This window comes from Actinomadura kijaniata NBRC 14229 (assembly GCF_001552175.1).
GTDB classification, from domain to species: domain Bacteria; phylum Actinomycetota; class Actinomycetes; order Streptosporangiales; family Streptosporangiaceae; genus Spirillospora; species Spirillospora kijaniata.
The window spans coordinates 1-51966 of sequence record NZ_BCQR01000080.1 but is presented as its reverse complement, the minus strand read 5'-3'; the positions used below and the strand labels follow the sequence as shown (position 1 = coordinate 51966).

55 protein-coding genes, 4 tRNA genes and 1 pseudogene are annotated in these 51966 nt (G+C 73.6%); 27 read left to right on the top strand and 33 right to left on the bottom strand.

What is annotated here, in order from left to right:
* Positions 1-559 (bottom strand): nitronate monooxygenase (locus tag AKI01S_RS24810; RefSeq protein WP_169814009.1); only part of this gene is annotated, 559 nt, incomplete at its 3' end.
* Positions 560-747: 188 nt separating this feature from the next.
* Between AKI01S_RS24810 and AKI01S_RS24805 the strand changes: the two genes are divergently transcribed.
* The gene (locus AKI01S_RS24805; RefSeq protein ID WP_067822711.1) at positions 748-1440 is read left to right on the top strand and encodes a 3-keto-5-aminohexanoate cleavage protein; all 693 of its coding nucleotides are present in this window, start codon (positions 748-750) and stop codon (positions 1438-1440) included.
* Here the strand turns inward: AKI01S_RS24805 and AKI01S_RS24800 are convergent.
* Positions 1433-1840, bottom strand: coding sequence for a PaaI family thioesterase (locus AKI01S_RS24800; RefSeq protein WP_067822708.1), 408 nt, complete (start codon positions 1838-1840; stop codon positions 1433-1435). The two genes, AKI01S_RS24805 and AKI01S_RS24800, sit on opposite strands and share 8 nt — an antisense overlap.
* A gap of 70 nt (positions 1841-1910) precedes the next feature.
* Here AKI01S_RS24800 and AKI01S_RS24795 point away from each other — a divergent pair, with 70 nt between their 5' ends.
* Positions 1911-2351, top strand: a complete 441-nt coding sequence (locus AKI01S_RS24795) for a MarR family winged helix-turn-helix transcriptional regulator (RefSeq protein WP_067822705.1) — start codon at positions 1911-1913, stop codon at positions 2349-2351.
* Between the two features lie 435 nt (positions 2352-2786).
* Here AKI01S_RS24795 and AKI01S_RS24790 read toward each other — a convergent pair whose 3' ends face one another.
* Positions 2787-3527: an alpha/beta fold hydrolase gene (locus tag AKI01S_RS24790; RefSeq protein WP_067822702.1), complete on the bottom strand. Its 741-nt coding sequence runs from the start codon at positions 3525-3527 to the stop codon at positions 2787-2789.
* Positions 3528-3583: 56 nt separating this feature from the next.
* On the opposite strand from AKI01S_RS24790, the gene AKI01S_RS24785 reads away from it, so the two are divergent.
* The 3 genes from AKI01S_RS24785 (at position 3584) to AKI01S_RS51790 (ending at position 5430) form a co-directional block, all read left to right on the top strand.
* Positions 3584-4144: a TetR/AcrR family transcriptional regulator gene (locus AKI01S_RS24785; RefSeq protein WP_157420102.1), complete on the top strand. Its 561-nt coding sequence runs from the start codon at positions 3584-3586 to the stop codon at positions 4142-4144.
* Positions 4145-4237: 93 nt separating this feature from the next.
* The gene (locus AKI01S_RS51795) at positions 4238-4951 is read left to right on the top strand and encodes a neutral zinc metallopeptidase (protein WP_067822699.1); all 714 of its coding nucleotides are present in this window, start codon (positions 4238-4240) and stop codon (positions 4949-4951) included.
* 86 nt (positions 4952-5037) lie between these two features.
* On the top strand, positions 5038-5430 hold the full coding sequence (locus tag AKI01S_RS51790; protein WP_067822696.1) for an STAS domain-containing protein: 393 nt from the start codon (positions 5038-5040) through the stop codon (positions 5428-5430).
* A 14-nt stretch (positions 5431-5444) separates the two neighbouring features.
* Here AKI01S_RS51790 and AKI01S_RS24770 read toward each other — a convergent pair whose 3' ends face one another.
* Together AKI01S_RS24770 and AKI01S_RS24765 are read right to left on the bottom strand one after the other, a co-directional pair.
* On the bottom strand, positions 5445-5741 hold the full coding sequence (locus AKI01S_RS24770) for an MTH1187 family thiamine-binding protein (protein ID WP_067822694.1): 297 nt from the start codon (positions 5739-5741) through the stop codon (positions 5445-5447).
* A 13-nt stretch (positions 5742-5754) separates the two neighbouring features.
* Complete coding sequence (locus AKI01S_RS24765; protein WP_067822692.1) at positions 5755-6141, bottom strand: DUF7715 family protein; 387 nt, start codon at positions 6139-6141, stop codon at positions 5755-5757.
* A gap of 108 nt (positions 6142-6249) precedes the next feature.
* Between AKI01S_RS24765 and AKI01S_RS24760 the strand changes: the two genes are divergently transcribed.
* Entirely contained in the window at positions 6250-7014 is a 765-nt protein-coding gene (locus AKI01S_RS24760; RefSeq protein WP_067822689.1) for an enoyl-CoA hydratase-related protein, read from the top strand.
* Positions 7015-7505: 491 nt separating this feature from the next.
* Here the strand turns inward: AKI01S_RS24760 and AKI01S_RS24755 are convergent.
* Positions 7506-7582: transfer RNA gene (locus AKI01S_RS24755), tRNA-Pro, on the bottom strand.
* Between the two features lie 108 nt (positions 7583-7690).
* A tRNA-Ile gene (locus AKI01S_RS24750) sits at positions 7691-7764 on the bottom strand.
* Between the two features lie 179 nt (positions 7765-7943).
* Here AKI01S_RS24750 and AKI01S_RS24745 point away from each other — a divergent pair.
* The 7 genes from AKI01S_RS24745 to AKI01S_RS24715 all read left to right on the top strand — a co-directional run bounded on the left by AKI01S_RS24745 (position 7944) and on the right by AKI01S_RS24715 (position 16501).
* Complete coding sequence (locus AKI01S_RS24745; RefSeq protein ID WP_067822686.1) at positions 7944-8630, top strand: LppX_LprAFG lipoprotein; 687 nt, start codon at positions 7944-7946, stop codon at positions 8628-8630.
* Entirely contained in the window at positions 8627-10144 is a 1518-nt protein-coding gene (locus AKI01S_RS24740; RefSeq protein WP_067822683.1) for an MFS transporter, read from the top strand. The genes AKI01S_RS24745 and AKI01S_RS24740 overlap by 4 nt, the downstream gene beginning before the upstream one ends.
* Before the next feature lie 69 nt (positions 10145-10213).
* Positions 10214-11185 carry an alpha/beta hydrolase gene (locus tag AKI01S_RS24735; RefSeq protein ID WP_067822680.1) on the top strand — a complete coding sequence of 324 codons (972 nt, stop codon included), beginning with the start codon at positions 10214-10216 and terminating at the stop codon, positions 11183-11185.
* 97 nt (positions 11186-11282) lie between these two features.
* Positions 11283-12662, top strand: coding sequence for a WS/DGAT/MGAT family O-acyltransferase (locus AKI01S_RS24730; protein WP_067822676.1), 1380 nt, complete (start codon positions 11283-11285; stop codon positions 12660-12662).
* A gap of 204 nt (positions 12663-12866) precedes the next feature.
* A complete protein-coding gene (locus tag AKI01S_RS24725; protein WP_067822673.1) occupies positions 12867-14237 on the top strand; it encodes a WS/DGAT/MGAT family O-acyltransferase in 1371 nt (456 codons plus the stop codon).
* Positions 14238-14376: 139 nt separating this feature from the next.
* Positions 14377-14970, top strand: a complete 594-nt coding sequence (locus AKI01S_RS24720) for an Rv1733c family protein (protein ID WP_067822671.1) — start codon at positions 14377-14379, stop codon at positions 14968-14970.
* 67 nt (positions 14971-15037) lie between these two features.
* A complete protein-coding gene (locus tag AKI01S_RS24715; protein ID WP_067822668.1) occupies positions 15038-16501 on the top strand; it encodes a flavin-containing monooxygenase in 1464 nt (487 codons plus the stop codon).
* A gap of 28 nt (positions 16502-16529) precedes the next feature.
* Here the strand turns inward: AKI01S_RS24715 and AKI01S_RS24710 are convergent, their stop codons facing one another.
* The 3 genes from AKI01S_RS24710 to AKI01S_RS24700 are packed head-to-tail and all read right to left on the bottom strand — an operon-like array spanning position 16530 to position 19422.
* Positions 16530-17345 (bottom strand): ABC transporter ATP-binding protein, encoded by an 816-nt coding sequence (locus AKI01S_RS24710; protein WP_067822665.1) that lies wholly within the window; start codon positions 17343-17345, stop codon positions 16530-16532.
* Entirely contained in the window at positions 17342-18376 is a 1035-nt protein-coding gene (locus tag AKI01S_RS24705; protein WP_067822662.1) for a FecCD family ABC transporter permease, read from the bottom strand. Before AKI01S_RS24705 ends, AKI01S_RS24710 begins: the two co-directional genes overlap by 4 nt.
* Positions 18373-19422: a FecCD family ABC transporter permease gene (locus tag AKI01S_RS24700; protein ID WP_245681763.1), complete on the bottom strand. Its 1050-nt coding sequence runs from the start codon at positions 19420-19422 to the stop codon at positions 18373-18375. The genes AKI01S_RS24705 and AKI01S_RS24700 overlap by 4 nt, the downstream gene beginning before the upstream one ends.
* 130 nt (positions 19423-19552) lie before the next feature.
* On the opposite strand from AKI01S_RS24700, the gene AKI01S_RS24695 reads away from it, so the two are divergent.
* The 3 genes from AKI01S_RS24695 (at position 19553) to AKI01S_RS24685 (ending at position 23107) form a co-directional block, all read left to right on the top strand.
* Positions 19553-20590 carry an ABC transporter substrate-binding protein gene (locus tag AKI01S_RS24695; protein WP_067822656.1) on the top strand — a complete coding sequence of 346 codons (1038 nt, stop codon included), beginning with the start codon at positions 19553-19555 and terminating at the stop codon, positions 20588-20590.
* Between the two features lie 35 nt (positions 20591-20625).
* Positions 20626-21459 carry a siderophore-interacting protein gene (locus AKI01S_RS24690; protein ID WP_067822653.1) on the top strand — a complete coding sequence of 278 codons (834 nt, stop codon included), beginning with the start codon at positions 20626-20628 and terminating at the stop codon, positions 21457-21459.
* 181 nt (positions 21460-21640) lie between these two features.
* Complete coding sequence (locus AKI01S_RS24685; protein ID WP_067822649.1) at positions 21641-23107, top strand: response regulator; 1467 nt, start codon at positions 21641-21643, stop codon at positions 23105-23107.
* Positions 23108-23120: 13 nt separating this feature from the next.
* On the opposite strand, the gene AKI01S_RS24680 is transcribed toward AKI01S_RS24685, so the two are convergent.
* The 5 genes from AKI01S_RS24680 to AKI01S_RS24660 form a co-directional block, all read right to left on the bottom strand.
* The gene (locus AKI01S_RS24680; protein WP_067822646.1) at positions 23121-23924 is read right to left on the bottom strand and encodes a DUF72 domain-containing protein; all 804 of its coding nucleotides are present in this window, start codon (positions 23922-23924) and stop codon (positions 23121-23123) included.
* A 49-nt stretch (positions 23925-23973) separates the two neighbouring features.
* Positions 23974-25041 (bottom strand): DUF6528 family protein, encoded by a 1068-nt coding sequence (locus AKI01S_RS24675; RefSeq protein WP_084000201.1) that lies wholly within the window; start codon positions 25039-25041, stop codon positions 23974-23976.
* A 90-nt stretch (positions 25042-25131) separates the two neighbouring features.
* The gene (locus AKI01S_RS24670; protein WP_067822644.1) at positions 25132-25698 is read right to left on the bottom strand and encodes a DUF305 domain-containing protein; all 567 of its coding nucleotides are present in this window, start codon (positions 25696-25698) and stop codon (positions 25132-25134) included.
* On the bottom strand, positions 25683-26555 hold the full coding sequence (locus tag AKI01S_RS24665; protein ID WP_084000199.1) for a lytic polysaccharide monooxygenase auxiliary activity family 9 protein: 873 nt from the start codon (positions 26553-26555) through the stop codon (positions 25683-25685). Before AKI01S_RS24665 ends, AKI01S_RS24670 begins: the two co-directional genes overlap by 16 nt.
* A gap of 263 nt (positions 26556-26818) precedes the next feature.
* Positions 26819-27334, bottom strand: a complete 516-nt coding sequence (locus AKI01S_RS24660) for a pyridoxamine 5'-phosphate oxidase family protein (protein ID WP_067822722.1) — start codon at positions 27332-27334, stop codon at positions 26819-26821.
* A 143-nt stretch (positions 27335-27477) separates the two neighbouring features.
* On the opposite strand from AKI01S_RS24660, the gene AKI01S_RS24655 reads away from it, so the two are divergent.
* The gene (locus tag AKI01S_RS24655) at positions 27478-28110 is read left to right on the top strand and encodes a LysE family translocator (protein WP_067822641.1); all 633 of its coding nucleotides are present in this window, start codon (positions 27478-27480) and stop codon (positions 28108-28110) included.
* 21 nt (positions 28111-28131) lie between these two features.
* Here the strand turns inward: AKI01S_RS24655 and AKI01S_RS24650 are convergent, their stop codons facing one another.
* Both AKI01S_RS24650 and AKI01S_RS24645 read right to left on the bottom strand, forming a co-directional pair.
* The gene (locus AKI01S_RS24650; RefSeq protein WP_067822638.1) at positions 28132-29628 is read right to left on the bottom strand and encodes a sulfatase family protein; all 1497 of its coding nucleotides are present in this window, start codon (positions 29626-29628) and stop codon (positions 28132-28134) included.
* Between the two features lie 20 nt (positions 29629-29648).
* Positions 29649-30767, bottom strand: coding sequence for a hypothetical protein (locus AKI01S_RS24645; protein ID WP_067822635.1), 1119 nt, complete (start codon positions 30765-30767; stop codon positions 29649-29651).
* A 158-nt stretch (positions 30768-30925) separates the two neighbouring features.
* Here AKI01S_RS24645 and AKI01S_RS24640 point away from each other — a divergent pair, with 158 nt between their 5' ends.
* Positions 30926-31471 (top strand): GNAT family N-acetyltransferase, encoded by a 546-nt coding sequence (locus AKI01S_RS24640; protein ID WP_067822631.1) that lies wholly within the window; start codon positions 30926-30928, stop codon positions 31469-31471.
* Between the two features lie 38 nt (positions 31472-31509).
* Here AKI01S_RS24640 and AKI01S_RS24635 read toward each other — a convergent pair.
* Positions 31510-31585, bottom strand: a tRNA-Asn gene (locus AKI01S_RS24635).
* A gap of 330 nt (positions 31586-31915) precedes the next feature.
* On the opposite strand from AKI01S_RS24635, the gene AKI01S_RS52525 reads away from it, so the two are divergent.
* Both AKI01S_RS52525 and AKI01S_RS24625 read left to right on the top strand, forming a co-directional pair.
* Positions 31916-32098 (top strand): hypothetical protein, encoded by a 183-nt coding sequence (locus AKI01S_RS52525; RefSeq protein ID WP_067822628.1) that lies wholly within the window; start codon positions 31916-31918, stop codon positions 32096-32098.
* 9 nt (positions 32099-32107) lie between these two features.
* Complete coding sequence (locus AKI01S_RS24625) at positions 32108-32794, top strand: winged helix-turn-helix transcriptional regulator (protein WP_067822625.1); 687 nt, start codon at positions 32108-32110, stop codon at positions 32792-32794.
* An 85-nt stretch (positions 32795-32879) separates the two neighbouring features.
* Here the strand turns inward: AKI01S_RS24625 and AKI01S_RS24620 are convergent.
* Positions 32880-32952 (bottom strand) — tRNA-Asn (locus AKI01S_RS24620).
* Positions 32953-33110: 158 nt separating this feature from the next.
* Between AKI01S_RS24620 and AKI01S_RS24615 the strand changes: the two genes are divergently transcribed.
* Positions 33111-33431, top strand: coding sequence for a hypothetical protein (locus AKI01S_RS24615; RefSeq protein WP_067822622.1), 321 nt, complete (start codon positions 33111-33113; stop codon positions 33429-33431).
* A gap of 55 nt (positions 33432-33486) precedes the next feature.
* Here the strand turns inward: AKI01S_RS24615 and AKI01S_RS24610 are convergent, their stop codons facing one another.
* The 10 genes from AKI01S_RS24610 to AKI01S_RS24565 all read right to left on the bottom strand — a co-directional run bounded on the left by AKI01S_RS24610 (position 33487) and on the right by AKI01S_RS24565 (position 42914).
* The gene (locus AKI01S_RS24610; protein WP_067822619.1) at positions 33487-33978 is read right to left on the bottom strand and encodes a hypothetical protein; all 492 of its coding nucleotides are present in this window, start codon (positions 33976-33978) and stop codon (positions 33487-33489) included.
* A 17-nt stretch (positions 33979-33995) separates the two neighbouring features.
* Positions 33996-35315 carry an amylo-alpha-1,6-glucosidase gene (locus AKI01S_RS24605; RefSeq protein WP_067822616.1) on the bottom strand — a complete coding sequence of 440 codons (1320 nt, stop codon included), beginning with the start codon at positions 35313-35315 and terminating at the stop codon, positions 33996-33998.
* 121 nt (positions 35316-35436) lie between these two features.
* Positions 35437-36267, bottom strand: coding sequence for an HAD family hydrolase (locus AKI01S_RS24600; RefSeq protein ID WP_067822612.1), 831 nt, complete (start codon positions 36265-36267; stop codon positions 35437-35439).
* Entirely contained in the window at positions 36264-37388 is a 1125-nt protein-coding gene (locus tag AKI01S_RS52895) for a cysteine protease StiP family protein (RefSeq protein ID WP_067822609.1), read from the bottom strand. The genes AKI01S_RS24600 and AKI01S_RS52895 overlap by 4 nt, the downstream gene beginning before the upstream one ends.
* The gene (locus AKI01S_RS52890) at positions 37385-38632 is read right to left on the bottom strand and encodes a phosphoribosyltransferase family protein (RefSeq protein ID WP_067822717.1); all 1248 of its coding nucleotides are present in this window, start codon (positions 38630-38632) and stop codon (positions 37385-37387) included. The genes AKI01S_RS52895 and AKI01S_RS52890 overlap by 4 nt, the downstream gene beginning before the upstream one ends.
* The gene (locus AKI01S_RS24585; protein ID WP_067822606.1) at positions 38629-39816 is read right to left on the bottom strand and encodes an HpcH/HpaI aldolase/citrate lyase family protein; all 1188 of its coding nucleotides are present in this window, start codon (positions 39814-39816) and stop codon (positions 38629-38631) included. The genes AKI01S_RS52890 and AKI01S_RS24585 overlap by 4 nt, the downstream gene beginning before the upstream one ends.
* 150 nt (positions 39817-39966) lie before the next feature.
* A complete protein-coding gene (locus AKI01S_RS24580; RefSeq protein ID WP_067822603.1) occupies positions 39967-40545 on the bottom strand; it encodes a TerD family protein in 579 nt (192 codons plus the stop codon).
* A 24-nt stretch (positions 40546-40569) separates the two neighbouring features.
* On the bottom strand, positions 40570-41676 hold the full coding sequence (locus tag AKI01S_RS24575) for a DUF475 domain-containing protein (protein WP_067822600.1): 1107 nt from the start codon (positions 41674-41676) through the stop codon (positions 40570-40572).
* A gap of 31 nt (positions 41677-41707) precedes the next feature.
* Complete coding sequence (locus AKI01S_RS24570; RefSeq protein WP_067822598.1) at positions 41708-42286, bottom strand: TerD family protein; 579 nt, start codon at positions 42284-42286, stop codon at positions 41708-41710.
* A 52-nt stretch (positions 42287-42338) separates the two neighbouring features.
* Positions 42339-42914 (bottom strand): TerD family protein, encoded by a 576-nt coding sequence (locus AKI01S_RS24565; RefSeq protein WP_067822595.1) that lies wholly within the window; start codon positions 42912-42914, stop codon positions 42339-42341.
* Between the two features lie 194 nt (positions 42915-43108).
* On the opposite strand from AKI01S_RS24565, the gene AKI01S_RS24560 reads away from it, so the two are divergent.
* A complete protein-coding gene (locus tag AKI01S_RS24560) occupies positions 43109-44344 on the top strand; it encodes a molecular chaperone DnaJ (protein WP_067822592.1) in 1236 nt (411 codons plus the stop codon).
* 130 nt (positions 44345-44474) lie between these two features.
* Here AKI01S_RS24560 and AKI01S_RS24555 read toward each other — a convergent pair whose 3' ends face one another.
* The 4 genes from AKI01S_RS24555 to dnaG all read right to left on the bottom strand — a co-directional run bounded on the left by AKI01S_RS24555 (position 44475) and on the right by dnaG (position 48589).
* A complete protein-coding gene (locus AKI01S_RS24555) occupies positions 44475-44951 on the bottom strand; it encodes a YbjQ family protein (protein ID WP_067822589.1) in 477 nt (158 codons plus the stop codon).
* Between the two features lie 38 nt (positions 44952-44989).
* A complete protein-coding gene (locus tag AKI01S_RS24550) occupies positions 44990-45340 on the bottom strand; it encodes an avidin-fold protein (RefSeq protein ID WP_067822587.1) in 351 nt (116 codons plus the stop codon).
* 118 nt (positions 45341-45458) lie between these two features.
* Positions 45459-46604 (bottom strand): RNA polymerase sigma factor RpoD, encoded by a 1146-nt coding sequence (gene rpoD, locus AKI01S_RS24545; protein ID WP_067822714.1) that lies wholly within the window; start codon positions 46602-46604, stop codon positions 45459-45461.
* A 71-nt stretch (positions 46605-46675) separates the two neighbouring features.
* A complete protein-coding gene (gene dnaG / locus AKI01S_RS24540; RefSeq protein ID WP_067822584.1) occupies positions 46676-48589 on the bottom strand; it encodes a DNA primase in 1914 nt (637 codons plus the stop codon).
* Positions 48590-48666: 77 nt separating this feature from the next.
* Between dnaG and AKI01S_RS24535 the strand changes: the two genes are divergently transcribed.
* From AKI01S_RS24535 to AKI01S_RS24515, 5 genes and pseudogenes are all read left to right on the top strand, one after another.
* Positions 48667-49266 carry a putative glycolipid-binding domain-containing protein gene (locus AKI01S_RS24535; protein WP_067822581.1) on the top strand — a complete coding sequence of 200 codons (600 nt, stop codon included), beginning with the start codon at positions 48667-48669 and terminating at the stop codon, positions 49264-49266.
* A 121-nt stretch (positions 49267-49387) separates the two neighbouring features.
* On the top strand, positions 49388-49690 hold the full coding sequence (locus tag AKI01S_RS24530) for an urease subunit gamma (RefSeq protein ID WP_067822578.1): 303 nt from the start codon (positions 49388-49390) through the stop codon (positions 49688-49690).
* Complete coding sequence (locus AKI01S_RS24525) at positions 49687-50010, top strand: urease subunit beta (RefSeq protein ID WP_067822575.1); 324 nt, start codon at positions 49687-49689, stop codon at positions 50008-50010. Before AKI01S_RS24530 ends, AKI01S_RS24525 begins: the two co-directional genes overlap by 4 nt.
* Positions 50003-51715, top strand: a complete 1713-nt coding sequence (locus AKI01S_RS24520; RefSeq protein WP_067822572.1) for an urease subunit alpha — start codon at positions 50003-50005, stop codon at positions 51713-51715. Before AKI01S_RS24525 ends, AKI01S_RS24520 begins: the two co-directional genes overlap by 8 nt.
* A gap of 29 nt (positions 51716-51744) precedes the next feature.
* Positions 51745-51966: pseudogene (locus tag AKI01S_RS24515) on the top strand (urease accessory protein UreF); the annotation flags it as partial.

Below are 51966 nucleotides of genomic sequence, written 5' to 3'. Positions count from 1 at the left end.
CGGCGCCGGCCGCCAGCGCCGCCGCCAGGCCGCGCCCGTCGGCGATGCCGCCGGTGGCCAGGACCGGGACGTCGACCGCGGACAGCACCTCCGACAGCAGCGGCCAGAGCCCGCGCGAGCCGTACATGCGGCCGCCGCCCTCGGCGCCCCGCACGATCAGGAGGTCGCACCCGGCGTCGGCCGCCGCGCGGGCCTGGTCGGCGGCGCAGACCTGCCAGCCCGCCAGCGCGCCCGCCGCGTGCACCCGCTCGACCAGCGCGGGGTCGACGGCGCCGTGGTAGAAGTCGACGTACCGGCAGCGCGCCGCCGCCGCGTCCAGGACCTCCAGGTCGAGGAACGGCACCAGCACGTTGAACCCGAACGGGCCCCTGGCGTGGGCGGCGCAGGCGTCGAGCGCGTCGACGACCGCCCGCGCGGGAGCGCGCGGCATCGCGATCATGCCCATGCCCCCGGCCCCGGTCACCGCGCCGACCAGCCGCGGGGTGTTCAGCAGGCCCATCGGCGCCAGCTGGATCGGAACCTCGCAGCCGACAAGCCGGGTGAACGCCGTCCGCAACATCGCTGCCCCCCGTTCAACGGCTCCTCCCAGAGCCCCTACCCCGCCGGACGCGATCGCCAACTCCACGACGAGCGCTCGTGACCTGCGACGATGCCGAAACCCGGACTGAACGGCGATCCCTGGGCAGACTTCCTCCGAGGAAAGATCGAAACCGACCCGCCCGACACGACCCGGAGGCCCACCTTCCGATGCTCCAGCTCTGCCCGAACGGCGGCCGGACCGCCGCCCACGTCCCCGACACCCCGCCCCGGCTCGCCGCGGCCGTCCGCGCGTCCGGCCTCGGCGACGTCCACCTCCACCCCCGCGACGCGCACGGGGCCGAGACGATGGAGCCCGCCCACGTCGCGGAGGCCGTCGCCGCCGTCCGCGCGGCCGCGCCCGGCGTCGCCGTCGGCGTCACCACGGCCGCCTGGATCGAACCGGACCCCGCCCGCCGCGCCGCGCTGGTCCGTTCCTGGACGGTCCTGCCGGACCACGCGTCGGTCAACTGGCACGAGGACGGCGCGGACCTGGTCGCCGAGGCCCTGCTGGAACGCGGCGTGGGCGTCGAGGCGGGCCTGTTCTCCGGCACCGACGCCGCCGCGCGCTTCCTGGCCTGGCCGCGCGCGGACCGGGTGCTGCGCGTTCTGGCCGAGGTCACCGACACCGACCCGGCCACGGCCCCCGGGACCGCCGAATCCCTGCTGACCGACCTGGCCCCGGTGGCCCGCCCGATCCTGCTGCACGGCGAGGAGGGCGGCGCCTGGCCCGTTCTCCGCCTGGCCGCCCGCCTGGGCCTGTCCACCCGCATCGGCCTGGAGGACACCCTCCTGCTCCCCGACGGCGCCCCCGCCCCGGACAACACGGCCCTGGTGAACGCCGCGCGGGCGCTCCTCAGCTGAGGACCGAGACCGTTCCCTGCGCCACGGCGCACAGGGTCTCGGCGCCCTCGGCGTCCAGCACGAGGACGTCGCACCGGCACACCACCCGGCTGCGGCCTGCCCGCACGACGCCCGCGCGGGCGCGGAGCGTCGCGCCGACGGCGGGCCGCAGGTAGTCGATGGTGAACCCGGCGGTGACCACGTTCGTCCCGGCGGCCGCCCCCGCCGCGAAGGTCAGCGCGTTGTCGGCGAGGTAGGCGAGCACGCCGCCGTGCACGAAGCCGTTCTGCTGCCGCAGCTCGTCCCGGACGTCCAGCTCCAGCGTCGCCGCGCCGTCGCCGAACTCGGTCAGGCGCGTCCCGAGCAGCGTGCTGAACGGCTGTGCCTCAAGCGCCTTTCGCGCGAACTCCAGATCGGCCATGCCTCCACCTCTCACTTCACTAGTGAAGTGAGAATGCCGTTTCCGGCCTCCGTCTGTCAACATCGATGCCATGGCCGAGCCCGACGAGCGCCTCTACTTCTCCCTGCAACGCGCCGCGCACCGACTGCGCCTCGCGGCCGACCGCCGCTGCCGCGCCGCCGCCGGGGTCACCACCGCCCAGCTGGGCGCCCTGTTCGCGGTCCACGACGAGCCGGACATCACCCAGCAGCGGCTGGCCCGGATCCTCGGCCTGCGCGAGTCGGCGGTCACGGCCCTGGTCACCCGCCTGGTCGCCGCCGACCTGGTGATCCGCCGCCCCCACCCCCGGGAACACCGCGCGGTGACCCTGCGCCTGTCCGACCACGGCGCGGCCACCCTGCGCGCGGCCCAGCCGGAGATCGACCGCTTCAACGCCGAACTGAGAGCCCTACTGGGCGAACCGACGTTCCGCCAGACCGCCACCGCCCTCCACCGCCTGGCCCACGAGGAAACCCTGACCCCCACCGACTGACCACGTCGACTCCATCAGGAGAACCGGCCGCACGCGTCACACGGCCCCGGATGCAGCGGGGCCCATCTCCCACGAGAGGCGCCGCGCCGCCCACGCATCGGCGCCAGACACGGAGAGCGACCAGGCGGACACCGCCCTACCCCACCAAGGGCCACATGCCGTACGTGTCACGCGGCCCTGGACTCAACGAGACCCACCTCCCACGAAAGGCATCGCGCCGCCCACGCATCGGCGCCAGACACGGAGAGCGACCAGGCGATCAACGCCCTACCCCACCAAGGGCGACGCGTCGTATGTCGCGGCCCTGGTTCAGCGAGACCCACCTCGAACATGAGCGACGACCAGCCACCCCGCGAAAGTCGTCCCGTGTCACGCGGGCCTGGACTCAGCGGGCCCGCCTCCCGCGGGAGGTGTCGTGTCGTCCGTGGTTCGGTGTCAGGGGTGGGGCGTGGCCGGGCGGGGGTCGTTTCGTTCTGCGATGGTTCTCGCGTCCTGGATGATCTGGGCCAGGGTGGTGGGCTCGGCCAGGACGGAGATGTGGCCTCGGCGGGGGACGAGGGCCAGGCGGCCGTCGCGGCAGGCCGCCAGGAACGCGCGTTCGTCGCGGCGGAGGTGGTCGCGTTCGCCGTTGACCAGCCACACCGGGCCGGGGTAGGCGCGCAGCAGCGCGGGCGGGTCCAGGGTGGCCACCTCCGCGACGACCCCCGGGAACACCTCGCTGGACAGGCCGCCCGCCACCATCGCGGCGGCGGCGGGGGCGGGCAGCGTCCGGCGGAACGCGCGGGCGCCGAGCCGGTTCGCGCGTTCCGGGTCCCGGGCCGCGAGGCCCGCCATCGTCCGGTACACGGCGGCCGTCGGACCGGCCGCGACGGTCGTGCAACCCACGGCCACCAGTCCGGCGACGCGTTCGGGGTGCCGGGCCGCCGCCGCGATGCCGACGTACCCGCCCAGCGACAGGCCGGCGACCAGGGCCCGGCCGCCCAGGCCGTCGACCGCCTCGGCCACGGCCGCGACCGCGCCGTCCATCGTGAACGGCTCGCCGCGCCGCCGCCCGTGCCCGGGCAGGTCCGGCAGGGCGACCGCGCCGCCGACGAGGTCGGCGACGGGACGCCACATCGTTCCGCTGACCCGGGTCCCGTGGACGAGGACGACCGGCAGGGATGGTGAGTGCTCCATGCCCGGCACGCTAGTGCAACGCAACGTTGCGTTGCAATGCTGTTAGGCTGGCTCCCGTGACCCGTGGACCCCGCCGAGCGCAGCAGATCTTCGACGCCACCCTCGAACTCCTCGCCGCCCACGGCTACCGGGGCCTGACCGTCGAGGGCGTCGCCGAACGCGCGGGCGTCAACAAGACGACCATCTACCGCTGGTGGCCGTCCAAGGCCGCGCTGCTCGGCGCGGCCCTCACCCACGGCACCCCCCTCGACCTGGCCGTTCCCGACACCGGTTCACTCCGCGGCGACCTGGAGGCCCTCACCCGGCGGGTGCTGGACCTGCTCACCCGGCCGCCCGCCGCCGACATCGCCGTGGCGTTCCTCGGCGCGGCGGCCGGGGAACCGGAGCTGGCCGGGCACGCCCACGCGTTCTTCGCCGACCGCCTCGCCCGCGAACGCGCCGTGTTCGACCGCGCCGCCGCGCGCGGTGAGCTCGCCCCCGGCGCCGACCCCGCCCTGCTGATGGACCTGCTCGCCGGGGCGCTCTGGGTGCGCGTGGTGTTCCGGGGCCTGCCCGCCGACGACGACCTGCCCGCCCGGCTGGTCGACACCGTCCTGAACGGCGCCTCACGCGCCTGACAGGCCACCGTCACCCGCGGGGCCGTCTTTTTCGCGGGCGACTGGGCATATCGAGAGCCGTCATGCGTATCCCCCGACATGACGGAGACGGCAATGCACCTCCCGAGGCGGCTGCCGGCCGCCCTCGCTCTCGGCCTCACGCTGCTGGCCACCGCCGCCTGCGACCTGGAGATCGCGCCCGCCGGGGCCGCCCCGCGCGGCTCCACCGCGCCGAGGATCATGATGGAGGAGACGCTCGACGACCCGGAGTTCCGCGAGGACCTGAGGACCGCCGAGCAGGTCGTCAACGGTTTCTGGGCCCGCCACTGGTCCGAGCTGTTCACCGGCGCGTACCGGCCGCCCACCGTCGTCGGCCTCTACAACGGCCGCGACCCCGCGACCACCCCGATGTGCGGGGACCGTCCCCTGGAACGCAACAACGCCGCCTACTGCCCCGCCGGGGACTACGTCGCCTGGGACATCACCCTCATGCGCAACGGCTACGCGCGCGGCGACGCCTGGGTGTACCTGGTCATCGCCCACGAGTGGGGCCACGCGATCCAGGACCGCCTGCGCCGCGACCTGGTGTCCCCCGCCGCCGAGCTGCAGGCCGACTGCCTGGCCGGGGCGACCCTGTACGGGGCCGCCGCCGACGGGGCGGTGCGGTTCGAGGCGGGCGACGAGGAGGAGATCGTCCGCTCGTTCCGCGTGATCGGCGACGACGTGCCGTGGACCAAGCCCGGCGACCACGGCTCGGCCGCCGAGCGGCTGCGGTTCTTCGAACGCGGCGGCGACGGCGGCGTCAGCGCCTGTTTCCGGACGACCTGACCAGACCGTGTTCCGCCATGGACTTGGCAACCCAGAGTGTTCGCGCGATGCTGTTATGTCACCGGCACACGGGAGGCAGGGCAGCCATGGGGGACACCGCCGTCGTCATGGACGTCACCGACCACCACGACCACATCGGCGTGCTGATGCGCGGCGAGCTCGACCGTCTCACCTGCCCGGCCGTCCGCACGCGCCTGCGCGCGCTCGTCGAGGCCGCGGCGCGTCCCCTGGTGCTGGACCTGGCCGGGGTGACGTTCCTCGACGCGGCGGGGCTGCGGCTGGTCGAGTCCACCGCGCGGTACTGCGCCGAGCGCGGCACGGGCCTGGCCGTCACGGGGGTGCGGCCGTTCACCGTGAAGATGTTCCGGCTGCTGCGGCTGCACGAACGCGTCCCGCTGTGCTCCTCCCGGCAGGAGGCGCTGTGGTGCCTGATCCCGCCGACCGACGCGCAGATCCGCGCCTGGCTCGACGGGACCTGACAGGGCACCCCGGGCTACTCCCCGGCCAGATACCGCTCCACGGTCTCCACCTTCGTGTCCAGTGCCCCCGTCACGCCGGGCCGCACGTCCGCCTTGACAACCAGGCTCACCCGCGGCGCGCGTTCGGCGACCGCGTCCACGGCGGCCTTCACCACCGCCATGACCTCGTCCCACTCGCCCTCGACCGTGGTGAACATCGCGTCGGTCCGGTTCGGCAGGCCACTGGCCCGCACGACCCGCACCGCCTCCGCGACGATCTCCCCGACGCCCTCCCCCACGCCCAGCGGCGTCACCGAGAACGCGACCAGCACGACGACCCTCCTTCTATGGTTGGACCACCTGCCTCACCACGATCTCATTGAGCCGCCGTTCGACGATCGCCCCCACCGGCCATTCGCGCACCAGCGTCCGCAGCCCGGCCGCCTCGTGCTCGGCGAACGACGGGTCGTAGCCCTGCTGCTCCAGGCTGCTGCGGATCGCCTCCACATAGTCGTCCTCGGTGAACCCCGGGACCTCCCGCACCATCGCCGTCGTCGTCGCGCGGTGCGAGTTCAGCCCAGCGAAGGACCGGCCGCACCCGCAGCCCCCGTCCGGGTCGTCGCGGTCCCGCGCGCAGACGACCCCGATGTGCACGAGCTCGCCCTCGACGCACCAGTCGAAGTCGTTGTCCCGGTACCCCTGCGTCACACTCGTCGCGGTCAGCAGCTTCAAGGCGTGCCCCTTCCCTTGACGGGCCCCACCGTACGCCGCCCCTACGACACTTCACGGGCGAAACCGGCGACACGTGCGCGAACCCGCCGCCTGGCATACCGTCGCGCCATGAGCGATGTCCTGATCGAACGCGACGGCGCGTTCACCACGATCACGATGAACCGGCCCCGCCGCCGCAACGCGCTGTCGCGCGCGTTCCTGGAGGACCTCACCCGGGCGTTCGCCGAGGTGGCGGAGACCGACGCGCGCGGCGTGATCCTGGCCGCCGAGGGGCCGGTCTTCTCGGCGGGGCACGACTTCGCCGACCTGGCGGGCGCCTCCCACGCCGACGTCCGCGACCTGCTCCAGACCTGCACGGACCTGATGCGGACGGTACAGAGCGTTCCGCAGGTGGTGATCGCCCGCGTCCACGCGCTGGCGACGGCGGCGGGCTGCCAGCTGGTGGCGACCTGCGACCTGGCGGTGGCCGCCGAGTCCGCCGCGTTCGCGGCCCCCGGCGGCCGGGGCGGCTGGTTCTGCCACACGCCGATGGTGCCGATCGCCCGCAACGTGGGCCGCAAGCGCGCGATGGAGCTGGCGCTGACCGGCGACCGCATCGACGCGCGCACCGCCGCCGAGTGGGGCCTGATCAACTACGCGGTGCCGGACGCGGACCTGGACAAGGCCGTCCACGACCTGCTCACCCGCGCCACCCAGGGCAGCCCCCGCAGCAAGGCCCTGGGCAAGCAGGCCATGTACGCCCAGCTGGACCGCCCCGAACAGGACGCCTACACCTACGCGATCGAGGTCATGGCCGCCGCGAGCCAGACCCCGGAGGCCCAGGAGGGAATGACGGCGTTCCTGGAGAAACGCCACCCCGACTGGCCCGCCTGACCCGGCCCCGCAGAACACCAGGGCCCCGCCTCCATCCAGGGCGGGGACCCTGACCTGGCCTCACCGCCGTCCGTCCACCTTCCGGACCAGGCCCCGCAGCGGCTCGACGCATTCGCGCATGTCCTCGATCTCGGAGGGGTGCACCGATCCGGCGCCCCGGTTCCTCGTAGCCGTCCGGCGGGCCGCCGAGTTCGGGCGGTACGGCCGACCGCCAGGGCTGGTCGGTGAAGTACGCCAGGAGATCCGGGGACCACGGCCCGGCGTCGACGAGGGCGAAGAGCTCCTCGGGAAAGTCGACGCCATAACATTCGCGCACCACCTCGCGCGGGCCCAGGCCGCTCTCGTACAGTGCCCGCGCCAACCGGGCCATCGACGCGTAGTCGCCGCGCGACGCCTCGGCCCGCAGCCGTTCCGACGAGTCCCGGCGGTTCCGGGAAAGCGAAAAGGGCCTCGGATGGTCATCCGAAGCCCTTTTGACCTGGCTCAACGCCTGGTCGGGACGGCGGGATTTGAACCCACGACCCCTTGACCCCCAGTCAAGTGCGCTGCCAAACTGCGCTACGTCCCGGTGCCCGCCCTCGTCGAGCGGGCGTGCTTACTCTAGCGCAGTTCCCCGGCGGTTTCGCCCGCCACCGTGCCGCGGCCCGGGGGAACGCGAACGCCGGATCCTGCTTCGTGGGGCGGGCGGGACTCGAACCCGCGACCGATGGATTATGAGTCCACTGCTCTGACCGGCTGAGCTACCGCCCCGATCGGCCCGCTCCCGTGGCCGGTCGGCGGACGGGGCATGCCGCCGGTCATCTTAGCGGGGCGGCTCCGTCGCGGGCCACCGCGACGGCGGCCCGGCGGAGATCTCATCCCTCGGAGGGGGCGGTGTCATACCTGGTACCGATTCACTCGCGCGGTGACCGGTCGGTAGGGTCCCGGCTATGTCTCGACGTCTCGTGGTTCTGGTTCAGGCTCTCGTCGCGCTGGTCGTGGTGACGGCGTGCGACGGCGGGGGCGGCAAGCCCTCCGGGCCGCTGCCGGACGCCGGGCAGACGCTGCAGAAGGCGTCGCAGGCGATGGCGGGGCTCAAGAGCGTCGGCCTGACGCTGGCCACCGAGGACAAGCCGCCGATCATGGTGCAGGGCGGTGACCTGAAGCTGCTCCGCAACGGTGACGCCGAGGGCACCCTGCGGATCGAGCAGGCCGGGCAGGGCACCGAGATGCGGGTGGTGGCGCTGGGCGACACCTTCTACATCAAGTACGTGACCGGCGGGTGGCAGCGGCTGCCGAAGGCACTGGCCTCCCGGGTGTACGACCCGTCGGCCGTGCTGGACCCGCAGCGGGGCATCGCCAAGCTGCTGACCTCGGTGCAGTCGCCGAAGTCCGAGGCCGTGGAGAAGGTGAACGGCAGGGACGCCGTCCGGGTGAAGGTGCGGCTGCCGCAGGCGGCGATCGGCGGGCTGGTGCCGGGGATCACCTCCGACCTGGACGGGCAGGTGTGGGTGAGCACCGCCGACCACCGGCTGGTGAAGGTGCGCGGCGTGATCCCGGGTGAGGGCGGCAAGGGCGCGGTGACCATCGGCTTCACCGAGTTCGACGCCCCCTACAAGATCTCCGCGCCGAGGTGAGCCGGCGGGCGGCGCTCGGGGCCGGCGGCGGCGTGGTGCTGCTGGCGGCCCTGGACGCCTATGTGATCGCCTCGATCCTCATCGCGGTGGTGCGGGACCTGGACGTCCCGGTGAACCGCCTGGAGCGGATCACCCCCGTGCTGACGGGCTTCCTGCTCGGGTACGTGGCGGCGATGCCGCTGCTCGGGCAGTTGTCGGACCGGTTCGGGCGGCGTCCGCTGTTGCAGGTCTGCCTGGTCGTCTTCGCGGCCGGGTCGGTGGTGACGGCGTGGGCGGACGGCGTCGCGCTGCTGACGGCCGGCCGGGTCGTGCAGGGCGCGGCGGGCGGCGCGCTGCTGCCGGTCACGATGGCCCTGGCCGGGGACCTGTGGGAGGAGCGGCGGCGCCCGCTGGTGCTGGGCGCGGTCGGCGCGGCGCAGGAGCTCGGGATCGTGCTGGGACCGCTGTACGGGCTGGCGGTCGTGTGGCTGGTCGACGACTGGCGGTGGATCTTCTGGGCGAACGTCCCGCTGACGGCGGCCGCGATGGTGGCGGTCCAGCTGACGGTGCCGGGCGGGCGGCCGGAGCGCGACCGCCAGGGCGTCGACGTCGTCGGCGGCCTGCTGCTGGCGCTGGGGCTGGGCCTGCTGGTCGGCGGCCTCTACAACCCCGAGCCGGAGGAGTCGGTGCTGCCGCCCTGGGGCGTGCCGGCGGTGGCGGCGGGGGCGGTCGCGCTGGTGGCGTTCGTGGTCTGGGAGATCCGGACGCGGACCCGGCTGCTGGACCTGGCGGGGACGCGGCGGCGGCCGTTGCTGGCGACGCTGGGCGTGAGCTTCCTGTCGGGCGCGGCGCTGATGGCGACGCTGGTCGACGTCGTCCTGGTGGCGCAGACGCTGCTGAACAAGGACTCGGTGGACGCCACGCTGATGCTGATGTGGTTCCTGGTGGCGCTGCCGGTGGGGGCCGTGCTCGGCGGCGTGTGGGCGTGGCGGTCGGGCGAGCGCCTGCCGACGGCCGTGGGCATGGCGGTCGCGGCGGTCGGCTACCTGCTGATCGCGGCCTGGCCGCGGGACCCGGCGGGCGCCTCCTACGGTCCGCTCCCCCGCATGGACGTCGACCTGGCGGTGACGGGGCTGGGGCTCGGACTGGTGATCGCCCCGGTGTCGTCGGCGGTGCTGCGGCTCGTCCCGGCGGCGCGGCACGGGGTGGCGTCGGCGGCCGTGGTGGTGGCGCGGATGATGGGCATGCTGCTCGGGATCGCGGCGCTGTCGGGGTGGGGGTTCTACCGTTTCCACTCGCTGACGGCCGACCTGAGACCGCCGCTGCCGTTCCTCATGGAGAAGGAGGAGTTCGCGCGGGCGCTCGCGGACTACAAGGCCGCCGTGCAGGACGCGCTGCGCACCGAGTACCAGGAGATCTTCTGGATCACGGCGGGTCTGTGCGTCCTCGGAGCATTCCTCGCGCTGTTCTTGTCGGGCCGTGATAACGCGTCCGAAACGTCTGCTTCATCACCCGGACATCTCTTGACACGTTGATCACCTGGGCCGCAGGCTGACCGGAGTCGCTGTACTGACTGCTTGGTCACAAGCCTCGGGAGGTCACTGATGGACCCCGTGATCGAGGAACGGCCCGGCACGACGATCCGCGCGCGGGTGGCCGCGCGCGGGTTGAGGCTGACGGTCGCTCCGCTGCTGAGGCTGTGGCCGCTCACCCGGGCCGGTCTGCGGCCGGCGTGCACGATCGACCTGGCCTCGCCGGTGGTGCTGCCCGCGCCCCGCTGGGCGGACGTCGAGGGCGTGCGGCTCGCCGACGTCCGGGCCGAGTGGGTACGGGCCCCGCGGGTGGCGGACGACCGGGTGGTGCTGTACTTCCACGGCGGCGGGTTCTTCTCCTGCGGGCTGCGGACGCACCGGCGGATGCTGGCGCGGCTGTCGGCGGCGTCGGGCGTGCCGGTGCTGTCGGTGGCCTACCGGCAGCTGCCCGCCGCCCCGCTGTCCATGTCGGTGCGCGACTGCGTCCACGCCTACCGGTGGCTTCTGGAGCAGGGGTTCGCCCCGGAGCGGATCGTCGTGGCGGGCGACTCGGCGGGCGGGTTCCTGACGTTCGCGGCGACGCTGGAGGCGATGCGGGAGGGGCTGCCCTCCCCGGCGGCGCTGGTGGCGTTCGCGCCGCTGACGGACCTGGACCACGAGTCGAAGGTCGCGCACGCCAACGCCCGGCTGGAGGCGTACCTGCCCGCGCGGCGGGTGCGGCAGCTGGCGCGGATGCTGACCGAGGGCGCCGAGGAGCTGGACCCGGCGATCTCCCCGGTGAACGCCGACCTCGCCGGCCTGCCGCCGGTGCTGATCCAGGTCGGGTCCACCGAGATGCTGCTGCCGGACGCCGAGCTGATGGCCGAACGGCTCGCGGCGGCCGACGTGCCGTGCCGCCTCCAGGTGTGGCAGGAGCAGGTCCACGTGTTCCAGGTGTTCGCCGACCTGGTCCCGGAGGGGCTGGCGGCGATCCACGAGGCGGGCGCGTTCGTCCGCCAGCACACCGAGGACGCGTGGGCGGCGAGCGGGACCGTCGCCGCCTGAACGACCACACCCGGACATTTCGACTTTTCGTCCGATTAGCCGGAGGTCTATCGGGAAGCCACCCTGCACTCCCCCAACGATCCGGGACGGTGCGGACATGGAGCGGCTGAGCGGTCTGGACGCGACCTTCTACTTCGCCGAGTCGGAGAACACCCCCTGGCACATCGCGTCGGTGACGGTCTTCGAAGGCCCGGCGCCCGCCTACGGCGAGGTGGTCCGGGCGGTCCTCGCGAAACTGCCGGAGATCCCGCGCTACCGCCAGCGCGTCCGCACGGTCCCGTTCCACCTGGGCAACCCGGTGTGGGTGGACGACCCGCACTTCAACATCCTCTACCACGTCCGGCACACGGCGGTGCCGAAACCCGGCGGGCCGGAGGAGCTGCGGAACCTGGCGGGCCGCGTGCTGTCGCAGCGGCTGGACCTGAGCAAGCCGCTGTGGGAGATCTGGCTGGTGGAGGGCCTGGAGGGCGGACGCTGGGCGGCGATCTCGAAGGTGCACCACAGCGTGGTGGACGGGGTCGGCGGCGTGGACCTGCTGACCAAGCTGTTCGACCTGAGCCCGGACGCCGACCGTCCGCGGCCGGGCGAGCTGCCCGAGCCCGAGCACGGGCCCTCGGGGCTGTCGCTGCTGACGGGCACGGTCCGGGAACGGGTCGCCGAGACGGTCCGGCGGGCCCCCGACGTCCCGCGCATGGCGCGCTCGGCGCTGAGCGCGCGGACGCTGCGGACGCTCGGCCTGGACGTCCCGCGCGTGGTGGGGCGGCTGGCGCGCCCGGCGGCCGGCTCGCTGAACGGCCCGGTCGGCCCGCACCGCCGCTGGTCCTGGGTCCACGCCGACCTCGACGAGATCCGCCGGGTGCGCAAGGCGTTCGGCGGGACGGTCAACGACGTGATCCTGGCGGCCGTCGCCAACGGCTTCCGCGAGCTCCTCCAGGGCCGGGGCGAGCTGGCGGAGACCACCATCGTCCGCACCCTCGTGCCGGTCTCGGTCCGTGTCGACGCCCAGCGCGGCGAACTCGCCAACCGGGTGTCGGGCGTCCTGGTCAACCTGCCGGTCGGCGAGCCCGACCCGCGCCGCCGCCTGTTCGACGTCCGCGCGCAGATGGACGACGTGAAACGCACCCACCAGGCGGCGGGCGGCGAGGCGCTGACGAGGCTGGCGGGGTTCGCGCCGACGCTGATGGCGCTCGGCGCGCGCTACGCGCTGACCCGCACGCAGCCGCTGGTGCAGACGGTGGTCACCAACGTCCCCGGTCCCGGCTTCCCGCTGTACGTGCTGGGCCGCGAGCTGGTCGGGCTGTACCCGTTCGTACCGCTGGCGATGGGGGTGCGCGCCGGGGTCGCGGTGTTCTCCTACCGGGGGCGGCTGACGTTCGGGATCACCGGGGACTTCGACGCGATGCCGGACCTGGACGTGCTGGCCGACGGCGTCCGCAGCGGGTTCGACGACCTGGTCAAGCTCGCCGCCCAGGGCTGACGCCCGGCCGCCAGGGCGGCGACCTGGGGTTCTCCGGGCCATGACCGGATGTGGCCGCACCAACCCGCGACACCCTCAGTCAGATCGTTTGTCAGGAACCCGTCGGTGATGTTGGCTGAACCGACCCACCCTGGCGGGCGCCCCCGACGCCCCCGCGCTGTCCCATCCCCCCGATGTCAGAAAGACGGTGAGGCCGTGCACCGGATGAGCGGACTGGACGCCAGCTTCTACCTCCTGGAGGACGAGAACACGCCCCTGCACGTGGCGTCGGTGGTCGTCTTCGAGGGGCCCGCGCCCTCCTACGGCGACCTGATCCGGCAGGTCGTCGCCAAGCTCCCCCAGGTGCCGCGCTACCGGCAGCGGGTGCGGCCGGTGCCGCTGCACCTGGGCCGCCCGGTGTGGGCCGACGACCCGCACTTCAACATCCTCTACCACGTCCGCCACACCGCGCTCCCGCAGCCGGGCACCGACGAGCAGCTGCGCAACCTGGCGGGCCGGGTGCTGGCCCAGCGGCTCGACCCGGCCAAGCCGCTGTGGGAGATCTGGCTGGTGGAGGGGCTGGCCGACGACCGCTGGGCGATGATCGCCAAGGTGCACCACTGCATGGTCGACGGGGTCGCCGGGATGGACCTGGCCACGGTGATGTTCGACCTGACGCCCGACCACCGGCCGCCGGACCGGCTGCCCGACTGGGAGCCCGAGCCGGAGCCGACGGCGCTGGGCCTGCTGCGCGACGCCGCCCAGCGCGCCGTCACCCAGCCGGTCCGGCAGACCGGCGACGTGGTGCGCGGCCTCGGCGGGGTGCGGGAGGCGCGGCGGCTGCGCGACTTCGCGCTCGGCCTGACCCGCACGACCGCGCGGTTCGCCAGCCCGTCGGCGGGGTCGCTGAACGGCCCCATCGGCCCGCACCGGCGCTGGTGCTGGCAGCAGGCGCCGCTGGAGGACGCCAAGCGGATCCGCAAGGCGCTCGGCGGCACCGTCAACGACGTCGTCCTGACCGCCGTGGCCGCCGGGTACCGCGACCTGCTGGAGGCGCGCGGCACGCTCACCGAGGACACGGTCGTGCGGTCGGCGGTGCCGGTGTCGGTGCGCGCCACCGACCAGCGCGGCGAGATGAACAACCGGGTCGCGGCCGTGTTCGTGAACCTGCCCGCCGGGGTCGCCGACCCGCTGGAGCGGCTGCGCCGCGTCCGCGAGCAGACCGACGACGTCAAGCGCAGCGGGCAGGCGGCGGGCACGCGGACGTTGACGCGGCTCACCGACGCGGCGGTCGCGCCCGCGCTGCTGTCGCTGGGCGCGCGCGTGCCGGTCCGGCTGCGGCAGGATCTGGTGCAGACCGTCACCACCAACGTCCCCGGACCCGACTTCCCGCTGTACGTGATGGGCCGCCGGGCGCTGGAGATGCACCCGTACGTGCCGCTCACCGGCGGGATCCGGGTGGCCACCGCGATCGTGTCGTACTGCGGGACGCTGTATTTCGGGATCACCGGGGACTTCGACGCGATGCCGGACCTGGACGTGCTGGCCAAGGGCGTGCGGGGCGGCCTCGCCGAGCTGCTGAGGGCCGCGCCGTGAGCCGCGGCGCCGGGACGCGGGCGCGCCGCGTCCCGGCGGATCGCGGCGAGGTCTGTTCGATCTCCGCACTCGGGAATATCCTGGAAAAAGAAGATAAACAACCTCTTACCGAGCGCTTTCCTGCGGGGAGGTGACGGCGATGAGCAGCCCCGGACGCAGGACGCTGCGGCGGCGCCTCGGCCTGGAACGCAATCCGCTGCGAAGGCCGATCGACCGGATCCAGCGGTGGATCGCCCTCGCCCTGCTGCTGTTCACGGTGGCCGCCGCGCCGCCCGCCGCCCTGTGGTGCGCGGGGCTCGCCCACGACGCGGGCACCCGGGCCGAACGCGCCGAGCGCGCCTCCCGCCACCAGGTCACCGCGACGGTGACGGCGGTCGGCGGCGTCGGCTCGCGCGGCGACCGGTACGTCCACGAGACCGTGCAGGCGACCTGGGCCGCTCCCGACGGCGGCGCGCGCGAGGGAACGCTGCCGGGCTGGCGCGACGTCCGGGCGGGCCAGACCACCAGGATCTGGGTCGACGCGCGGGGCCGGGTCGCGCCCAGGCCCCGGCCGCACAGCCGCACCGTGACCGACACGGTCTACGCGGGCGTGGCCGCCGCCCTGGCGGCGGGCGCGCCGTCGCTGCTGGGGTACCTGCTGCTGCGCCGCCGCTGCGACCGCCGCCGCGACGCGATGTGGGACGCCGCCTGGGCGCGGATGGACGCCGACGCGGGCCGCAACCACCCGTTCTGACGCCCGGCCCGCCTCCCGCCGCGCCGGCGCCTGGCCGCCTCCCCGATGTCAGGCTTTACTTATCGGCATGGCTGATCCGCGAGTGGTCATCGTCGGCGCCGGGATGTCGGGTCTGTGCATGGCGGTCAAGCTGCTGGACGCGGGCGTGCGCGACCTCGTCCTGTACGAGAAGGCCCCCTCCCTCGGCGGAACCTGGCGCGACAACACCTACCCCGGCCTGACCTGCGACGTTCCCTCCCGCTTCTACCAGTACTCGTTCGCGCTGAACCCCGGATGGACCCACCGCTACTCCCCCGGCCCCGAGATCCGCGACTACCTGGAACGCGTCGCCGACGCCCGCGGGGTGCGCCGCCACATCGTGTTCGGCACGGAGGTGACGGCGGCCGAGCACACCGGTGGCCGCTGGCGCGTCACCACCACGCGCGGCACCGACGAGGCCGACTTCCTGGTCTCGGCGACCGGCGTGCTGCACCATCCGCGCCGCCCCGACATCCCGGGGCTGGACACGTTCGCGGGCCCGGCGTTCCACTCGGCCCGCTGGGACCACGGGGCGCGGCTGGAGGGCCGGCGGGTGGCGGTCGTCGGCACCGGCTCGACCGGCGTCCAGATCACCACGGCCCTGGCGGGCCGGGCGTCCCGCCTGCTGCTGTTCCAGCGCACCGCCCAGTGGGTCTTCCCGGTGGGCAACCACCGCTACACCGACCTCACCCGGCGCGCCCACCGGCGCCTGCCGGTCCTGGACCGGCTCTTCTACCGCCTCCACGAGACCCTGCTGAGCGCGCTGCTGGCGCGCGCCCTGGTCGCTCCCGGCCGGCGGCGCGACCTGATCGACCGGATCTGCCGCCGCCATCTGGAGACGGTCGCCGACCCCGGGCTGCGCCGCAGGCTCACCCCGCCCGACCGCCCGATGTGCAAGCGCCTGATCGGCTCGCGCGGCTTCTACGAGGCCGTGCAGCGCGACGACGTGGACGTGGTCACCGAGCCGATCGACCACGTGGAGCCCCGGGGCGTCGTCACCGCCGACGGCGTCCTGCACGAGATCGACGTGCTGGTCCTGGCGACGGGCTTCGACGCCCACGCCTACCTGCGCCCGATCAGGCTCACCGCCCCCGACGGGCGCACCCTGGAGGACGCCTGGCGCGACGGCCCCCGCGCCTACCGCACGGTCGCGCTCCCCGGCTTCCCCAACTTCTTCATGCTGATGGGCCCGCACAGCCCGATCGGCAACTACTCCCTCATCGCCATCGCCGAGGCGCAGGCCGACTACGTCTGCGGCTGGGTCCGCCGGTACCGGGCGGGCCTGTGCCGGTCGGTGGCCCCCACCCAGGAGGCCACCGACCGCTACAACCGGGCCCTGCGCGACGCCCTCCCCCGGACGGTCTGGACCTCCGGCTGCCGGAGCTGGTACCTCGGCAAGGACGGCCTGCCGGAGCTGTGGCCGTGGACCCCGCGGTCCCACGCCCGCATGCTCGCGGTCCCGCACCTGGAGGAGTTCACGGAGGTGGACGCCATGGCGCCGGAACGCGGATGAGGCGGGCGCGGATGAGGCGGGCGCGGTGTCAGGGCGCGGACGCCACCGCGCGCCGGCGGGCGGCCGGGACGATGAGCGGGGTGCCGGTCTCCGGGTCGGGGATCACCTGGCAGGGGAGGTGGAAGACCTTCTCCACCAGTTCCGCCGTCACCACCTCGCCCGGAGGCCCCTCGGCGACGATGTCCCCGTCGCGCATGGCGATCAGGTGCGTGGCGTAGCGGGCGGCGTGGTTCAGGTCGTGCAGGACCGCCACCACCGTGCGGCCCTGTTCGTGCAGGTCGGCGCAGAGGTCGAGGATCTCGATCTGGTGGGCGATGTCCAGGTACGTCGTCGGCTCGTCCAGCAGCAGGATCGGGGTCTGCTGGGCCAGGGCCATCGCGATCCACACGCGCTGGCGCTGGCCGCCCGACAGCTCGTCCACGTAGCGGTCGGCGAGCTCGGCGACGCCGGTGGCCGCCATGGACTCGCCGACGACGCGCTCGTCCTCCCGGGACCACTGGCGCAGCAGTCCCTGGTGCGGGTAGCGGCCCCGGGCCACCAGGTCCGCGACCGTGATGCCCTCGGGGGCGATCGACGACTGCGGGAGCAGGCCGAGGGTGCGGGCCAGCTTCTTGGCGGGCCAGGAGCCGATGCGCTCGCCGTCCAGCAGCACGGCCCCGGCGGCGGGCCGCAGCACCCGGGCCAGGGCGCGCAGCGTGGTGGACTTGCCGCACGCGTTCGGCCCGACGATCACGGTGAACGAGCCGTCCGGAACGGCCACGTCCAGGCCCGTGGCGATGGTGCGCCGGTCGTAGGCCAGCGTCAGGTCCTCGCCGACGAGGCGGGGCTGCTTGTTGTCGCTCATATCCGTCCGCTCTTGCGTTCTCTCACCAGAAGCCACACCAGGTACCCGCCGCCGAGCAGGCCCGTCACCACGCCCACCGGCAGCTGGCGGCCGGAGACGGCGTGCTGGGCGAGCCAGTCGGCGGCGACCATCAGCGCCGCGCCCATGCACAGCGAGGCCGTCAGGTTGGGGCCGGTCGTGCGGGTCAGCCGCCGCGCGAGCTGCGGGGCGGTCAGCGCGATGAACGACACCGGCCCCGCCGCCGCGGCCGTCAACGCCGTCAGCAGCACCGCCGAGCCCAGCATCAGCACGCGGGTCGCCGTCACCGGAACGCCGAGGGCGAGGGCGGACTCGTCCCCCATCTCCAGCATCCGCAGCGGCCGGCCGAACCCGGCCACGACGAGCGGGACCAGGACCGCCAGCGCGATCAGCAGCGGGGCCGAGTCGCCCCAGTCGCGGCCGTCCAGCGAGCCGGTCAGCCACACCATCGCCCGCGCCGCCTCAAGGATCTTGGCCTGGGTGAGCAGGTAGCCGTTGACGCCGGTGAGGATCGCCGCGACGCCGATGCCGAACAGCACCAGGCGCTGCCCGTGCGCGCCGTGCCGTCCGGCCAGCGCGTGGATCGCCAGGCCCGCCAGCAGCGCGCCCGCCACCGATCCGGCCGCGACCGCCGCGCTGCCGCCGCCGACCAGCACGATCATCACCAGCGCCCCGGCGGCCGAGCCCTGGGAGAAGCCGAGGATGTCGGGGCTGCCGAGGGGGTTGCGGGTGAGCGACTGGAACAGCGCCCCGGCCAGGCCGAGGCCCGCGCCGACGGCCAGCGCGGTGCCGACGCGGGGCAGCCGCAGCTTGTTGACGATGAAGTCCTGCGCGGGGTCGCCGTTGCCGAGCAGGGTCCGCACGACCTCGGCGGGGCTCATCTGGAAGTCGCCGGAACCGATCAGCACGACGGCGACGGCGCCCGCCAGCAGCGCGCACCCCGCCGCCGCGACCAGCGCGCGCGGCCGGAACCGCCCCGACACCCCGGCGGCGCGGATGACCGCCTGCCTCACGCGGCCACCGCCTTGCGCCTGCGCACGAAGTACAGGAACACCGGCCCGCCGATGACGACGGTCAGCACGCCCGCCTGCACCTCCGACGGCCGCGCGACCACGCGGCCCAGCACGTCGGCGACCAGCATCAGCACCGGGGACAGCACCGCGCAGTAGGGCAGCAGCCAGCGCAGGTCGGGGCCGGTGAGGGCGCGCACCAGGTGCGGCACCATCAGCCCGACGAACGCGATCGGCCCGCACGCCGCCGTCGCCGCCCCGCACAGCAGCGTGATGACCACGACGCCGACGGCGCGGGCGCGCGCCGGGTTCGCGCCGAGCGCCTGCGCGGCGTCGTCGCCCATGGCCAGCGCGTTCAGCGGCCGCGCCAGCAGGAACGCGACCGCCAGCCCGGCCAGCGTGAACGGCAGGAGCTGCCACACGATCGACGCCTGCGCCGACGCCAGCGACCCCACGATCCAGAACCGCATCTGGTCGAGCGCGGCGGTGTCGAGCAGTTGCACGGCCTGCACGTAGGAGTACAGGGCGGCGTTGAGGGCGGCCCCGGCCAGCGCCAGCCGCGCCGGGGTGGCGCTGCGCCCGCCGCCGACCGCGTACAGCAGGACGGCGACCGCGCCGGACCCGGCGAACGCGAACCACACGAACCCGGCGAACGTCGACACCCCCAGGAACGAGATCGCCGTCACGACCGCCGCCGCCGCGCCCGCGTTGATGCCGAGGATGCCCGGGTCGGCCAGGGGGTTGCGGGTGAGGGTCTGCATCACCGCGCCCGCCACGCCCAGCGCCGCCCCGGCCAGCAGGCCGAGCAGGGTGCGGGGCAGCCGCATCTGGTGGACGACGCTGTAGCCGGGCGCGTCGGGGTCGACCAGTCCGCGCCAGGCGTCGCCGAGCGACATCGGCCGCGCGCCGACGCCGAGGCTGATCAGGGAGACGACGGCGAGCGCCAGCAGCGCCGCCAGCAACCCCGCCGAACGGGTCAGGCGGCGCGGCGGACCGGACGCCGTGCGGGTCGCCGCGGACGGCGACGGTGGGTGTGTGGTGAGGGACAACCTGGTGCTTCCGCGCATCGGGCGGCGACCGGGGTCGGCCCCGCCACTGGACAAAGGCTTAGGTTAGGTTAACCTAAGCCGGAACCGATCAATATGGGCACGCCCCGTTTAGTCACAAGGAATGACCGAAATGCCGAACCCCGCAGCCCGTTCCCTGTCCCGTCGCGGTCTGCTGACCGCCGGTGGCGCCGTCGCCGTCGGCGCCCTCCTCGCGGCCTGCGGCGGGAAGGAGAAGGACGGCGCGGCCGTCGCGGGCCAGGGGTCCGCCTCCGGCCCGTGGACGTTCACCGACGGCCGTGGCAAGCAGCTCAACCTGCCCGCCCGCCCGAAGCGCGTCGTCGCCTACGTCGGTGCCGCCGCCGCGCTGTGGGACTTCGGGATCCGCGACCAGATCATCGGCGTGTACGGCCCGGCCAAGCTGCCCAACGGCCGGCCCGACCCCCAGATCGGCGACGTGGACGTCGACAAGGTCACCGTCATCGGCAACGCCTACGGCGAGTTCAACATCGAGAAGTACGCCGCGCTGCGCCCCGAACTGCTGGTCGACCACATCTTCGTCCAGGACCAGCTCTTCTACGTCCCGGCCGAGCACAAGGACAAGATCTTCGCCGTGGCGCCCAGCGCCGGCGTCCTGGTCGGCCGCGTCCCGCTGCCCAAGGCGATCGAGAACTACGCCGCCCTCGCCGCCTCGCTCGGCGCGGACCTGAAGGCCGCCCCGGTCGTGGAGGCCAAGGCCCGCTTCGACCGCGCCGCGCAGGCCATCCGCGACGCCGTCAAGGCCAACCCCGGCGTGAAGGTCCTGGCGGGCGCGGGCATGGCCGACAACTTCTACGTCTCCAGCCCGGCCAAGAACTCCGACATCATGTACTTCAAGGAGCTGGGCGTCGACTTCGTCGTGCCGCAGCAGGTCGACAAGGACGGCTACTTCGAGGCGCTGAGCTGGGAGAACGCCGACAAGTACCACGCGGACGTCATCATGCTCGACGCCCGCACCCAGTCGCTGCAGCCCCCGGCGCTGGCGTCCAAGCCGACCTGGAAGGACCTGCCCGCGGTCAAGAACGACCAGGTCATCCCGTGGCACCCCGAGCCGAGGTTCTCCTGGGCGGGCTGCGCCCAGAACATGGAGGCCCTGGCCAACACCATCAAGTCCGCCAAGAAGGTCCGCTGACCCGGTAGCACCGGCCGAACAGGGAGCGTCCCCCCATGAGCGCCTTCGACTTCTTCGAGCTGCGCGTGCTGCGGACCGAGCGGCTCGGTCCGACGCTGCTGCGGATCACACTCGGCGGCGACCGCGCCGACGAGTTCGTCTCCGGCGGCCGCGACCAGCGGTTCAAGCTGTTCCTGCCGCACCCCCACCAGGAGACCCCGGTGGTCCCGGCCGACGCGGGCGAGGACGAGTGGTTCGCGCGATGGCGGGCCATGGACCCGGCCGAACGGGCGATCATGCGGACCTACACCGTCCGCGCCCAGCGTCCCGGCGAGATCGACGTGGACTTCGCCCTGCACGGTGACGGGGGCCCGGCCTCGCGCTGGGCCGCCTCCGCCCGGCCGGGCGACCCCGTCACGCTCATCGGCCCGCTCGTCGCCGACAACGGCGGGGTCGACTTCAACCCGCCGCGGGACGCCGACCGGATCCTGGTGTTCGCCGACGAGACGGCGCTCCCGGCCGCCGGGGGCATCCTGGAGTGGCTGCCCTCCGGGACCCGGGCGCACGCCTGGATCGAGGTCCCGCACGCCGCCGACCGCCAGGACTTCGAGGCCAAGGCCGACGTCGAGGTCACCTGGCTGGTCCGCGACGAGGGAGGGTCCCTGCTCGACGCCGTCCCCGCCGCCGACCTGCCGCTCGACGGCGCGCCGTACGCGTGGATCGCGGGAGAGTCCGGCACGGTGAAGAAGCTGCGCCGCCACCTGGTCAACGAGCGCGGCATGGACCGCAGGTCCGTGCGGTTCATGGGCTACTGGCGGCGCGGCGCGTCCGAGGAGGACCTGCTCGGCGAGGTCCTCCAGGGCAAGGACCCGCACACCTCCGAGGACTGAGCGGAGCGGCGGGCCGCCACCGGCGGGTGGGCGGCCACGCCGGGTCGGGTGGACGGGATCGTCCAGTTCGGCGGGGGGCGCGTGACGGAAAAGATCCTTCCGGCGCTTTAGGTCATAGGTGACTTTCGGGTCACGCTTCCTGTCCGTCCGTGGGAGCCTCCCTCGTCGAAGGAGCGGTCGCATGACCGAGACGATCAGCAGACCTACCCGGATCAACGGCGCCGCGCCCACCCCGGCCACCGTGGACACCGTCTCCGAGCGGGAGCTCCGGAGGCTGCTGGCGGCGCTCACCGCCGTGCACGACGGCGACTTCGGCGCCCGGCTGCCCCAGGACGGCGGCGGGCTGCCCGGCGAGATCGCCGCGGTCTTCAACGGCGTGGCCGGCCGGCTCTCCCGGCTCACCTCCGAGGTGACGCGCGTGGCCAGCGAGGCCGCCACCGGGGAACAGGCCGTCGTGCCCGGCGCGTCGGGGGCGTGGCGGGACCTGACCGACTCGGTGAACGTGATGGCGGACACCGCCGCGTCCGGGGACGGAGGCGAACTCCCGGCGACCATGGGCCACGAGCTGCGCTCCCCGCTCAACTCCATGCTCGTGCTGGCCCGGCTGCTCGCCCAGAACCCGACCCGCAACCTCACCCCCGAGCAGGTCCGGTACGCGGACACCATCCACTCCGCCGGGTCGGACCTGCTCCGGCTCATCAACGACCTCCTCGACCGGCCGAAGACCGACGCCGGGCGGTGGGAGGCCGGCGTCGAGCCGCTGGACCCGCGCGCGGTGCTGGACGACGTGCCCGCCCCGCGGGCGCCGGAGACGGCCGGGCCGGGCCGGTTGCTGGTGCTGGAGTCCCGGGAACGGGGCCTGCTGGAGCTGCTCGCCCGCGACGTGGAGGCCGACCTGCCCGGCGCCCGGGGGCCGCTGCGGATCACCGCCGTCACCGGCGCCGACGCCGCGATGCGGGCGCTGGCCGGGAAGGGGTTCCGCTGCGTGGTGCTGGACCTGGACGCCGACGACGCCGAGGCGTTCCTGCGGCGCCTGGACGCCGTCCCCGACCTGCGCGCCCTGCCGGTGCTGGCCTACCACGCCCGCACGCTGCCGCCCGCCCGGGAACACCTGCTGCGGAGCCTGGCCCGCACCCGCCCGCTGGAACGGCTGCCCAGCCTCGACGAGCTGCGCGAGCGCATCACCCTGCACCTGTCGGCGGAGGCGCCGCACGAGGTTCCGGCGCTGGACCCGCGGGCGGCCGAGGAGCCCGCCGCGCCCGCCGACGGCGGCCTGGCGGGCCGCCGGGTACTGGTCGTCGACGACGACGCCCGCAACGTCTATGCCCTCACCAGCGTCCTCGAACTGCACGGCGCGGAGGTCGTGTACGCCGACAACGGCCGCGCGGGCGTGGAGGCGCTGGCGAGCACCCCCGGCATCGACCTGGTGCTGATGGACGTGATGATGCCGGAGATGGACGGGTACGCCGCCACCGCCGCGATCCGCGCGATGCCCGAGCACGCCGACCTGCCGATCATCATGGTGACCGCCAAGGCGATGCCCGGCGACCGGGAGAGGTCCCTGGCCTGCGGCGCCAGCGACCACGTCACCAAGCCGGTGGACGCCGCCGACCTGCTCGCCCGGATGCGCGACCGGCTCGGCCCGTGACGGGACCGGTCCCTCACCAGGGGGTGTTCCACTCCCGGGAGGCGGGCTGGAGCTCGGGGAACGCGGCCGGGGTGCGGGTGACGTCCCAGCCCCGGTCCCGCGCGAGGCTCGCGAGGTGGATGGCCCCGTGGACGGCCGCGCCGCCGGGGTTGTTGTTGAAGTAGACGAAGACGTCCTCGTCCTTGCGCCAGACGCGGTCGATGTCGTCCATCCAGCGTTCGACGACCTCCTGGTCGTACATCGGCCACGGTTCGGCGGTGCCCTCGTGCAGGCGCACGAACGCCCAGCCGGCCGTCCGCCACAGCGGCGTGGCGGGCTTGTCGAGCATGTCCGCCCAGCACAGGGCCGCGCCGTGGCGTTCCAGGACGGTCCGCACCTCGTCGGTCCACCAGGAGTCGTGCCGGGGTTCGACGGCGACGCGGACGTCGCCGGGGAAGCAGCGCAGGCACTCGTCGAGGCGGTCGGGAGCGGCGCGCATGCGCGGCGGGAGCTGGAGGAGGATCGGGCCGAGCCGGTCGCCGAGGCCGCGCGCGGCCTCGACCAGGCCCTCCACCAGCTCCTTGGGGTCCTTCAGCCGCCTGGTGTGGGTGAGTTCGCGGCTCGCTTTGACGGCCATGACGAAGCCGTCGGGGAGCCGTTCCCGCCACCCCTCGAACGTGCGGCGCGCGACCGGGTAGTAGAAGGCGCTGTTGTTCTCGACGGTGTCGAACGACTCGGCGTAGTGCTCCAGCCAGCGCCGCTTGGACACGCCCTTCGGGTAGAACCCGCCCACCCAGTCGTCGTACGACCATCCTGAGGTGCCCACCATCATCGGCATGGCGGCTTCCTTCCCGGAAGGAGGCCGCCCTCACCTCACCGCCGGAGGATCACTGGTAGGCGGGCGCGAACCAGCGCGCCTTGTAGAACTGCGCCTGCGGCAGCGTCCGCGTGGCGTCCCACCTCCGCTTGCCGAAGAACTCGGCGGTGTCGGTGCACCAGGTGGTGGCGCAGCCCTGCTTGGGCCTGGTCAGCAGCACCTGCCCGGTGGCGGGGTGGTCGCCGACGGCCTTCACCAGCGGCAGGCCCTTCACCTTCGCGGCGTGCCGGAAGTCCTGGCGGAACTTCCGGGAGGTCTTGTCGTACTGGTACACGCCGGTGTTCGTGGTGATCCAGAGCCGGTCGCGGTCCCCGTGCACCGGGGCGAGGTCGTGCCCGCCGTAGGTGGGCAGCGTCTCGCGGCGCTTCTCGGTCAGCGTGGGGGCGGCGGCCGTTCCGCCGACCTCCAGCTCGACCAGGTGGTCGTCGCCGATCGCCCAGAGGGTGCGGCGGCGCGGGTCCCACAGCACGCCGTGCCCGCCCTTGAGCCTGAACTCGGTGTAGGCGCCGGCGGCGGGCCCCTGGGAGGCGGCGTAGACGCGGACCCATCCGCCGTGGCTCGCGGCGGCGGCGATGTTGCCGTCCGGCAGCAGCTCGGCGGCGTGGACGTTGCTGGGGCCGCCCGCGTGGGTGGCCCACAGGCGCCTGCCGGACGGGAACTCCACGGCGCCGATGTACCCGGCCGAGTCGCCGGACAGCACGTACAGCCTCCCGCCCGCGCGGCGGACCCGGACGTCGGAGATCGTCCCGAAGCCGGAGGCGACGTCGCCGAACCCGTTGGCGGCGGTCGGCCGCCACGTCCACACCCGCGCGGCGGGGTCGTCCCACCGCCGTCGCGCGGCGTCCAGCACGACGATCTGGTCGCCGCCCTGGTCGCCGCCGACGACCCAGCCGACCGCCTTGCCCTGCGTCCGGTCGGCGGGCGCGGCCAGCGCGGTCCGCAGCGTGGACGGCAGCGGGTCGGTGGGCGGAACGGGCGCGGCGTGAACGGGTGCGGCGGGTGCGGCGTGGGCGGGTGCGGGGACGAACGCCGCCACGGCGGCGGCGAGGGCCAGGGCGGGCGCGAACCGGCGCGGCATGGTGCCTCCAGGGGACCGGGAGCGAGGATGCCCCTGGAGCCTGCTGCGGCCAAGCGGACCCGCCGTGACGCCCGCCGGACCGCCGCGTGATCACCCGGTGACGGGCGGGTGGTCCAGGAAGGCGCGCATCTGCCGGATCTGCGCGGTGCGGGACCGTTCGACGCGCCCGGCCAGGTCCCGCGCGAACGCGTTGCCTCCCTTGCCCAGTTCGGCGCGTGCCATCTGCACCGCGTCGTCCTGGTGGGCGATCAGCACGTTGAGGAACCGGCGTTCGAACGCCGCGCCGCGCTCGCGCTCCAGCGCCTTGACGGCCCGGTCCCCGGAGGCGGGCATCCCGCCGTGCGCGGCGTGCCCGCGCGGGTCGGCGGTCGGCGGCTGCCGCCGTTCGCGCAGCCATCCGGCCATCGTCTGGATCTCGTTGACCTGCGTCGTCTCGATGGCGGCGGCGAGCGTCCGCACCTGCGGCCGGACCGGGCGGTCCCTGGCCAGCCGCGCGATGCGGACGCCCTCGCCGTGGTGGGCGACCATCATCTGCAGGAACATCACGTCGTCGGCGGTGAAGTCCCGCCCGCCCCGCCCGCCGCATCCGGCGAGCGGGGCGAGCAGGGCCAGCCCGAGGACGGCCGCCCCGAGACGCCGCGTTACGCCGCGCGCCACAGTGCCGGGGTGGACGGCGGTTCCCAGCCGGGGATCGCGGTGTGCGGCTGGAGGCAGACGTAGGACGCGCCGCCGTGGGTCACGCGGTCACCGGCCTGGTAGGCGGTCCCGGACGCCCAGGTCCCGCCCGGCTGCCCGGTCGGCGTCGGCGTGGGGGTGGGCGTCGGGGTGGGCGTGGAGGTGGGCGTGGAGGTGGGCGTGGGGGTCGGCGTCGGGCCGGTGGTGCCGCCGAAGTCCACGTCCGAGCAGGTGTAGAACGCCTCCTGGCTGCCCACCACGCGCTGCCAGATCGAGTAGATCAGGTGGCGGCCGGTGCGCTGCGGGAGGTTCAGCGTCCACTTGGTGAAGGTGGTGGGGTTCTGGTTCCGGAACGTGGCCAGGGGCTCCAGGTCCGACCAGCGCAGCGGCTGGGTCGGGCTCCAGCCCTGGCGGGTGATGTAGTACTCGAAGTTGCTGTTGGAGTGCGGCGCGCTGGCGTGGTACGTCACGGTCAGCGGGCCGGGCGCGACGCGCTTGGCGGGCCAGTCGGCGCGTTGCAGGTCGAGTCCGCGGTACTTCTCGCGGCCCGCGCTGCACAGCCTGCCGTCGGGGATGATCTCGCGGTGCCGTCCGCCCGCCTCCAGCAGCGACACCTCGTTCCAGTCGTAGAACGCCTGGGTGCCGCCCGCCGCGACGGCGGCCTTGCAGGCGTCGGACTTCGGAGTCTCGGGGCCCTCGTTCTTGCAGACGTAGACGCGGCTGGGCGGGTCGGACAGGGTGCCGTGCGCGTGGGCGGGCGCGGCGGGCGCCACGACGGCGGCGATCGAGGCGGCGGGGACCAGGGCGGCCGTGAGCGCGGCCTTGGCGGGGGTCTTCATGGAGCCAGGCTCCTCGGTCGGTACGGACAGGGCGGGGGGAACGTCCGGACGCATTTCCGACAGGAAAGTTTCCTATCGGATTGCGAGCACCGTAACCACCTGGTCATCTCCCGGCAAGGCCCGGCCCCGTCCCGGTCCCCGACCACCCCAGCTCACCGGGCGGACCGCCCGGCGCCCCGGGGAAGTTCGGCATGATCCGCCCATCCGGGGCCGCCCGCGTTGGCATGATCACTGCCGTTCCCCGGCCACCCCCGGCGCGTGCCTCAGGAGAACCGCCAGCGCGTGGCGCCGTGCGGTTCGGCGGTCGCGACCCCCACGGCGGCGTGCGGGGTGAAGCGGTACAGGTACCAGGGCGGCGGCCCGGCGCTCTGCGCGCTGTACGGGGCGGTCACCGCGTCCCCGTCGCGCTCGGACGGCCAGCCCGAGGCGCGGTAGAACGCCGTCACCCGGTCGATCTCGTCCGGGTCGGTGGTGCAGTGCGCCTCCCCCTCCAGCACGAGGTCGACGCCGGGCAGCCGGAACGACAGCGTGCAGGCGGGGTTGGCGGCCAGGTTCCGCGACTTGCGGGTGCCGGGACCGCTGGTGAAGTAGATCCACCCGCCGTCCTCGACGCACCCGATCCCCGCCGAGCGGGGCCGCCCGTCGGGACCGACGGTCCCCAGGAACTGCGCCGTCCCGGCCTTGGTCAGCTCGCCCAGCACCGCGGCCACCCGGCTCCAGGGAAGCTCGGCCTCCCCGTAGATGTTCAGGTCCTTCGCCGAAACGGGTTCGGGCAGCATCGGGTCCTCCTTCATCGTGCATCGTGCATCGTGCTTCGTCGTGCCGTCACGGGTCATGACCGGCCGCGACCGGAGAACTCATCGGCGCCGGCCCGGGCGAAAATGATCGGTGCGGAGCGGGCGGACGGTGCGAGGATGCCGCCATGCCCCTCGACTCCCATCTCCTCATGGCGTTCGCCGTCACCACCCTCGTCGCGATGATCACCCCGGGCCCGGACATGCTGTTCGTGCTGGGCTGCGGGATGCGCGGCGGCCCCCGCGCCGGGCTGCTGGCCACCGCCGGGGTCGCCACCAGCGAGGCCGTCCACGTCGCGGTCGCCGCCGCCGGGCTCGTCGCGCTGTTCGCGGCGGTCCCGGCCGCGTTCACCGTGGTGCGGGTCCTCGGCGCCGCCTACCTGATCTACCTGGGCGTCCAGATGATCCGCCACCGCGGCAGCGGCCTGGACGACGCCCCCGAGCGCGCGGGCGGCATGTCGGGCCGCCGCGCCTACCTCAACGGCCTGGTGACCAACCTGCTGAACCCGAAGATGGTCACCTTCACCCTCGCGTTCCTGCCCCAGTTCATCGACCCCGGCCTCGGGCACGTGTGGCTCCAGTTCGCGGTCCTGGGCGCCGTGCTGATCGCGCTGGAGTTCGTCGTCGACGGGCTGGTGGGCGTGCTGGCCGGACGGATCGGCGGCTGGCTGCGCCGCCGCCGGGCCGCCCACCGCCGCATCGACACCGCCACCGGCGGCCTGTTCATCGGGCTCGGCGTCCGCCTGGCCGCCGAACGCTGACGCGCCCCGGGGCCCCCTCCGTCAGGGGGCCCCGGACTCGGCGCGGCGGCACCGCTCGGCCGCGCACGCCCGCAGCCGGCCCAGCCAGGACGCCAGCCGCGGCTCGACCGGGTCGGTCCCGGCGAGGTTGCGCAGCTGGTGCGGGTCGGTCCACAGGTCGTACAGCTCGCGTTCCCGCGTGACGTACTCCAGGTACAGGTAGCGGTCGGTGCGCAGCCCGGCGAACGCCGGAAGGTACGCCTTCTCGCGGGTCGCGGGCGTGTAGGGCGGCGCGGAGTCGCCCGGCCCCGCCGGGCGGGTCGCCCGCGCCGTCCCGTGTTCCAGCAGGAACGCGTCGCGCCCCGAGGTCCCGCCGCCCTTGAGCAGCGACCGCAGCGACCGCCCGTCCACGAACGACGGCGCCCTGGCCCCGGCCAGCTCGGCGATGGTGGGCGCGATGTCGACGTTCCCGGCCAGCGCGTTCACCCGCCGCCCCGCCGGGACGCCCGGCCCGCGCACCACGAACGGGACGCGCGTGTCGCCCTCGTACCCGGTGTTCTTGCCGGGGGCCATCCGGTACTGGCCCATGTGGAATCCGTTGTCGGAGGTCACCACGAGATAGGTGTTCTTCAGGCGGCCCTTGGCGCGCAGCGCCTCCACCAGCGACTCCACCATCTCGTCGATCGCCGCGACCGACCGGGCCCGCTGCCGGAACAGCTCGTCCCACTCCTCCTTCTCCCCGCGCGTCACGCGGGGCAGCCGCCGCAGCTCGGCCGGGCGGCCCGTCATGTCGGGCGGGTCGTAGGCGGGACCGCGCGGAGCCTTCGCCCCCGGGTACAGCGAACGGTGCCGGGGCGCCGGGATCGCGGGCGGGTGCGGCGCGGTCGGGGTGACGTAGGCGAAGAACGGCCGTTTGTCGGCGGCGGCGACGAAGCCCCGCGCCTCCTCGGCCAGCACGTCGGTGAAGTACGTCCTGGGCGACGGCTTGCGGTGGACGATCCGCCCGTTGACGTTGAGGGTGTAGTCGAACCCCCGGAACGGGTTGCCCGCCACCGGGCTCACCCACGTGTCCCAGCCCGGCGGGACGTAGGTCTCCGGGACGCCGGGCGCCTGCTCGGGGTAGCCGTTGAGGTACTTGCCGAACAGACCGGTGCGGTAGCCCGCGCTGCGCAGCCAGGTGGCCAGCGTCGACTTCTCCTGGCCGCTCCCGTGGAACTCGCGGAACCCTCCGTTGGGCGGGTTGTTGCTCCAGACGCCGGTGTTGTGGGCGTACTGCCCGCGCAGCAGCGTCGCGCGGGACGGGCAGCACCAGGGCAGGTTCGCGTAGAAACGGCTCAGCGTGGTGCCCTGCTCGGCCAGCAGCCGCCGCACGCGAGGCATGTAGGGCATCAGGCTCTCGTCGAGGTCGTCGGCGAGCACGACGATGAAGTTGGGCCGGTCGGCGGGGGGTCGGGGACCGGGCCCGTCCGCGCGCGACCCCGGAAGGCAGGCGGTGAGGAGCAGCAGGAGGGCCGGCAGGTACCACAGGCGGTTGCGCAAGAGGGGGTTCTTCCTGGGGGTCAGCGGCGCACGCCGAAGCGGCGCCGGGGGCGGGGCGGGGCGGGCTGGAAGTCGGACCGGTCGACCATCGCCAGGACCGCCGCCGCGGCGGCGTCGGCGACCTGGTCGGGGGTGAGCGGCCGGTGCACGTCCCGTTCGGCGTCGAACCGCAGGTCGTCCAGGTCGCCCACGATCCGCGCCCCGGTGGCCTCCAGGTCGGCCACGTCCGCGCGGCTCCAGTCCTCCACCAGGTGCCGCGCCGAATCGGGCACCCCGACACGGGGACCGCGCCCGGACCGCGGCAGCAGGCCGCTCAGCAGGAGGCGCTCCCGCGCGGCCCGCGCGCTGTAGGTGTCCCAGCCCGCCTCCTCCAGCAGCCGGTTGAGGCGGACCAGCACCAGCGTCTCGGGCATGGTGAGCCCCGAGTGGGTCCGGCGCGTCAGCACCTGCTCCGGCGGCCGGCCGGCGAACTCCGCGACGCCGATCGCGGCGGTGAACAGCCGCCACAGCCGGTCGGGCGGCGACCCGGGGTTGACGACGACGGTGACGCGGTCCGCCCCGACCTCGCGGGCCCAGCGGCGCACCAGCCCCCCGATCGCGAACGCCCGCCAGTGGTGCTGGTCGTGCTCCAGCTCGATCGACTCGGGCCCCTGGTCCCGCTGGGCGGCGAGCGTCTCGAAGAACGTCCCGATCTCCTGGCGGCGGCCGTTGCGGACGTGCTGCTGCCACAGCGACGGCAGCGCCCGGCCCAGCCCGCGCGTGGTGATCACGACCTCGACCTCGGCGGGGGCGAACTCGCCGACGACCCGCCGCACCGCCGCCGAGCGCACCACCGACAGCGCCTCGGCCGAGATCAGGACCGTGCCGGGCCACTCGGCGGCCCTGGCCGCCAGGCGGGTCCACTTGTCCTCCTCGGCGGCGGCCCGCTCGGCGGACACCCAGGGGTACTCGGTGCCGAGCAGCCCGTAGGTCGCGCGCTCGTGGTTCTCCACGGCGTCGGGGAGCACGTCGCGCAGCGACGGGGGGAACAGCACGCCGGTCTCGGCGGCGAGCGCGTCGGCACAGTGCCCCAGAACCTCCTGGAGATAGGTGGTGCCCGACTTCTGCTGTCCGATATGGAGGATCACCTTCGCGGCCACGCGCGGCAGGTTAGTGACCCCCCGCCCGCTTTCCGGCGAAAACACGACCCCGTTCGGGAACGCTTCCCCGAACGTTCACCACCGCCCGGCCCCCTGCCCTCCCACGATCTTTTTGCGATACTCATGCAATCGCGAATCACTTGCAACAAGGGGATGACATGGTGCCGCAGCGGCTCGACGGGGCGGACATGACGGCGATCGCCGACCGGGTGTCGGCCCTCTACCGGCGGTGCTATCGGCTGCCGCCCTGGTCGGAGTCGCCCCGCCAGCTCGCCGACTACCACGGCAAGCTGCTGCTGGCCGCCCGGCGGACCGGGTTCACGGCGCTCACCCTCACCGAGCGGGACCGCCTGCTGGGGGTCTGCTACGGATGGCCGATGCCCGACGCGCTGGACGGCGACCGCGTGCACGACGCCGTGGTCGCCGCGTTCGGGCCGGAACGCGCCGCCGCGCTGGTCGGCGGATCCTTCACGGTCGCCGAGCTGTTCGTCGATCCCGGCGCCCAGGGCCGGGGCGTCGGGCGCGGGCTGCTGGAGGAGGCCGTGCGCGGGCGGCGTTCGGCGTGGCTGCTCACCTACGCCGGGTCGCCCGCGGCGCGCCTCTACCGGCGCCTGGGCTGGCGGGACCGGGGCCTGATGCCCGCCGACATGTACGAGGGGCACCGGCTGTCGCTGTTCACGCTCGGCCCCCGCACGTCCCCCTGAAACGGCGTCGGGCCCGCCTTGGGCGGGCCCGGAAGGGGTGGCTCCTGCGATTGGACTCGAACCAATAACCTGCCGGTTAACAGCCGGCTGCTCTGCCGATTGAGCTACGCAGGACCGCGTTCGCCGGGGTTCTCACGTCCCCCGGCGGCGCGCCTAGATTAGCGCACCCGTCGGGGATCTCGCACATCCACGCTGGCCAGCCGGGCGTGCGCTCCCCCACGCGAGCGGGCCTGCCGTCGGCCGGCTCCCCTACCCGCCCACCGCCGCGGCCTACGCCGAGGAACTCCGGACCATCGAGCGGGCCGCGCCGGCCCGTCCGGTCACGCCCGCCCTGTACGTCACGCTGTGCCTGGACCAGGACCCCGGCCGGGCGCAGCGGCGCCTGCGTGCCGGCATCGAGCGCTACTACGACGCCCCCTCGAAGCCGTCGCCTCGATCCAGAGCATGTTCGCCGGCACCCCCCGCCAGGCCGCCGACCGGCTCGGCGACCACGTCCGGGCCGGCGCCCGCCACCTGGTCGTCCGCCTGGCCACCGACGACCACGAGGCCGACCTGGAACGGTTCGCCGATCAGGTCCTGCCCCTGCTGCGCGCCCGCTGGTTCAAGAACGAGAAGCCCGGAGTCTAAAGTGATGATGTGGAGCAGCGAACGTACAACCAGTACTGCGCGACCGCGCGCACCCTCGACCTCGTCGGCGAGCGCTGGACGCTGCTGCTGGTCCGCGAGCTGCTGACCGGCCCCAAGCGGTTCGGCGACCTCCAGGCCAGCCTGCGCGGCCTGGGCACCGGGCTGCTGGCCGCCCGCCTGAAGCACCTGGAACGCGAGGGCCTCGCGCACAAGATCACGTTGCCGCCGCCCGCCCGCACCCCCGCCTACGCCCTCACCGAGGCCGGCGAGGAGCTCGCCCCCGCCGTCCTGTCCCTGGCCCGCTGGGGGCTGAAGTGGGCGATGGGCGAACGGCGCGAGGACGAGACCTTCCACCCCGGCTGGGCGCTCCTCGGCCTGCGCGCCTGCTTCGACGCCGAGGCCGCCGCCGGGCTCCGCGCGGTGTACGAGTTCCGCATCGACGACGAGGTCTTCCACACCCGGGTCGACGACGGCACCATCGAGGCGCTGCACGGCCCCGCCCAGCACCCGGACGCCACCATCACCCTGGACCAGGAGACCTTCCTGCACGTGGCCGGTCAGCGCCTCACCCTCGCCGAGGCGGTCGAGGGCGGCGCCGCGTCGGCGTCCGGCGACGCCGAGGCCCTGCGCAGGCTGCGGGGGCTGTTCCGGCTGCCGCCCCAGCGCTCCCGCAAGCCCCCGCGGGCCGCGTCCTGACCGTCCCCGGCCACTGGGGGAGACGAAACGCGTCAGGGCCCGTCCGGAATTGCCGGACGGGCCCTGATCCGCGTCTGTGATCCTGCTCCCGCGATTGGACTCGAACCAATAACCTGCCGGTTAACAGCCGGCTGCTCTGCCGATTGAGCTACGCGGGATCGTTCCTGCTCCCGGGGCTTTCTTTCGTCCGCCCCCGGCGACACGATTAGGTTAGCGCATCGGAGGACCACTCCGCGCACCCATATCGCGGGGCCGGGATGGAGCCCGTTCTCGTGGGTATGCCAGGGGAACGGTTCCACTTGATCAAGGGGGTGGCATGAAGATCCGTACTCCGTTCATCGCCGGGGCGGCCGTCGGCTACGTGCTCGGCACCAGGGCGGGCCGCGAGCGGTACGAGCAGATGATGCGGATGACGCGGAAGGTCATGGAGAACCCGCGGGTCCAGGAGACCACCGGGGTCCTCTACGCCAAGGGCGGCGAGATCGCCGGGGTCGCCCGCGACCGGGCCGGCGAGGTGGCCTCGGCCGCCTGGCACCGGGTTCCCGACCAGATCGGGGAGCGGATCCCGGGGAAGGGACGGCGCGTCCCCGAGGAATACCAGGATCCGCGCCGCGAGGCCTCCGCCAAGCCGTACTGAACGCCCGTGACGGCGGGCCCCTCAGGGGGCCCGCCGGGCACGGCCGCGGGCCGGGTCAGAGCCCGGTCTGACGGCGCAGGTCCTCCAGGATCTGCTCCGCCCGCGCCCGCAGACCGGGATCGGCCGGGTCCAGACCCGCGTCGAAGACGAACGACCAGCGGACCGTCCCGTCCGCCGGGGAACGCCGGCCCGCGATCCGCACCGAGCCGCCGCCCGGCAGCTTCGCCTGGTGGTTGACCGCGATGGTGGCGGTGACGCGCTCGCGGACCGTCTCGGGGACCGAACCGGGCTCGGTGAGGCGGACGTGGTGCTCGGGCCCCCCGCCGGTCTCCTGGACGTGCAGCCAGCCGTCCTTCCACGACGCCTGGTCCACGTTCTCCCAGGGGACGCGGGTGAAGCCGCCCTCGGCGGTCGGCACGTGGAGGGCCAGCGACGTGGCGACGACGTGGGAGCCGCCCCGGGTGGGGGCGACGGCCAGGGCGCGTTCGCCCCGGACGAAGGACTCGCGGACGGCGGCGGGCGGCCGGGGGCCCCGGAGAAGGCGCATGCCCCCACGTTAGGGGATCAGGCCGCCCTGGGTGCGCGCCGGGCGCCGAGCAGGTCCAGCACGAGCGCCGCCGACCAGCTGTAGTCGTGGCTGCCCCGGCCGGTGCCGTCGAACGGGTCGAAGTACTCGCGGAACCCCGACTGCCGGACCAGCCGCAGCGTGGACCCGTACAGCAGGTCCGCGATCACCGTCAGGCCGTGGCCGAGGGCCCCGTGCCACAGCAGCCAGTTGGTGTTGATCCAGGTGGGGCCGCGCCAGAACCCGCCCCGGTCGAACGCCGGGGCCTGGATGTCGCAGGTCGGCACCGGATATCCGGCCGCCCCGGCGAACCGCGCCGACAGCAGCATGTCCACCAGATTGCGGACGGTGGCCGCCGGGAGCTCGGGGTCGAGCAGCGGCGCGAACGACGCCACCGTCACCACCGGCAGCAGCCGGTCCTCGCGCAGGTCGCGGGCGCGGAAGCAGCCGGTGTCGCGGTCCCAGAGCCGGTCCAGCATGGCGTGGTGGACGCGTTCGGCGCGTTCGCGGTGCGGGACGGCGTCGCCGCCGACGATCACGGCCAGTTCGGCCAGGGCGTGCGTGGAGGCCAGGTAGGTGGCGTTGACCAGCGGGTCCTCGACGGCGAACGGGTGCTCCTCGCGCAGGTAGTCGTGGCTGTAGCCGGTCTCGCGCAGCAGCGTCACCAGCCACACGTAGCGGTCGTAGTCCTCGCCGGTCGGCAGGGTGCGGGAGACGCGGTGCGGGGCGTAGGCGGTGGGCGGCAGCTGGAGCGCGGCCAGCGGCCGGTCCCAGGCGGGGCTGTTGTCCAGGCCCGACTCCCAGGGGTGGCAGATGGAGACCAGGCCCGTTCCCTCGTAGTCGCGGACCTCGGCCAGGTAGCGGTGCTGGGCGACGAGCTTGGGGTAGAGGCGGGCGAGGAAGTCGCGGCTCAGCTCGGTGTCGGGGGCGCACTCGTGCAGGCGGAGCGCGGCCAGGGCGTGCAGCGGCGGATGGGTGAGGCCGGAGGTGACCACCCCGCGCGGCCCGGCGCGCTGCCGGTCGCTGCACCACAGCTCGGGACCGGGGAAGTAGCCGTGGCGGGCGACGGCGGAGTTGAACACCACGTGCGGGAGCAGGCCGTCGCCCCACTGGCCGCGGAACAGCGACAGCAGCTCGCGTCGGGCCCGTTCGGGGCGGTGGCGGGCCAGGCCGAGCGCGACGAACGCCGAGTCCCAGCTCCACTGGTGGGGATACAGGCCGGGGGACGGAACCGTGGCCGTCCCGGTCCAGTTGGCGTCCAGGACCCGCGCCGCGGCCTGCCAGAGCGCGGTCTCGTCACCGGTCAGACGGGCACTCATGAGCTCAGCGTGAACCCCCGATCGCGTTCTGGCCGCCCTCCGCGGGAGACCGTCCGGAACGATGGGCTAACGCGATTGTTCCCACGAATGCCCGCCGCGACGACCCTTTGGCCGTCGTCGTTTACCTTCGTCCGGCGGCGCTCCCCGGTGATTCACTACTGCGCGTCAGCAGCCACGCGACGATCTCCTCGCCCGCCGCGACGCCGGAGGCGCCGGTGACGGCGACGTGCGGGGCGGTCCAGCCGGTGTCGTGCAGCTCGCCGTGGGCGGGGCGGATCGCGGCGTCGGCGGCGGCGAGCAGCTCGGTGTCGAGCAGGGAGTCCCCGGCGGCCAGCAGGGTCGCGCCGCCGACGCGGGTCATCACCTCGGCCGCCGCGGCCGCCTTGGTGAGCGCCTCGGGCAGGCAGTACACCTTGCGGCCCTGCAGGGAGGTGCGCCAGCCGCGTTCGGCGCACCAGCCGGTCAGGTCCTCCACCCAGGCCGGGGGCAGGGCGGCGCGTTCCACGACGGCGTAGGCGAACAGGTCCGACGCCACGCGCCGCTTGAGCACGAAGTCGCCGCCGATCCGCGCCAGGTGCTCGCGGATCTCGGCCAGCGGCGCGGCGGACCCGGCGTTGCGGGAGCGGACGACCGCCGCCCAGTCGGGGTCGTCCACGCCGTCGACCAGGATGTGGCCGCCGTTGGCGCAGATCGCGTAGGCGGGCGGCTTCTCCAGCAGGTGGACGCGCGCGTACTGTTCGGGCGTGCGCGTCGTGGTCGGCACGAACGTGGTCGCGGCGGCGAGGTCGGCCAGGCCGCGCGCCGCGGTCTCGGTCAGGTAGGACAGCGGCGCGCCCTGGTAGAACTCCACGCACAGCACGCGCGGCATCGTCTCGTCGGGCCCGGCCAGGCCCATCGCGGCGGCGGAGTAGATCAGGGTGCGGTCCAGGTCGGAGCAGACGACCGGGGTCACTGGACGGCCCCCCGCGCGAAGTCGGGGTGGACCAGGCCCATGCAGGCGTAGGGGAACGCGTCCGGCGGGACGTCGACGACGGGCACGTCGCGTTCGGCGGCCAGCAGGCGGATGTGGGCGAGGTCGTCGCCGACGTCGGTGCGGGCCAGCACCTTCCACGGGACGCGCCGCAGCAGCACCCGCGTGGTCTCCCCCACGCCCGGCTTGACCTTGTTGAGGTCGTCGACGCCGTGCTCGGCGGCGACGCGGCGCACCGCCTCCCAGCCCGACCAGTCGGGGGCGCGGTCGGAGGCGTGCAGGTCGGAGGCGTCCTTGGCGACGCGGTCGGCGATGTTGGGGAACCACGCCGCCACCGCGTCCAGGAACACCGCCGACACGTCCGCGCCGGCCAGCTCCCGGTAGAACTTCGCGCCGTGGAAGTCGCCGGGGCCGATGAGGTCGTCGTTCAGGACGGTACGGCTGACCAGCCCGGACACGGTGGAGTTCAGCGCGGCCGAGGGGATGAGGAAGTCGTCGCGGGTGCCGTGCAGCGGGGTGCAGCGGCCCGGGTCGGCCAGCACCGCCAGGTCGCCGGGGAACAGCGCCTCCGCGGCGTGCTCCTCCAGGGCGGCCGCCAGCTCCCTGGTGATCGCGCCCTTGCCGGTCCAGCCGTCCACGAACATCACCCGCGCGGGGTCGTGGCGGGCGGCCAGGTAGCGCAGCGCGTTGCGGTCGATGCCCCGGTCGCGCACGATGCTGACGGCGTAGTGCGGCAGGTCGAGGCCGTGCGCGAACCGGGCCCAGCGGCGCATCAGCACGCCGACCGGCGTTCCGGCGCGGGCCAGGGAGACCAGGACGGCGTCGGGTCCGCGCTCCCGCAGGACCAGCTCGGTGACCAGGCCGACGGCGTGGGCGACGCGTTCGGCCGACGCCTCCAGCGCCTGGTGGAAGAGCCGCAGGTAGGCGGGGCCGGGCTGGTACTCGATCGGCAGCGACTCGGCGTAGTGGGCGCGCCCGGACTGGACGGCGGCCTCGCGTTCCTCGGCGGGCGCCTCCAGCCGGACGTCCGACAGGTCCTTCAGCAGCCAGGTCACGTCCTCGGCGGGGTAGCTGCCGAACCGCGGCCCGTACAACGGGGTCACAGACTCTCCTTCCGGCGGGCGGGGACCGCCGCCAGGGTCACGGGGGCGAGGGCGCGCAGCCGGGCCAGCAGCCCGTCCGCGAGGGCCGGGGTGTCGCCCACGTCGTCGACGACCAGCACGATCGCGTCGAACGCGCGGGCGGGGTCGCGGCCGGGATCGACGTTGTAGGCGTACCGCTCCCCCGGCCCGTCGGCGGGGTCGTCGTGCGCGGGGAACACGAGCCGGGTGCGGATGGCGTAGCCGGGGTCGTCCACGGCGAGCACCGGCGACCGCGTGGTGGTGGAGTACCGGACGTCGGCGCCGGGCAGCAGCTCCGCCACGGCCCCGGCCAGCCGCAGCGGGACGTACATCAGCTCCTCGAAGCCGAGCACCAGCACGCGGGCGGCGCCGCCGGGGAGCGAGGCGGCCAGGCGCCCGGCCATGCCGGGCAGCTCCTTCTCCAGCCGGAGCCGGTGCTCGGGCAGGAACCCGTGCCTGCCGCCGTCGGGCAGCCCCTCCGGCCAGGCGAGGTCGACGCGCGTCACCGGGAACGCGCCGGTGCGCACGGGGTCGGCGGAATGGCGTTCCACCTCGGCCACCAGCGCCCGGCCCGCCTCCAGAATGTCGTCCGGCAGCTCGACGCGGCCCGTGGCCAGGGCGACGGTGTCGATGCGCGTGCCCAGCTCGCCGGCCAGGGTGCGGGTCGCGGCCCGGGACGCGCCGTCGCGCAGGTCCACCAGGGCCGCCACCACGTAGCGAGCGCGCGGGCGGACGGCGTGCAGGGCGCGGATCGTGTTGAGGACCGTGCGGCCCGTGGACAGCTCGTCGTCCACCAGGACCAGGGGCGCGTCCCGGTCCAGCTCGGCCGGATCGGAGGGCAGCAGCAGGTGGCTGGTGGCGTGGCTGTGCTCCTCCTCGAAGCCGCCGTAGGTCGCGAAGCCGGGCACGGGCCGCCGCGTCGAGTGCAGGTAGTAGGCCCCGCCCAGCGCGTCGGCCACCGCGTGCCCCAGCGCCGTGGCGGTCTCGGCGTAGCCGACGACCAGCGCGTCCTCGCCGGTCAGGTCCCGGACCAGTCCGCCCAGCCGCAGACCCGAGCCGTACACCAGGGCGGGATCGGTGGGGACGTGCTTGCCCAGCACCGCCGAGACCAGCAGATGGGCACGCCGGGGGTTGCGGCGGACCGCCAAACCCACCAGGTCGCGCAGGCCCTCACCCACGGGGCGGACGCCGAGCCGGGCCTCGACCCACTCCCCCGTCCAGGTCATCGGGCCCCCGCCCACTGCGGGTCGGCCGCCTCCAGCAGCTCCACGAACGTCACTCCCTCGGCCGCCACGCCGAACACCCGCGCGCGCGTCATCAGGCGTTCGGCCCAGGCGCGGTGCGGCTTGGCCTCGTTCATCTTGTTGGCGTAGGCGCTGGCCATCGCGCCTCCCCCGGCGACGCAGAGGATGTCGGAGGCGTCGCTGTACTCCTCGTGCGTCACGACCGACAGGGCGTGGACGGCCGCCACGTGCGAGGGGTGGATGACGGTCTTGCCGGTGAGGCCGTTGGCCTTGTCCAGATGGACCTCGCGGATCAGGCCGTCCAGGTCGGAGGTGATGATCCGCTGGCGCAGCGGCGCGGCCTGCAGCGCCTCGAACGGCGTCTGCCGCAGCTGCGGCTTGAACATCCGCTCCCCGGCCGAGAAGTACTCCCACACCGGCCCGGTGATCACGAAGCCGGTGCCGTCGGCGCGGCCCAGCACGTTGACCACGTCGTGGATCGCGCCCGCGACCTGCCCGATGTCGTAGATCGTCAGGTCCGGGGGGCGGCGCAGCCCGTAGGCCGACGACAGGTCGGTGGCGCCCAGCCGCACGGCGAGGACCTGCTCGCGGTGCTTGTCCAGCAGCCGCGCGACGTCGGCGAGCATCTCGGCGCGGGTCTCGGCGTACACCGCCTCGCGCGACTCGATCACCGGCATCGCCAGCAGCCGCCGCCCGGTGGCCTCGGCGGTGTCCCGCAGCGCCTCCAGGAACGTCCCGCCGGCGCGGGCGGTGAACTTCGGCAGCACGAACCCGGTGACCACGTCCAGGGCGGGGCCGAGCCGGGCGGCCAGGTCGCCGATCTGCCCGGGCGCGCGGATCCGCAGGAACAGCAGCGGCGCGCCGTCGTCGGGGTCGCCGGCCTCCCGGTCGTGCAGCAGCCGCAGCTGGGCGACGGTGTTGGCCTCGGCGAAGGCGAGGTCGGCGTCGGCGATCGCGTCCTCCAGGCACACCACCATGCTGCGCACGCCCCGGCGGGCGGCCTTGGCGATGTCGTCGGCCAGCGCCGGGCGGGTGGCGGGGCTGTAGAGGGTCGCGCCGAGCGCCACCGCGAGGACCCCGGGGTCGTCCCGGCGGGTGAAGGCGCGGGGCTGCCGGAAGAACAGGCGTTTGCGGAGCGCGGGATCGATGTGGTCAAAGTGCCGCATTCCTGGCCTGTCCTCCCTGACGCCCTGATCCAGCTCCAGGGTATGCACCACAAAGCCAAGATTCGGTCATACAAGAAAACGCCGGCGGGCATCGGATGATGCCCGCCGGCGCCGTTCCGCCGGTGTCCGGCGTCGTGGGTGGGCCGAAGGTCACAGGTGGGCCGAGACCTCCGGCAGCAGGTCCTGGAACGTGCGGCCGTTGGCGATCGCGCCGATCGCGGTCATCGACCAGCCGGCGCCGTCCCGCGACACCTTCGCCATGATCTGCGCGTTGTGCCGCCCGGAGCCGGTCAGCTCGTAGCGCGCGATCTCCTGGCCGGTCCCCTCGTCCACCAGGCGGCAGAACGCGTTCTCGATCTGCGAGAAGTCCTGCCCGGTGAACGAGTTCACGGTGAACACGAGCTGGGTGACGTTGGCCGGGACCTTCGTCAGGTCCACGTTGACGACCTCGTCGTCCCCCTCGCCCTCACCGGTGAGGTTGTCGCCGGTGTGCTGGACCGACCCGTCCTTGCTGCGCAGCTGCCGGAACCACACCGCGTCGACGAGGTTGCGCCCGGCGTCGAACAGCAGGCAGGAGGCGTCCAGGTCGATGGACTGGGCCGTCTTGCGCCCGAACAGGCCCTTCTTGGTGATCGCGTCCCAGCCCAGGCCCATCCGGACCCGGGACAGGGTGCCGCCACCCGGTTTGGTGAGCGATACCCGCTCACCCTTCTTCAGCGAGACCGACATCATCGTCTCCTCGTGGGGTCGGGCTCACACGCCCGTGGAATGGAGTTGCTTGTCCTTGGGGGCGTCCGCCTCGCCCTCGTTGCGGTTGCGGACCACCGAGGAGACGAACGCCGCGATGATCAGGCCCGCGCCCAGCCCACCGGTGATCCACTCGGGCACGTGGTGCCCGATGCCGATCAGCATGCAGACCGCCAGCCCGCCGATCGCCCAGTGCGCGCCGTGCTCCAGGTAGACGTACTCGTGCAGGGTCCCCTTGCGGACCAGGAACACCGTCAGCGACCGGATGTACATCGCGCCGATGCCGAGGCCCAGGGCGATCACGATCGGGTCGGTGCTGATCGCGAACGCGCCGATGACGCCGTCGAAGGAGAACGAGGCGTCCAGCACCTCCAGGTAGAGGAACAGGAAGAAGCCCGCCTTGCCGGTGGCCAGGGCCAGCGGGCTCGGCCCGCCGCCGCGCGCCCTCTCCTTCTCCTCGCCCTCGTCCTCGTCCTCGTCGTCGTCCAGTCCCGCCTCGGCGAACAGCTCGCCCAGCCCGTTGACCAGGATGTAGGTGATCATGCCGAGCACGCCGGCGATCATCACCTCGCCGGGGTCCTTGGCCCACAGGCTGGCCGCCACCGCCAGCGCGCCGCCGGCGATGACGACCGAGAGCTGGTCGAGCTTGCCGATCTTGGCCAGCGGGCGTTCCAGCCAGGTCAGCCAGTGGACGTCGCGCTCCTCGAACACGAAGTCCAGGAACAGCATCAGCAGGAACATGCCGCCGAACGCCGCGATCGTCGGATAGGCGGCGTTCATGGCCGTCTCGTAGGCCTTCTCGTCCCGGAGCGCCAGGTCGAAGGCCTCGATGGGACCCAGTTTGGCCGTGAGCGCCACGATGACCAGCGGGAAGACCAACCGCATGCCGAACACCGCGATGGCGATGCCGATCGTGAGGAAGATCTTCTGCCAGAACGGGCTCATGCGGTCCAACACCTTGGCGTTCACCACGGCGTTGTCGAACGACAGTGAGATCTCGAGGATGGCCAGCACGGTCACCAGCGCGAGGCCGGTTCCCTGGTCATAGACGAAGGCGGCGACCAGACCGGCGGCCGTGACGGCGAAGGACCACCCGAAGGTGCGAAGAATCATTCTGCTATCTCTGCTCTGGGCGCGGTCGGCGTCAGCCGACGTTCACGCCGAAGTCCATGGCGATGCCGGCCAGGCCCGAGGCGTAGCCCTGGCCGACGGCCCGGAACTTCCACTCCCCGCCGTGCCGGTACAGCTCCCCGAAGACCATGGCGGTCTCGGTGGAGGCGTCCTCGGTCAGGTCGAACCGGGCCAGCTCGTTGTCGTCGGCCCGGTTGACGATGCGGATGAAGGCGTTGCGGACCTGCCCGAAGTTCTGCGCCCGCGACTCCGCGTCGTAGATCGAGACCGGGAAGACGATGCGGTCGCACTCCGGCGGGACGCGGCTGAGGTCGACGTTGATGACCTCGTCGTCGCCCTCGCCCTCACCGGTGAGGTTGTCGCCGGTGTGCTCGACCGAGCCGTCGGGGCTCTTGAGGTTGTTGAAGAACACGAAGTGCTGGTCGGAGAGTACCTTGCCCCCGCCGCCGAGCATCAGCGCCGAGGCGTCCAGGTCGAAGTCGGCCCCGGTCGTCGCCCGGACGTCCCATCCCAGACCCACCGAGACGGCGGTCAGGTTCGGGGCCGCCTTCGTCAGCGAGACGTTGCCGCCCTTGGCCAGCGAAACTCCCATGATCGTCCTCTTCCCGGTAGGTGGCGGTTGAAGCGCAGGTGTCCCGGATGTCTCAGATGTTGACACCGAAGTCCATGGCGATGCCGGCCAGGCCCGAGGCGTACCCCTGGCCCACCGCGCGGAACTTCCACTCGGAGCCGTTGCGGTAGAGCTCGCCGAACACCATCGCGGTCTCCGTCGAGGCGTCCTCGGTCAGGTCGTAGCGGGCCATCTCGGTGCCGTCGGCCTCGTTGACGACGCGGATGTAGGCGTTGCGGACCTGCCCGAAGTTCTGGCCGCGCGCGTCGGCCTCGTAGACCGACACGGCGAACGCGACGCGCTCGGCGGCGTCGGGCATCGCGCCGAAGTTCACGGTGATCTGCTCGTCGTCGCCCTCGCCCGCGCCGGTCTTGTTGTCCCCGGTGTGCACCACCGCGCCGTCGGGGGTGCGCAGGTTGTTGAAGAACACGAAGTGCTGGTCAGTGATGATCTTTCCGGAGGCGTCCAGCACCAGCGCCGAGGCGTCCAGGTCGAAGTCCGTCCCGGTGGTGGTCCGCAGGTCCCAGCCGAGCCCGACGCTGACCGACGTCAGTCCCGGCGCCTGCTTGGTGAGCGAGACGTTGCCGCCCTTGCTGAGACTGACACCCATCAGTGCCCCTCCAAGATCGTTTCGCGGTCGGCCGAAGGCCGTGGTCCGGCTATACCGACGCAGTTGCGATGGTATCCGTTCCTCCTGGCCAGGTCCCCCCGGTGCCACAGCCGTCTCATGACCGCCATGCGCCACCGGCGGTGAACACACCGCCCGTTCTGGGGGAGACTTGGGGAAGGCGAAGGGAGACAGCGTTGCGGGGAGCGGGCGACCAGCGGCGTAGGGGATCGGAGGCCGCGGTCGCGGCCAGGGACGCCGCCGCGGAGGCCTTCTACGAGATGGACCGCGCGCAGAAGTTCGTGCGCGGCAGGGTGACGTTGTTCGCCGACCTCGACGCCGCCGCGGCCGAACCGGCGCGCCGCGAGATGGACCGGCTCGACGAGACCGCCAACGCCGCCTCGGTGGAGTACATCGGCCTGCTGGACGCCCACCCGCTGGACGACCCGGACCGCCCGCCGCACGAGTACGAGTCCGCGCGGCGCGCGCTGCTCGGCGTCGCCGACCGCCTGAGGAGGGTCACCGGCGACCTCAACCGCTTCGCCGAACGCCTCGCGCCGCAGATGGCGCGGCTGGAGGCGGCGCTGGACCAGCTACCGCCGCGGCTCGCGGCGGCCCGGGAGGCGGTGGCCGCCGCCGAGGCCGTCGTGGCGGAGGCGCGCGCGGCGGGCATGGACGCCTCCGATCCCGAGGCGGAGCTGGAGCGGGCGCGGCGGGCGCTGGCGGTGCTGTCGTCGCAGGGGCTCGGCGGTCTCGGGCTGAACGGCGCGCTGGAGCAGGCCGAGGAGGCCCGGCGGACCGCCGACCGCGCCCGCGAGGCCGCCGCCGAACTGCCGCGGCTCGCGCAGAAGACCCGCAACTCGCTGGCGTCGGTCCGCACCCGCGCCGACGCCGTCGCCGGGCGGGTCGCCTCCGTCCGCGACGCGATGAAGACGCTGCTGCGCGACTACTCGCAGGCGTGCTGGCAGGACCTCAAGGGCGCGCCCGAGGCGATCGAGGCCGGGGTGGAGCGCGCCCGCGAACGCCTCAACGAGGCGTCGGCGCACATCGCCCGCACCGAGTGGAAGGACGCGCAGCTCGCGCTGACGGCGGCCCGCACCGAGCTGAACGCCGCCGACCGCCGCGCCTCGCGGGTGACGGGCCGGGTCACCGAGCTGAAGGCGGTGCGGGAGGACCCGGAGAAGCCCGCCGAGGCGGCGCGCTTCGCCATCCGCGACGCCCAGCGCCTGGCGGTGATCCAGCCGGGCGGCGCGGCGCCCCACCACGCCCGCGCGCTCGACGCCCTGGTGGAACGCCTGGAACACGCCCCGCGGCGGCTGACCGGCCCGCACCCGGACTACTGGGCCTACCTCCAGGAGCTGGAGGCCATCCGGACGGCGGCGGGCGACGTGGTCACCCGCATCCGCTCCGAACGCGCCGCGCAGGGCCACTAACGTTTCCCAGCCGTGGACTCGGCGAGCGCGGCATCGCTCCGGGCCCGCAGGTCAGGTGGCGCGCTCGTCCGCGTGGCCGAGGCCCACCGTGAAACAGGTCTCGGCCGAACGGGGACGACTCTTGCCCGGCTCAGCGCGGCCGGTCGTGCAGGCCGATGGTGAGGTTGCGCGCGGCCATCGGCGGCTGGCCCGGCTGCGGCTCCACGTACGGCGGGATCCCGCCGGGAGGCCCCTGGTGCCCCGCCACCGGCTTGGCGTGGTCGTGCGGCTGGGCGGGCCGCCCCTGCGACGGCTCGGCCCACACGGCGGTGCCGTAGGCGCAGACCTCGTGCGAACCGTCCGCCAGCACGGCGGTGTCGAAGCACATGCCCACCACCGCGTTGGCGCCCTTGCGGCGGGCGTCCTCGGCCAGCCGGTCGATCGCCTCGCGGCGCGCCGCCCCCAGACCGACTCCCGGCTGCTCCCCGGTCACCCGGAACGTCGCGCTGCTGGACGCGCCCGGATGCGGAGCCGCGCTCTGCACCCCCTGGACGGCCGTCCCCAGGACCTCGCCGAGCACGTTGCGCACCTCGTACCCGGCCAGGCCGTCAGTCGTCACGATCAGCATGGGCACCACCGTAGACCACGGATGCGACATTCCACCGTCTAACCGGCGTCCAGCACCTGTTCGACGGCGCTCGTCCCGGTCCCGTCCCGCGACTCCCACTCCCAGCTCTCCTCCAGCCGCACCCGCCCGTCCGGCAGCATGACGACCTTCGACACGCAGTGGCCGTTGGAGGTCTCCCCGGCGGTGTTGAGCTGGCTGTAGCGGAAGTCGAGCACGTCGCCGCGCCGGGTGCCGACCAGGAACCCGCGCCGGATCGCGCCGCCGGAGTACTCGCCCCAGATCTCGCCGCCGGCCTCGTGGTAGGTGAACAGGGTGGCGGGGGCGATCTCGCCGCCCACGACGTCGGCGACGGCCCGGAACCGCAGGCCGTCCAGCGAGGGGGTCTCCATGCGCGGGAGCGTACGCGACCGGCCCCCGCCGAGGGTCGGCGGGGGCCGGTGGGGTGCGCGCGATCCGTCGCCTCGCGCCGTCCCGGCCGTTCCCCGTCCCGGCCGGAAGGCACGCGGATCAGTCGAGGTACTCCCGGAGCATCTGCGCCCGGGACGGATGACGGAGCTTGGCCAGGGTCTTGGACTCGATCTGGCGGATGCGTTCCCGCGTCACACCGAACTCGCGGCCGACCTCCTCCAGGGTGCGGGGATGACCGTCGGTCAGCCCGAACCGCAGTTGGATGATCCGCTGCTCGCGGTCCGACAGCGTTCCCAGGATGTCCTCCAGCTGGTCCTGGAGGAGGATGAACGCCGCCGCCTCGATCGGCACGACCGCGTCGGCGTCCTCGATGAAGTCGCCCAGATCGGAATCCTCCTCCCCGATGGGCGACTGCAACGACACCGGTTCCTGGGCGATCCGCTGGATCTCCACGACCCGGACGGGGGTCAGCCCCATCTCCCGGCCGATCTCCTCGGGACTGGGTTCCCGTCCCAGGTCCTGGTGCAGCTGCCGCTGCACCCGGACCAGCTTGTTGATGGTCTCCACCATGTGCACCGGGATCCGGATGGTCCGGGCCTGGTCGGCGATCGCCCGCGTGATCGCCTGGCGGATCCACCACGTCGCGTAGGTCGAGAACTTGAATCCCTTGGTGTAGTCGAATTTCTCGACGGCACGGATGAGTCCGAGATTTCCCTCCTGGATCAGGTCGAGGAACAGCATCCCCCGACCCACGTAGCGTTTGGCGATCGAGACCACCAGGCGCAGGTTGGCCTCGATCAGACGTTGCTTCGCCCGCATTCCCTCGCGGGCGAGCTGTTCGAGGTCGAGCCGTTCCCCGGGAGACAGCACGGCGGTGCGTGCCAGCTTCTCCTCGGCGAACAGTCCCGCCTCGATCGACTTCGCCAGTTCGACTTCATCTTCTGCCGTGAGGAGCGGAACGCGCCCGATCTCCCTCAGGTAGATCCGGACCAGGTCGCTCGTCGGCGCCCGCTTGCCGAGGTCTCCCTCATCCGCCCGCTGAACGTCCTCGGCCTCGCTGGGAGACTCGAGGACCTCCACCCCCTGCTCGGCGAGCATTCGGACGATCTTCTCAAGGGAGTCGTCCGGCAAGTCGGAACGATCGAGTGCGGCAGCGACGTCATCGACGGTCACACCGCCGCGCTCTCTGCCTCGTGCGACAAGGTCCGCCACCTGGTCAACCGATGGCGCCTCGCTCGGCAGCACCGAAGGGCCCACGCAGACAGTCTGCGTTACGAAGGCCCTAGATCACAGGACCCATTTTGCGGTCTCTTGACTTACTGTGATCCAAGGCCACCCTCGCGCAACATCCGTCTCTGCTGCTCAAGCGCCACAAGATCGCCAAAGAGCTTTCCGTACTCCTCGGCCTGCTCGGCCGGATTCAGCCGCCCGAGTTTAGATTTGACGTCCGCGATCTGCCTGATGACCTGGCGTTCCTGAATTCGGGCCAGCAGAGCCACCGCATATCGGTCCTCCGCTTCCGGAGCGACCAGCAGCGCCTCCACCCCCAGCTGCGTGATCAGGTCTCTGACCTGCTCGTTCGCGGCCGTCTCCCGCAGCGTCCCGATCCATTCGGCCGCCCCGGCAGCCCCCTGGACCCCACCCGCCTCAGCGATGACGGCCCGGACGGCCGCGTGCGGGGGCACGAGGAACACGTCGGCGGGAAGCCCGTCGAACACCGGTCCGAGCATCCCGGGCCGCTGCACCGCGAACTTCAGCAGCTCCCGCTCGGCCCGCACCTCGGGGTCCCGGGGATCGTAGGAGGGCCGCTCCGGCGCGGGGGCCTGCGCCTGCTGGGCCTGCTGGGCCTGCTGGGACTGCGGGTGGGGACGCTGCCCGCGCCGCCCGTTCTGCCCCTGCTCACGCGCCGACAGCTCGCGGACCCGCCGCAGCACGAACTGCTCGTCCATGATCCCGAGCCAGCGGTCCAGGTTGACCGCGTACATGTGCCGCAGCGACCGGTCCTTGATCTTGGCGACCACCGGGGCGGCGGCGTCCAGCGCGGCCAGCCGCCCCTCGGCGGTGTTCAGGTCGTGCTGCTCGATGGTGCTGCGCACCGCGAACTCGAACAGCGGCGTCCGCGACGCCACCAGATCCCGGACGGCCGCCTCACCGTGCCGGATCCGCAGGTCACAGGGGTCCAGCCCGTCCGGCTGCACCGCCACGAACGTCTGCGTCACGAACTTCTGCTCGTCGGCGAACGCCCGCAGCGCCGCCTTCTGCCCCGCCGAGTCCCCGTCGAAGGTGAAGATCACCTCGCCCCGGAACTCGTCCTGGTCCATCAGCAGCCGCCGCAGGATCTTGATGTGCTCGTCCCCGAACGAGGTCCCGCACGTCGCCACCGCCGTCGGCACCCCGCTCAGATGGCAGGCCATCACGTCCGTGTAGCCCTCGACGACGACCGCCTGCCGGCTCCGGGCGATCTCCTTCTTCGCCAGGTCGGCCCCGTAGAGCACGTTGCTCTTGTGGAACAGCGGCGTCTCGGGCGTGTTCAGGTACTTGGGCCCGTCGTCATCGTCGTAGAGCCGCCGCGCCCCGAACCCGATGACATCGCCGCCCAGGTCCCGGACGGGCCAGAGCAGCCGCCCCCGGAACCGGTCCATGGGCCCGCGCCGCCCCTCCTTGGCGAGCCCGCCCATGATCAGCTCCCGGTCGGCGAACCCCCGCCCCCGCAGGTGCCGGACCAGTCCCTCCCACTCCCGGGGGGCGAACCCGACCCCGAACCGCGCGGCGTCGGCGAGCTCGAACCCCCGCTCCGACAGGAACTTGCGCCCGATCGCCCCGTCGGGCGCGGCGAGCTGCTCGGCGAAGTACTCGGCGGCGGCCTTGTGCGCCTCGACCAGCCGGGCCCGCTGCCCGCCGTCCTGGCGCGGGGTGAACCCGCCCTCCTCGTACCGGAGCTGGATCCCGGCCTTGGCGGCCAGCCGCTCGACGGCCTCGGAGAACGTCAGATGGTCGATCTCCTGCACGAACTTGATGACGTCGCCGCCGACCCCGCACCCGAAGCAGTACCAGAGCCCTCTGGCCGGGGTCACGTTGAACGAGGGCGACTTCTCGTCATGGAACGGGCACAGCCCCTTGAGGTTCCCCCCGCCGGCGCTGCGCAGCTGTAGGTACTCCCCGATCACGCCGTCGATCGGCGACCGCTCGCGTACGAGCGCGATGTCCTCATTGCGAATCCGGCCTGCCACGGCGGCGAGTCTAATCCCGCCCCCCGACACTCCGCGCCGCCCCGCCCGACCCGCTCCACCGGGGGCAGACTGGGGGGATGGTCGAATCGGTGGTGTGGGTCAAGCCGGAAGGCGCGGAGCTGGTCGAGGTCGAGGTCGGGGGCGGGCGGCTCGTCGCCTCCGGGGCGGCCGTCGGGGGCGGGGCCGTCCCCTACCGGCTGGAGTACGAGCTGACCACCGGGGACCGGTTCGTGACCGCGCGGCTGCTGGTGCAGGCCCACGGGGTGGACGGCGGCACCGGGCCCTGGCGGCGGTGGCTGGAGCTGGTGAACCGGCCCGAGGGCGAGTGGACGGTCAACGCCCGCTCCGAGGGGCACGTCGCGTTGCCGCCGCCGGGCGGGGACGCCGGGGAGCTCGGGGGCGCGCTGGACTGCGACCTCGGGCTGTCGCCGCTGACGAACACCATGCCGGTGCTGCGGGGCGGGTTCCTGGACGGGGGCGGGCCGGTGGAGCACCTGATGGCGTGGGTCTCGGTGCCCGACCTCGCCGTCCGCCCGTCGTGGCAGACCTACGAGTTCGTGCGCCGGGAGGGGAAGCGGTCGGTGGTGCGCTACTCCAGCCCGGGGTTCACCCGGGAGATCGTGTTCGGGGCGGACGGGATCGTGCTCGACTATCCGTCGATCGGGCGGCGGGTCTGACGGCGCCGGATCCGTGTCCTTTGTGTCGGGGGCATTTCGGCCCCCGGGGCATTGTGAAATAGCTGTTAAAAGCGCAACGGCGCGGTTCCACGCCAGGTCAGGGCCGCACTAGCGTCGAGGTGTGCTGATCACCCCACACGAGCAGGAGCGCCTGCTGATCCATGTGGCCGCGCGGGTGGCCCGGGAACGGCGGGAGCGCGGACTGCGGCTCAACCATCCCGAGGCGACGGCGGTCATCGCGGTCCACATCCTGGAGGGCGCCCGGGACGGGCGCACCGTGGCCGAGCTGATGGAGTCCGGCCGCACCGTGCTCACCCGTGACGACGTCATGGAGGGGGTGCCGGAGATGCTGGAGTCGGTCCAGATGGAGGCCACCTTCCCCGACGGCACCAAGCTCGTCACCGTCCACCGGCCGATCCCGTGAGCGCCCCGCTCGTCCCGGGGCAGGTCGTCCCCGGCGCGGAGCCCGTCGCGCTGAACCCGGGGCGCCCGCGGACCACCCTCACCGTCGTCAACACCGGCGACCGGCCCGTGCAGGTCGGGTCGCACTACCACTTCGCCGTCGCCAACCCGGCCCTGGAGTTCGACCGCGAGGCGGCGTGGGGGACGCGGCTGGACGTCCCGGCGGGGACGGCCGTGCGCTTCGAGCCCGGCATCACCCGCGAGGTCGACCTGGTGCCGCTGGCGGGTCGCCGCGTCGTTCCCGGCCTGCGGCCGGAGGGGGCGGGGGCGCTGGATGGCTGAGCTGTCGCGGGCGCGGTACGCCGAGCTGTACGGCCCGACCGCCGGGGACCGGGTGCGGCTGGCCGACACCGACCTGTTCGTCGAGGTCACCGAGGACCGCAGCCGCGGCCCGGCCGGGGCCGGGGACGAGGCGGTGTTCGGCGGCGGCAAGGTGATCCGCGAGTCGATGGGCCAGTCCCGCGCCACCCGGGCCGAGGGGGCGCTCGACCTGGTGATCACGGGGGTGGTCGTGCTGGACCACTGGGGGATCGTCAAGGCCGACGTGGGCGTGCGGGACGGCCGGATCGTCGCGCTCGGCAAGGCCGGGAACCCCGACACCATGGACGGCGTCCACCCCGGCCTGGTCATCGGCCCCACCACCGAGGTGATCGCGGGGAACGGGAGGATCCTCACCGCCGGGGCCGTGGACTCCCACGTCCACCTCATCTGCCCGCAGCTGCTGGAGGAGGCGCTCGGCGCGGGCGTGACCACGCTGATCGGCGGCGGGGCGGGACCGGCGGAGGGCACCAAGGCCACCACCGTGACCGGCGTGTGGTACCTGCACCGGATGCTGGAGGCCCTGGACGGGTGGCCGGTGAACGTCGCGCTGCTCGGCAAGGGCAACACCGTCTCCGAGGAGGCGCTGTGGGAGCAGCTCCGGGCGGGCGCGTCCGGGTTCAAGCTGCACGAGGACTGGGGCTCCACCCCGGCGGCGATCGACGCGTGCCTGCGGGTCGCCGACGCGTCGGGCGTGCAGGTCGCGCTGCACTCCGACACGCTGAACGAGGCCGGGTACGTCGAGTCGACGCTGGCGGCGATCGGCGGCCGGTCGATCCACGCCTACCACACCGAGGGGGCGGGCGGCGGGCACGCGCCCGACATCATCACCGTCGCCGCGCACCCGAACGTGCTGCCGTCCTCCACCAACCCCACGCGCCCGCACACGGTCAACACGCTGGACGAGCACCTCGACATGCTCATGGTGTGCCATCACCTGAACCCGTCGGTGCCCGAGGACCTGGCGTTCGCCGAGTCCCGCATCCGGCCGACCACGATGGCGGCCGAGGACGTCCTGCACGACCTGGGCGCGATCTCGATGATCGGCTCGGACTCGCAGGCGATGGGCCGGATCGGCGAGACCGTGATCCGCACCTGGCAGACCGCGCACGCCATGAAGCGGCGGCGCGGCGCGCTGGCGGGCCCCGCCGACAACCTGCGGGCCCGGCGGTACGTCGCCAAGTACACGATCAACCCGGCCGTCGCGCACGGCCTCGACGGCGAGATCGGGTCGGTCGAGCCGGGCAAGCTCGCCGACCTGGTGCTGTGGGACCCGGCGTTCTTCGGGGTGCGCCCGATGCTGGTGATCAAGGGCGGGGTGATCGCGTGGGCGGCGATGGGCGACGCCAACGCCTCCATCCCCACCCCGCAGCCGATGCTGCCGCGCCCGATGTTCGGCGCCGCCCCGGTGGTCGCGGCGGGCACATCGCTGCACTTCGTGTCGGAGGCCGCGCTCGGGGACGGGCTCGCCGACCGTCTGGACGTGCGCCGCCGTCTGGTGCCGGTCAAGGACACCCGGCGGCTCGGCAAGGCCGACATGCCGCTCAACGACGCGCTCCCGTCGATCGAGGTGGATCCCGACACGTTCACCGTGACGATCGACGGCGACGAGGTCGAGCCCGCGCCGGCCGCCGAGCTCCCGATGGCCCAGCGGTACTTCCTGTTCTGATGGACGCCCTACGAGTGACCACGGGACCGATGACCACGGGGCTGCTGCTGCTGGCCGACTCCCGCCTCCCGGCCGGGGGCCACGCCCACTCCGGCGGGCTGGAACCGGCCGTCACGGCGGGAACGGTCGCCGACGTCGCCGGGCTGGTCGCGTTCCTGCGCGGTCGCCTGGCGACGTCCGGGCTGGTCGGCGCGGCGCTGGCGGCGGCGGCCTGCGCCCACGCCCGCGCCGGCGGCACCGGCTGGGCGGCG

Bases quoted from the DNA above. Each gene is read 5' to 3' on its own strand.
- AKI01S_RS24805 (WP_067822711.1), top strand. From the start codon at position 748: ATGCTCCAGCTCTGCCCGAACGGCGGCCGGACCGCCGCCCACGTCCCC.
- AKI01S_RS24800 (WP_067822708.1), bottom strand. From the start codon at position 1,840: ATGGCCGATCTGGAGTTCGCGCGAAAGGCGCTTGAGGCACAGCCGTTC.
- AKI01S_RS24795 (WP_067822705.1), top strand. From the start codon at position 1,911: ATGGCCGAGCCCGACGAGCGCCTCTACTTCTCCCTGCAACGCGCCGCG.
- AKI01S_RS24790 (WP_067822702.1), bottom strand. From the start codon at position 3,527: ATGGAGCACTCACCATCCCTGCCGGTCGTCCTCGTCCACGGGACCCGG.
- AKI01S_RS51795 (WP_067822699.1), top strand. From the start codon at position 4,238: ATGCACCTCCCGAGGCGGCTGCCGGCCGCCCTCGCTCTCGGCCTCACG.
- AKI01S_RS51790 (WP_067822696.1), top strand. From the start codon at position 5,038: ATGGGGGACACCGCCGTCGTCATGGACGTCACCGACCACCACGACCAC.
- AKI01S_RS24760 (WP_067822689.1), top strand. From the start codon at position 6,250: ATGAGCGATGTCCTGATCGAACGCGACGGCGCGTTCACCACGATCACG.
- AKI01S_RS24745 (WP_067822686.1), top strand. From the start codon at position 7,944: ATGTCTCGACGTCTCGTGGTTCTGGTTCAGGCTCTCGTCGCGCTGGTC.
- AKI01S_RS24735 (WP_067822680.1), top strand. From the start codon at position 10,214: ATGGACCCCGTGATCGAGGAACGGCCCGGCACGACGATCCGCGCGCGG.
- AKI01S_RS24730 (WP_067822676.1), top strand. From the start codon at position 11,283: ATGGAGCGGCTGAGCGGTCTGGACGCGACCTTCTACTTCGCCGAGTCG.
- AKI01S_RS24725 (WP_067822673.1), top strand. From the start codon at position 12,867: ATGAGCGGACTGGACGCCAGCTTCTACCTCCTGGAGGACGAGAACACG.
- AKI01S_RS24720 (WP_067822671.1), top strand. From the start codon at position 14,377: ATGAGCAGCCCCGGACGCAGGACGCTGCGGCGGCGCCTCGGCCTGGAA.
- AKI01S_RS24715 (WP_067822668.1), top strand. From the start codon at position 15,038: ATGGCTGATCCGCGAGTGGTCATCGTCGGCGCCGGGATGTCGGGTCTG.
- AKI01S_RS24710 (WP_067822665.1), bottom strand. From the start codon at position 17,345: ATGAGCGACAACAAGCAGCCCCGCCTCGTCGGCGAGGACCTGACGCTG.
- AKI01S_RS24695 (WP_067822656.1), top strand. From the start codon at position 19,553: ATGCCGAACCCCGCAGCCCGTTCCCTGTCCCGTCGCGGTCTGCTGACC.
- AKI01S_RS24690 (WP_067822653.1), top strand. From the start codon at position 20,626: ATGAGCGCCTTCGACTTCTTCGAGCTGCGCGTGCTGCGGACCGAGCGG.
- AKI01S_RS24685 (WP_067822649.1), top strand. From the start codon at position 21,641: ATGACCGAGACGATCAGCAGACCTACCCGGATCAACGGCGCCGCGCCC.
- AKI01S_RS24680 (WP_067822646.1), bottom strand. From the start codon at position 23,924: ATGCCGATGATGGTGGGCACCTCAGGATGGTCGTACGACGACTGGGTG.
- AKI01S_RS24675 (WP_084000201.1), bottom strand. From the start codon at position 25,041: ATGCCGCGCCGGTTCGCGCCCGCCCTGGCCCTCGCCGCCGCCGTGGCG.
- AKI01S_RS24665 (WP_084000199.1), bottom strand. From the start codon at position 26,555: ATGAAGACCCCCGCCAAGGCCGCGCTCACGGCCGCCCTGGTCCCCGCC.
- AKI01S_RS24660 (WP_067822722.1), bottom strand. From the start codon at position 27,334: ATGCTGCCCGAACCCGTTTCGGCGAAGGACCTGAACATCTACGGGGAG.
- AKI01S_RS24655 (WP_067822641.1), top strand. From the start codon at position 27,478: ATGCCCCTCGACTCCCATCTCCTCATGGCGTTCGCCGTCACCACCCTC.
- AKI01S_RS24640 (WP_067822631.1), top strand. From the start codon at position 30,926: ATGGTGCCGCAGCGGCTCGACGGGGCGGACATGACGGCGATCGCCGAC.
- AKI01S_RS52525 (WP_067822628.1), top strand. From the start codon at position 31,916: ATGTTCGCCGGCACCCCCCGCCAGGCCGCCGACCGGCTCGGCGACCAC.
- AKI01S_RS24615 (WP_067822622.1), top strand. From the start codon at position 33,111: ATGAAGATCCGTACTCCGTTCATCGCCGGGGCGGCCGTCGGCTACGTG.
- AKI01S_RS24610 (WP_067822619.1), bottom strand. From the start codon at position 33,978: ATGCGCCTTCTCCGGGGCCCCCGGCCGCCCGCCGCCGTCCGCGAGTCC.
- AKI01S_RS24605 (WP_067822616.1), bottom strand. From the start codon at position 35,315: ATGAGTGCCCGTCTGACCGGTGACGAGACCGCGCTCTGGCAGGCCGCG.
- AKI01S_RS52890 (WP_067822717.1), bottom strand. From the start codon at position 38,632: ATGACCTGGACGGGGGAGTGGGTCGAGGCCCGGCTCGGCGTCCGCCCC.
- AKI01S_RS24585 (WP_067822606.1), bottom strand. From the start codon at position 39,816: ATGCGGCACTTTGACCACATCGATCCCGCGCTCCGCAAACGCCTGTTC.
- AKI01S_RS24580 (WP_067822603.1), bottom strand. From the start codon at position 40,545: ATGTCGGTCTCGCTGAAGAAGGGTGAGCGGGTATCGCTCACCAAACCG.
- AKI01S_RS24575 (WP_067822600.1), bottom strand. From the start codon at position 41,676: ATGATTCTTCGCACCTTCGGGTGGTCCTTCGCCGTCACGGCCGCCGGT.
- AKI01S_RS24570 (WP_067822598.1), bottom strand. From the start codon at position 42,286: ATGGGAGTTTCGCTGGCCAAGGGCGGCAACGTCTCGCTGACGAAGGCG.
- AKI01S_RS24565 (WP_067822595.1), bottom strand. From the start codon at position 42,914: ATGGGTGTCAGTCTCAGCAAGGGCGGCAACGTCTCGCTCACCAAGCAG.
- AKI01S_RS24555 (WP_067822589.1), bottom strand. From the start codon at position 44,951: ATGCTGATCGTGACGACTGACGGCCTGGCCGGGTACGAGGTGCGCAAC.
- AKI01S_RS24550 (WP_067822587.1), bottom strand. From the start codon at position 45,340: ATGGAGACCCCCTCGCTGGACGGCCTGCGGTTCCGGGCCGTCGCCGAC.
- AKI01S_RS24535 (WP_067822581.1), top strand. From the start codon at position 48,667: ATGGTCGAATCGGTGGTGTGGGTCAAGCCGGAAGGCGCGGAGCTGGTC.
- AKI01S_RS24520 (WP_067822572.1), top strand. From the start codon at position 50,003: ATGGCTGAGCTGTCGCGGGCGCGGTACGCCGAGCTGTACGGCCCGACC.